The organism is Rossellomorea orangium, assembly GCF_019334305.1.
Taxonomy (GTDB): Bacteria; Bacillota; Bacilli; order Bacillales; family Bacillaceae_B; genus Rossellomorea.
In genome coordinates this window covers 1-57,671 of the sequence record NZ_JAHWGH010000008.1, presented here as the reverse complement: position 1 = coordinate 57,671, position 57,671 = coordinate 1, and the positions used below count along the sequence as shown (strand labels likewise).

The following is a 57,671-nucleotide window of genomic DNA, read 5'->3' as shown; positions in this document are numbered from 1 at the left end:
CCGCCTTCCTGCAGCTTCTTGACTTCATTTGCTTTATCTTCCGGCAGGACTTCACTGAGGACCGTGTCAATACCGACTTTTTTTGCGATGGCCTCCGCCGTCCGCTTATTGTCTCCCGTGATCATTGCCACTTGGAGTCCCATTTTGTGAAGCTTTTCAATCGCTCCAATACTCGTTTCTTTCACCGTATCGGCTACTGCAATGATACCCGCGATTTCCTCTTCAATGGAGATGTACATCGGTGTTTTACCCTCGGCAGCCAGCCGGTCCGATACTTCCGCCAATTCACCGACTTCGACATCATTTTCATCCATCAGCTTGCGGTTTCCAAGCAACAGATCCTCTCCGTCTACCGTCACTTCGATTCCCTGACCTGTAATGGCATCAAAGAAGGCAGTCTTGCGGAGGGAGAGTCCTCTCTCCTCTGCCTCCCGGACAATCGCTTCTCCCAGTGGATGCTCAGATCCCTTTTCAGCAGAAGCAGCAAGAATCAGGAGTTCTTCTTCTGAAATGGATTCTGACGTGACAATATCTGTCACCACAGGCTTTCCTTCAGTGATGGTGCCGGTTTTATCAAACACGATGGTTTCGATTTTATGTGTCGTTTCAAGGGCACCACCGCTTTTGATCAATACACCATTTTCCGCGCCTTTCCCCGTACCGACCATAATGGCCGTTGGTGTCGCGAGTCCCAGTGCACAAGGACAGGCGATGACGAGAATCGAAATCGCGATTGTAAAGGCGAACAGACCTGATTCCCCTGCTATATACCAGGCGATTCCAGATAGAATGGCTAGAACGATGACGATAGGAACAAAATAACCTGAAATGATATCCGCCATTTTGGCGATCGGAGCTTTTGAACCCTGAGCCTCTTCTACCAGCTTGATGATTTGCGATAATGCCGTATCCTTCCCTACTTTGGTAGCCTCGTATCGGATGGTGCCATTTTTATTAATGCTTGCACCGATGACGTTCGAGCCGCTGGTTTTCTCAACAGGGATACTCTCCCCTGTCAGCATCGCTTCATCGACGGAGGTCTTTCCTTCAGTCACCACTCCATCAACGGGGATTTTTTCACCCGGCTTTACGATGATGATATCTCCGACTGCCACTTTTTCCACCGAAATCTCGACTTCTTCTCCATCTCTTACGACAGTCGCTGTTTTAGGGGCAAGCCCCATCAGTTTTTTGATGGCTTCAGACGTTTTCCCTTTCGAAAGAGCCTCAAAATATTTCCCCAATGTAATGAGGGTGAGAATGACGGCTGCCGATTCGAAATAGAGATTCTGCGCATAGCCTTCACTGCCTGCTATGATCATGATGGTAGCGAATAAACTGTAAAAGAAGGCAGCTCCGGTCCCCAAGGCAACCAATGAATCCATGTTGGGATGGCGTTTGACAAGTGTCTTGAACCCTACACTGAAGAAAGGTTTTCCCATCATCATGACGGGAACCGTAAGAACCAGTTGAAGTAAAGCAAATCCAGACGGGTTCACCATCGGATCGATGGCCTCTGGTAGAGGCATTCCGAACATATGGCCCATGGAAACCAGAAGCAGGGGCACTGTAAATACGGCTGAAACCCAAAAGCGTTTCCACATCGTCTTGATGTGCTGCTCTTTCTTATCCCTGTCTTGGTCCACTGTATCTTCTGCATCAGCGTCCTCGTGTGCTTCGTATCCGGCTTCTGAGACCGCCCCCTTGATATCGGACACGGTGACGACGGCAGGATCGTACTCAATGACCATTTTCTCTGTCGCCATGTTGACAGTCGATTCCTTGACTCCATCGAGCTTTCTTGTTGCCTTTTCCACGGATTGCACACAGGATGCGCAGGTCATGCCCGTCACGCTGAATGTCTTCTTTTCCATTTCCGTGACCGCTTTATAACCTGCGTCATCTACAGCCTTTTTGATCTCTTCCAATGAAAGTTCATTCTCATCATAGACAATATTGAGTTTCTCCGTTGCAAGGTTCACACTTGCTTGTTCAACACCGGCCAATTTCTTCGTTGCTTTCTCAACCGCCTGAGAACATGAGGCACATGTCATCCCTTCAATGCTTACTGTTTTTTCCGTCATTGTCCCAACCACCTTTATTTCGCTGGTTCTGTTTCGTACCCCGCATCAGACACGGCTTTACTTAAGCTGTCTGGAGTCTGCTTCGTTTCATCATACTTCACCTTTGCCGCTCCATTTTCAAGATCGACTTTCGCTTTTTCCACACCGTCCAGTTCATTTAATACGCCTTCTACCTTTTTCACACAGTTTCCACATGTCATTCCTGATACGTTTAATAATGTTTTTTCCATTTTTCAACACTCCTTGTGATTTTTTTAATGTTGGCAGTTCATGCCGTGATCTTTTTTACAGGTACACTGGCCGGGTACGCAATTACATGCGATGTAGTCGACAGCGTTTTCCTTTTTGGATTGTAAAGCCTGTTCTAGCAGAGCAATATCTTCGTGACTCAGGGTGGCTTCATCAATCAGATCAGCAATCGTCTTTCCAACTGCCCTGCTGCATATATGGGTGAACAATCCTGACTTCAGTGTCTTAAGACTTTCTTCTTCACTGACACCTGCCCTGTAGATGAACCGGTTGCCGATTTTTTCCGTTGTGAGCATCCCTTTTTTGACCAGACGACCAATAAAGGTTTTGGTTGTTGCCGGCTTCCACTCTTTCTTTTCCTGCAGGACGGAACTGATCTCCTTACTGGTCACTTCTTTCAGTGTCCAGACGACCCTCATGACTTCCCATTCAGAATCTGTGATTTCCGGTTTTTCTTCTTCGGGCAATGATATCCCTCCATTCGTTTACATTTGTAATCGATTTATATTTATAGTTTACAACTGTAATCGATTTTGGTCAACTGATTTGATTGGATTTTTTTAAAATGGGCAGTTATTGAATGGCTAGGTGACATTTTTATTCTGTACCACTCGCTAATTTCTATAAACGTATTTACCTGTTGACTGTTATAAAAAGAGATGAACCAATGGCCATCTCTTTTTTCTGATTTATTATTCAACTGGGGATAATTCGCTTTCTGTGACCCATTTATGATTTTTCACTTGTTCTCCACCTGTGGTTGGTGTGTAATCCACCATATAAACGGCCATTTCTTCTGCTGAATCAATCGTTGCCGTCGCTCCCTTCATTCCTTTCATATGATCGGTATCCAAGACCACTTCATCTCCTGGTTTAAACGGTTGATCTCCGAAATCTTTCAACTCTTCATGAATGACCCATTTATGGTTCTTCACCTTTTCTCCACCCGTGGTCGGTGTGTAGGTAACGGTGTAGACGACAGTATCATAAACACCTGATATAGTCGCTTCCGCATCCTTCATCCCTGCCATGTGATCATCTTTAATGATGGCTTTACTTCCTACTTCATACCTCGGATTTGATGCTTCTATTAAACTCTTTGGCAGCTCTTCTGAACCAGAGTGATTCATGTCGCTATGCTCCATGCTGTCCATTTCTTCCGTCATCCCGTCTTCATCATTTGAACAAGCTCCCAGAAAAAGAAGGGCCATTAAAATGAAAAGAAACGATTTTTTTCTATGTTTCATCGTGATCGTACCTACCTTTCGAGTGATATCTATTAAATTTTATCCTGCAAAATTGCAGAATCTATGGAGAACATATGTAGAAGTGTGATATTTTCGTGACAAATGCGACAGAATGAATCATGCCTTGGAAAGAACCCGACAAACCTGTCTTTATGCATACATTTTTCATATTTTCACGTTACACTGGTAATAGAAATCATAAATGAGGGAGTCTCTATGAATAAAATTTCAACGAAACTTGCGGCTGCCTTCACTATAGCCGTCTTCATCATGGAAGGATTATTGATGCTCTACCTCCATGATAATATTATCGATTCCCGGATCCAGGAGGAATTTCAGTCCATCCTATCCCGGGGGAACAGTCACCGGGACGTACTAGAGGACCGCTACACCAATACGACCCTTCACCATATCGCACTCATGGAATCCAAAACGGAAACCGAGGTTGTCATTACAGATGAGAATCATTCTGTCATCATCGGCTCGAAGAAGTTAACGGATGGAATGCGTGAATTAATCAATGAGAGTCCGGATTCCTTACCCCGAGAAGGAAGAGTGATTGAAGCAAACTGGAAAGACGTGAATTATTTAGCCACCGTCACCTCTTTTAAAAACGGCGCTGATGAAGGCTATGTTTATATGTTTAAAAGCGCCTCACCGCTACGGAACTTAATTCATAAATTAAACGGCCATTTTTTACTTGCAGGAATCATGAGTCTCATCATATTAGCCTGTATTCATTTTCTCCTGTCCAAAATGTTGACACGACCATTGATTAAAATGAAAAAGGCTACTGAAGAATTAAGCAAAGGGCATTTTGGGGTAAAGCTCCCCAAATTGGGGAAAGACGAACTTGGAGATCTCTCCACTTCCATACAAACATTAGCAAATGATCTGGAAACGATTCAACATGACCGCACGGAATTTCTGGCTACCATTTCCCACGAACTCAGGACACCCTTGACGTATGTCCTCGGGTATGCGAATGTCGCCATTCGTGACGAAATTTCAGAATCTGAAAGAAAAGAGTATTTAACGATTATCAAGGAAGAATCGCAGACCATTGTCACGTTGATTGAGAATTTATTCGAACTGGCCAAGATTGATGAGAACAACTTCTCCATACATCGGGAGGAAATCTCATCATCCCCCTATTTCCATAAGATGATGAGCAAAATGAAGCCGGCCTTTAAAAGTCAGGGGATGAACCTGAACCTGTCTGTTTCAGAAGAATTCTTGTTCCAAGCGGACCCAATTCGATTGGAGCAAATCATCATGAACCTGTTGGATAACTCCTTAAAATATTCAAAGCCCGGTTCAACGACGACAGTCATTGCCCGTCAACATATACCGGGTAAACTGAGCCTGACAATCAAAGACCAGGGTATAGGCATTCCGCCTGACGAGCTCTCTCAAGTATTTAATCGCTTATATCGGGTAGAAAAATCTCGTTCAAGGGAATTTGGCGGCTCCGGCCTCGGCTTAACCATCGTAAAGGAGTTGGTGGAAGCACACGGTGGAGAGATTTCAATCGAAAGTGAACCAAATAAGGGAACATCCATCAATATCATACTTTAAGGTTGGAGGGTCGACTGTGAATAACATATTATTAATCGATGATGAAACAAGGATGTTAAATCTATTGGAGCTTTACCTCACTCCATACGATTATTCCTGTGTAAAGAAAAATAACGGCTATGACGCCATTCACTATATGAAACAGCATCCCGTCGATCTAATCATTTTAGACATTATGATGCCGGAACTGAACGGTTTTCAGACATGTGAAAAAATCAGGGAGTTCTCCCATGTTCCAATCATCATGTTGACAGCAAGGGGCGAGAAGGATGACATCGTAAAGGGATTAAACGTCGGGGCGGATGATTATATTACAAAGCCCTTTGACGAAGAGGAACTTGTCGCACGCGTGAATGCCCTTTTCAGAAGAAAGAAGCGCTATGATCAAATCGAAGAGACTCAACAACTCATCAGGGGCGGATTCACATTAGATGGTCATACCTACACGTTAAACTATGAAAATCAAATTCTTTCCTTGACCTTAAAAGAATACAACATCCTTCACTCCCTGATGAAAAATACAGACCGAGTCTACACGAGGGAACAACTCCTGCTGATGGTGTGGGATATCAATTCCAAAACCGACATCAGGACTGTAGACTCACACATCAGAAACCTGAGGGATAAATTAAAAAAAGCCGGGTTCCCGATAGAAGATCATTTAAAAACCATATGGGGGATCGGGTATCAGTGGAAAATATAATGAGAAAGCAGGATAAACAATGAAACATATAAAAACTTTTTTTCTAGTATCTTCATTAGCCATCATGGTATCTGGCTGCTCTGCAACAGACGAGGATTATTCCTATGTCAAAACGGAAGATAAGACCATCGACCACATTCACGGAATGGGCTACCCAAATAATAAAGGAGAATTGGTCATTGCTACTCATGATGGTTTGATGAAATACAAGGATTCCACATGGTATGAAACAAATAGCGAAAAACACGATTATATGGGCTTTCAGCCGTATAAAGATGGATTTTATTCCAGCGGGCATCCGGAAGAAGGATCAAAGCTAAAGAATCCCCTGGGACTGGTCAAAAGTACAGATGGCGGCAAATCATTGGACAAGTTGGCCTTTTACGGGGAAACCGACTTTCATTATCTCGGGGCAGGTTATCAATCCAAGGCCCTTTATGCGATCAACCAAGAGTCCAATTCGGAGATGGATACAGGGCTTTACCGTTCCATGGACGAAGGGGAAAATTGGAAGAAGGCTGATATGAAAGGGTTCGACTCTACTTCAATCGGAAATATTGCGGTTCACCCTTCAAAAAAAGAGATGCTGGCTATCTCAAGTAAAGATGGGGTATTTGTATCACAAGATGGCGGAGACTCCTTTACAAAAGTGGAGAATACTCAAACGACAACCAGTATCTACTTAACGGAAAAGACCGGGCTTTTCGCCAGTATAGAAAAAGGAAAGATACAATTATATGAGTTGAACCTTGACTCAAACAAAATTCAATCCTACCCTACTCCTGACTTATCTCAAGATAATCCGATTATGTATATCTCATTCAACCCGGAACGCTCTGATGAGTGGACGATCGTGACCTATAACAATGATATCTTCCAATCGACTGATAATGATGAGACATGGAATGAAGTTGTGGATGAAGGAAAGCTTGCAAAGTAGGGAATTTAATAAGGAGTGGAGACCAATTGAACGGTTTCCACTCCTTTTTGTTTACGCGATTTTCTTACACTCTTCTGCACAATTGAAGCAAGCATCGGCACATTTCTGGCAGTGATCATGATCATGTTTCTTACATTCTTCCCCGCATGTTTCACAAATACCGGCACACACTTGGGCAAGTTCCGCTGCAAATGGTGTTCCCCTTACTAAGGATTGTTCTAAGTATGCACATATATCCGCACATTCGCGGTCCAAACGGATACACTCTTTCATCATATTGATGTCTTCTTCTTTTAGACAAGCATCATAGCAGTGGTTACACGCCTCCATACATTGATGAAGCGCTTGGATGGCAGATTGGTACTTTTCATGTGACATATTATCTTCCTCCTTAAAATTATTGGTTACTACAACATTACTATATCCAGTTAGAATGCCATTAAACGGAAAAATCATTTTTTTATTTGTTTCGACAAGTTTATTTTGTTCTGCATAGAATCTGCATAAACTCAGGGTAAACATAAGAAATTTGAACAGTAAAAGGGATGTCCCGATTGGACATCCCTTTTACTGACTTTACCCTATTAAAAAATGAACAAGATTGTTCCTACTACTAAATAAAGTAAGCATAAATACGTCACGATCGTCTTGAACTTCGAATCTCCCTCCATCATCATCATGTGCGAGTGGGCATCGGATTGTTTAAACAATTTATTCAAGTAGATGGACACACCTGCCACCACCACAAAGACGATATTCAACCAGAACGTATAATCAATCTTAAACGGATCTTCATTCATGACCTGCTTGGCATCTTCAGGAAGAAGTCCCATAGCTGTAAAGCCGTAGTGCATGCCAAGCGCTGTTAAAATAATGGATACGTAAAAGACTCCAGCAATATATAAGGCCGTTTTTAATCCATAATATTTTTTATGAACCGCAATAATGGGAGGTACGACCAGATCTGAATAAATAAATGCCATGATCCCTGCGAATGCCACCCCACTGGATGCAAGTATCGTGGAAATTGGAATATTCCCCATGGATCCGATAAAAGTCAACATCGCTACCAACGGCCCTATGAGGGCATTCTCCAACACCTTTAAAAATGAGTCGGGCTGATCTGCGAGAAAGAAGCTTTTCCACGTGTCTTCCGATACAAAGGTGGCCATCATCCCGGCAATCGTAAAACCGATCGTGATTTCTTTCCACACCATTTTCCAGTTCATGACGAATTCATGACCGACCTGAAGCCATCCTTCTTTGGATCTTATCTTCTCTTTCCAATCAAATTCTTCATTTTCATCATCCTCATCCTCAACATGTTCTCTTGCTTCTTCCACCAATTTTTTTGGGAAAGTGAGTTTCACTAACACCCACGTTACTAAAATCAGTGCAATACCGCCGACCATCTCTGCCACTACGAACTGCCAACCAAGGAAGATGTAGATAAGGATACCCAATTCGATCACCAGGTTGGTAGACGCAAACAAAAAGGCTAAGGTCGGGATGAAATGTGCGCCCTTCTTAAATAAATTCCTCCCAGCAGCCAGTGCCGCAAAGGAACAGGATGAACTGATCGCCCCGAAAAGCGAGGATAAACCAACGGACTTCAAGCTCGCATTCCCCATATACTTCACCATCTTATCCTTTTGGACAAATGCCTGGATCATGGAGCTGATCAAGTATCCCAATACAAACGCCCATCCTGATTTCCAAAAGTACCCCAGGGAGGTCTTGGCTGATTCGCCGATTAGTTCTAACAAAGAATCATCTCCTTTACTTAGTCATTCATACGAACATAAATAGGCTAAGCTTAAATACCATCACCATTTATGTAGTGTTCATACATTACCCGGTAAATGTGCAAATTAAATGCAAATCACTAAAAAAAGGATTATTCTCTGTTTTTGTTATGAAATCGCTACATAACTTGATAGACATTTTAGTGATGGTGATAGTATTCCCTGATTGAATGGGTAGTTTTTAATAAATAAAACGTTATTTTGCAAATACTATAGATAAAAAATGGAAAGCTATAACTGAAAAGGAGTGAAATCTTTATGAAAGCCTATAAAAAATTTGGTAGTATGATCCTCACATCTACCGTCGTCATGTATTTGTTTACGTATTGGAATACCTATAAGGTTGATCACATATTCTTCAGTGAAACAAGAGCCTATATGGCCGTGTTGATGGGTGCATCGATGGCTGTCATCATGCTACTATTCATGCAAAACATGCTGACAAATCGCAAAATGAATCTCGGAATAATCCTAGGGAGTATTGTTGTCTTCTTATTTTCACTTTACTTATTGCGCAGTCAGACGCTCGTAGACGATGTGGATTATATGGAAGCAATGATCCCCCATCACTCCATTGCCATCTTAACCAGCGAACGCGCCCAAATTTCCGACCCAAGGGTACGTAAGCTAGCCGACGGCATTATCAAAACCCAAAAGAAAGAAATTGCGGAAATGAAGAAATTAATAGAAGAACTTGATGATGAATAGATAAGAGCCATGTTACTGATTGTAAGCAGTAGCATGGCTCTTTTGTTTATTGAAGTCTGGTTCTATTTTATCAAAAGATCATTATAATTTTTCAAAATAAAAACCACCAAATATGTATTTGGTGGAGACGGTGGGACGTGCACTTCCATGCTTTCGACATGGCACTGACTATATCTTGAACCTTGTAGTTTCAGGTCCTTTGGCGTATTATGCGAAATGTAAATTTATCTGCTGAGAGATAGGATTCCGCATCCTAGTACTACCGGACTTCGGCAGCCTATAAGTCGATACACGGCTGTTGGATTGCTCCACATACCGCTCGGCATTGCCTTATCACACGAATGTGACTTAGGTTTCACCGATAAAGCCAAATTTTCACTTATGTGTTACCACATAAGGCGACTATGAACTAATCGAACCCACGTCCAGAAACATCGCCACTTAAGCGTCTACGAGCGTAGTCGATATATTCGCAAATTCGCTACAGCTTCTGCCTATCGACGGGCGTCCGTGCAGCTAGTCTGATTAGTCTCTTCCTTTGTCCTCAGACGGTGGACTCCGGCGTAGCCTACTAAGAGTGAGTCCCTTACCCTACCACATAGGCGATGGAGGGAGGAACAGCTAAAGTGCTATTACGCAGCTAAAGCTAGGTTATTGTTAGTTTTGCCAGTTATTATTGGCTTTGGCGTTTTAACGTAGACGACCCCTACGGCTCGCAACCCAAGCTCGAACTATCCCTGTCGAATCCGTAACGTCCCCATGATAAAAGGGAAGAACGGGAAAGAATAAGTTAAGCGTGTAAGTCACTTATTCAATTGTTCTTACTGCCGCTTGATTACCTCGCGACATCTACTAGTATAACAAATCCTGAAATAAATGCAAATGGCATATTCCGGAAAACTGTAGTGTTACATCCCTTTTTGGCGCTGGGCAAGCTCACGCTGGATGGAACGGTTTGCTTCTTTCCGTTTCAGGTCTTCACGTTTATCATATTTCTTCTTACCGCGGGCAAGTCCGATCAGAAGCTTTGCCACACCGTTTTTGATGTAAAGCTTCAAAGGAACGATGGAATAACCGGCTTCTTTTGAATCACCGATCAGCTTGTTGATCTGCTTACGATGAAGCAGTAATTTACGCGTTCTAAGCGGTTCATGATTAAATCGATTTCCCTGTTCATACGGGCTGATATGCATATTGTGTATGAAAATTTCACCGTTTTGAACACGGGCAAACGAATCCTTTAGATTCACTCGGCCGCCACGAATCGATTTGATCTCTGTTCCCTGGAGAACGAGACCCGCCTCATATGTTTCTTCTACGGCATAGTCATGGCGTGCTTTTTTATTCTGGGCAATTAGCTTGCCTTCTCCCTTTGGCATTGGAATCCCCCTAGTCATCGCTGGTTTACTCATTATTATCTCATATTTTGAAGAAAAATTGTATCGTTACACCCTGAAAAGAAAAGGAGCAAAGGGCGTCCCATTGCTCCTGATCCCATTATTTCTTCTTTTTACGTTTGCTTCTAGGTGCATTTTCAAAATGTTTCTTATTGGTTTTTTTCTTCTTATTGTTTTTAGGTGGACGCGTTGACCATTCCCCTTCCTTTTTACGGGATGAAGAACGATCCGATTTTCCACGGTTTGATTTTCCTTTATCCGAAGAAAACGAGCGTACACTGTTTTCGCGCTCCTTGCGCTTTCCTTTCATGCCGACAATTTCAAAATCAATGGCGCGCTCATCTTTGTTGACGCTCACGACACGCACCGTGATTTCATCACCGATCCTGAACACATTGGCGGTCCTCTCACCGATCATGGCAAGATGACGCTCATCAAACCGGTAATAATCATCCGTCATGTAGCTTACATGGACAAGGCCCTCAATGGTGTTCGGCAATTCGACGAACATTCCGAAGTTTGTCACGGAGCTGATGATGCCGTCGTACTCTTCTCCCACCTTGTCTTCCATGTACTCTGCTTTCTTCAGCTCATCGGTTTCACGCTCGGCATCCACTGCACGGCGCTCGCGGCTGGACGTGTGCTCAGCGATGTGCCCCATTTGAGCGCCCCACTTCTCACGGGTGGCCGGATCAAGCTTACCTTCAATCAAGTAGGTTCTGATCAATCGATGAACGATCAAGTCAGGATAACGGCGTATCGGTGATGTGAAGTGTGTATAAAACTCCGTCGCGAGTCCAAAGTGACCGAGACTTTCAGGGTCATATTTCGCCTGCTGCATGGATCGAAGCATCATCGTTGAAACGACCATTTCTTCCGGTTCTCCCTGTACGTCCTCGACAATTTCCTGAAGGGCACGGGGGTGGATGCTGTTGGCCGTCCCTTTCACAATCAAGCCGAAGTTGGTGATGAACTCGAAGAAGCGCTGCAGCTTATCCTCTTTCGGATCTTCATGGATACGATAGATGAACGGCACGTCCATCCAGTGGAAATGCTCAGCAACCGTTTCATTCGCCACCAGCATGAACTCTTCGATCAGCTTCTCAGCTACCGAGCGCTCACGAAGGACGACATCTGTCGGCTCCCCTTCTTCATTTACAAGGACTTTTGCTTCTTTGAAATCGAAGTCAATGGCTCCGCGCTTCATCCGTTTCGTGCGAAGCACCTGGGCCAGGTCTTCCATTTCTTCGAACATTGGTACCAGTGGTTCATATTTTTTGCGAAGCTCTTCGTCTTTATCAACGAGGATTTTGTTTACATCTGAATAGGTCATCCGTTCTGTTGTCTTAATGACACTTTGGAAAATTTCGTGTTTTACGACATCGCCTTCTGGTGAAATCTCCATGTCACATGAAAGGGTTAAACGGTCCACTTTTGGATTAAGAGAACATATCCCGTTAGATAATCGATGAGGGATCATCGGGATGACACGGTCCACGAGATAGACTGACGTTCCTCTGTCAAAGGCTTCCTGATCAATCGGGGAACTTTCTTTCACATAGTAAGTGACGTCTGCAATATGTACTCCGAGCTTGTAGTTCCCGTTGTCCAGTTTTGTTACCGTCACGGCGTCATCGAGATCCTTGGCATCTGCGCCATCGATCGTGACGATGGTCTGATCCCGCAGGTCTTTCCGATTTGGAATTTCCGATTCGTCGATTTCACTTGGCACCTTATTCGCCTGATCCATGACCTCTTCAGGAAATTCAATATCAATTCCGTGCTTATGGATGATAGATAGGATATCGACTCCCGGATCATTTTTGTGACCGAGGATTTCAATCACTTCCCCTTCGGCACTCTTCCGTCCTTCCGGATAAGACGTCAATTTCACGACAACCTTATGTCCCTCTGCTGCCCCCATCTGGGCGGATTTCGGAATGAAGATGTCGCTGGCAAACTTCTTATCATCGGGGATGACAAATCCGAAGTGCTTACTTTCCGTAAACGTACCTACCATTTGATCGACACCGCGTTCAACGATTCGGACGACGGTCCCTTCTCTTCTTGATCCTGAAGATGACGTTGAAACTCTGACCAACACGATATCGCCATGCATAGCGTTATTGGTTTCGTTCGGAGGGATAAAGATATCGTCCATTCCGGATTCTTCCGGTATGACAAAGGCAAATCCTTTTGCATGAGCGGATACTTTCCCTCTGACCAGATTCATTTTTTCAGGCAGGCCGTAGCGGTTGCTTCTTGTGCGTACGACGAGGCCCTTCTCTTCCATCACGACAAGCGCTTTGACAAAATCCTTGAAGTTCGTCGACCCTTCAATTCCGAATGCTTCTTCAAGCTCCTGTACCGTCAATGGTTTGTATGCTTCTTCCTTCATATAGGAAAGGAGCCTATCCACATGCTCTTTAATGTTTTCGTCCATGACAATCCCTCCTGATCATCGAATTCATCAAACCGTCCAGTCCAATTTCTCCAGGAAATCGTAGACGTCTTCATGAAGCTGTTCTTTTTCTTTATCTAATGTAATGACATGACCGGACTCTTCGTACCACTTGATTTCTTTCTCATCGGACTCCACGTTATCATAAATGATATTTGCAGAATCCGTATTGATCATGTGATCATGCCGTGCCTGTACCACAAACGTCGGTGAATAGATCATATCCACATTTTCACGTACGTCTGCAATCAATTCCTGCAGTGCTTTCAGAGTATTCATCGGCGTTTTCTTGAACTCTTCTATTTCTTTTTCAATTTGGTCTTCCGGTTTTCCTTCAAACTTTTTAAATTCACGTGCGTAATCCACAACCCCTTGATACATGATTTCTTCACTTTTTATATACATTGGCGCACACATAGGGACAATACCCTTTACAGGTACAGTGTAACCTAATTTAAGAGAAAATACCCCTCCGAGGGATAGGCCTGCGACCGCTATTTCTTCGTATCCCTTGCTCTTTAAATGTTCGTATCCATCCATGACATCCTTCCACCAATCTTCTGGTCCCGTGTGAACCAATTCTTCAGGTGGAACACCGTGTCCTTTATAGTGAGGGGCATGGGACGAATAACCCTTCTTTTCAAGGAAGCGTCCAAGCATGCGGACGTCGGCAGAGTTTCCTGTGAACCCATGAAGCAATAATACGGCTCTCGGGCCTGCTTCGAATGTAAATGGTTTTGGTAAGACAGTTTTCATCTTTATGACTCCTTTTTATCTCAATTTAAACAAACGTTTGATTAAGAGAGAGAAACCTTGATTTGACAGGGTCCATTCTATTAAACAGTTGTTTAAACCATATTGTTATGTACTCTGATTTTCTGTGGATTATTATTAAACAAACGTTTGATTAGTATCAGGAAAGCTTGTTACACCAGGCTTGATTCCATTAAACGATCGTTTAGTCCACTCTTCTTCTCTATTTTTAGCAAACATCGGTCAGACAATCCAATATTTTCGCTTGAAATAATCATTAATATCGGAAACTTTTCAATAGTGAGTGCTGGCTGATTTCCGCTCCAGGTGCTCGCTTTCCGCGGGGCGTGAGTTGAGCCTCCTCGGGCTTCGCCCTGCGGGGTCTCAACTTTCCCGCTATTCCCGCAGGAGTCGAGCACCTTCCGCTACAATCAACTTATAAGCATGAGTTAATAAGGATTACCACTACGTAGTGTATTGATTTATAAACTAATCCTAATTCTTATTTTCTAATAAAAGTGTCTGTTTAAATAAAAAAACCTGACCTTAATGATCAGGTTTTTTGTCCGTATTAGATAGCTACGATAGCAATGGTTAGTACGAAGAACAGTACCGATAATACGATTGTGATTCTGTGAAGTACTAAGTCAATACCACGTGCTTTTTGTTTACCGAAAAGTTGTTCTGCACCACCAGAGATGGCCCCTGAAAGTCCAGCACTTTTACCTGACTGAAGTAATACAAGAGCAATAAGTGCAATTGATACGATAATAAGTAAAGTGACTAAAAAAGTGTGCATGAGTCCCACCTCCTGATACGAACATAACATTAGTCTTAGTTTACCATAGGAAAGATGTAGGGGACAAGGTAATATTGTTTGAATTATGTAAAGAGTTGGATTTGGGGAGGCGTGTGTCGGTAAATGTTTTGGTATAAAATGTTAAACGGCTGGATTCCTGGCTATTTCGGCCGGATTTGACGCTAAATCGACTGGATTTTCTCTTAGACCCGCTGGATTCTCACCAATATCGGCTGGATTTTCTCTTAAACCCGCTGGATTCCTCTCAAAACCAGAAGCTGACACCCTCCGAAAACCATCGAATCAACACCAAAAAGCTGGACACCGATCAAATCCCCCACCAAAAGCCTCCACAAACAAAAAACAGCCCCGTCCAAAGACGGGGCTGCCTCTCTTCAATCGCTATTAGCGATTAACGTTATAGAATGTTTTCGCTCCAAGATATTGAGCTGTGTGAGCCAATTGATCTTCGATGCGAAGAAGTTGGTTGTATTTCGCAACGCGGTCTGTACGTGATGGAGCACCTGTCTTGATTTGACCAGCGTTTGTTGCTACAGCGATGTCAGCGATTGTGCTGTCTTCTGTTTCACCAGAACGGTGAGAGATGACAGCTGTGTAACCAGCGCGTTTCGCCATTTCGATTGCGTCGAATGTTTCAGTCAGTGTACCGATTTGGTTCACTTTGATCAGGATCGAGTTACCGATTCCTTGCTCGATACCTTGAGAAAGCTTAGTCGTGTTCGTAACGAATAAGTCATCCCCTACTAATTGAACCTTGTTACCGATGCGCTCAGTCAGTAGTTTGAAACCATCCCAGTCGTTTTCGTCAAGACCGTCTTCGATTGAGATGATTGGATATTTATTGCACATTTCTTCGTACCAATCAACCATTTCAGCTGAAGTACGAACGACGCCTTCACCAGAAAGATGGTATTTACCGTCTTCTTTGTTGTAGATTTCAGAAGCTGCTACGTCCATTGCAAGAAGAACTTCTTCACCTGGTTTGTAGCCGGCTTTTTCGATTGCTTCGATGATTGTTGATAGTGCTTCTTCATTTGATTTAAGGTTTGGAGCGAATCCACCTTCATCACCTACTGCAGTGTTATAACCTTTAGATTTAAGAACTGATTTCAGGCTGTGGAAGATTTCAGCACCCATGCGAAGACCTTCTTTGAATGTAGGAGCTCCTACAGGCATGACCATGAATTCTTGAATGTCTACGTTGTTATCAGCATGCTCTCCACCGTTAACGATGTTCATCATTGGAACTGGAAGCTGCTTCGCGTTGAATCCGCCAAGGTATTGGTATAATTCAACTCCGAAGAAGTCAGCAGCTGCGCGTGCAACAGCCATGGATACACCAAGGATTGCGTTGGCACCTAATTTACCTTTGTTTTCAGTACCGTCAAGAGCGATCATCGCCTGGTCGATCGCTACTTGTTCAGTAACGTCGTAACCGATGATTTCTTCAGCGATTTCGTTGTTTACGTTGTCAACTGCTTTTTGTACCCCTTTACCAAGGTAACGGTCTTTCTCTCCGTCACGAAGTTCTACTGCTTCGTATTCACCAGTTGATGCTCCAGATGGAACAAGTGCGCGTCCGAAAGCACCTGATTGTGTGTAAACTTCTACTTCGATTGTTGGGTTACCGCGTGAATCCAATACTTCACGAGCATATACGTCTGTAATAAATGGCATTTAGAATCTCTCCTTATTTTTTAATTAATGATTTTCCAGTCATTTCGTCTGGTTGATTGACATTCAATAGATCTAACATAGTCGGGGCAAGGTCTCCAAGGATCCCACCGTCACGAAGCTCCACGCCTTCCTTTGTCACGATGACAGGAACAGGGTTCGTCGTGTGAGCCGTCATTGGCTTGCCTTCTTCGGTCAGTACTTCATCTGCATTCCCATGGTCTGCTGTGATGATGGCTGTACCACCTTTTTCCGTGATGAGGTCGATGATCTTTCCAAGACACTCGTCCACTGTTTCGATAGCTTTAATAGTCGGCTCAAGCATACCTGAGTGACCGACCATATCCGGGTTGGCAAAGTTCAGGATGATGGCATCCTGACGATCTTCACGAATCTCTTCAAGTAAAGCATCCGTCACTTCGTAAGCACTCATTTCAGGCTTCAAGTCATACGTTGCCACTTTAGGGGAATCGATCAGGATCCGCTTCTCGCCCGGGAATTCAGCTTCACGGCCACCGCTCATAAAGAACGTGACATGAGGGTATTTCTCTGTTTCAGCGATGCGCAATTGCTTTAATCCGTTTTGTGAAAGAACTTCACCTAGCGTGTTATCAAGGTTTGTCGGTTTGAATGCTACAAAACCATCAACCGTTTCACTGAAACGTGTCAGGCACACGAAGTGAAGATCTTTAGGGAACTTGTCCCCGCGATCGAACGAACGGAAATCTGCATTGGCAAATGTATTCGAAATTTGGATGGCGCGGTCAGGACGGAAGTTGTAGAAGATAACAGCATCTTCATCCTTGATCGTCGCTACCGGCTCTCCGTTTTCTTTGGTGATAACGGATGGAATCACGAATTCGTCGTAGATTCCGTTTTCGTATGAATCGTTTACGAGTTCGATTGGATCCTGATAGCTTGGGCCTTCACCATATACCATGGCGCGGTAGGATTTCTCAACCCGTTCCCAACGCTTATCGCGGTCCATTGAATAGTAACGACCTGAAATCGTCGCAAATTGACCTACGCCGATTTCTTTCATTTTCGCTTCTGCGTCTTCAATGTACTTCTTCGCCGTTTGAGGGCCGACGTCTCGACCGTCAAGGAAGGCATGGACATACACATCTTTCATTCCTTCTTTGGCCGCTAAACCAAGAAGCGCATAAAGATGCTCGATATGGCTGTGCACTCCGCCATCCGAAAGCAGTCCGAAGATATGAAGATTCGTGCCTTTTTCTTTCGCATGATTGATGGCATCCAGGAAAGTGGTATTCTGTTCGAATTCCCCTTCACGTATGGCCAGGTTCACACGAGTTAAGCTTTGGTACACGATACGTCCTGCACCGATATTCAAGTGGCCAACTTCAGAGTTCCCCATTTGACCTTCAGGGAGACCTACTGCTTCGCCACTGGCTGTCAGTTGATTGTGAGGGTACTGGTTCCACAGGCGATCAAAGTTCGGTTTGTTCGCTTGAGCTACCGCGTTCCCTTCTTTCGTGTCACGGCAAGCAAAACCATCTAAGATGATTAACGCAACTGGTGATTTACTCATTGTTGCTTGCACCTTCTAACAATTGAAGGAAGCTTTGTGGTTCAAGGCTCGCTCCACCTACAAGGGCACCATCGATATCTGATTGAGCCATGTATTCTTTGATGTTAGCCGGTTTCACACTACCGCCGTATTGAATGCGCACAGCGTCTGCAGCTGTTTGAGAGAATTCTCCTGCAACCACTTGACGGATGTGGGCACATACTTCGTTCGCGTCTTCCGCTGTAGAAGATTTACCTGTACCGATTGCCCAGATTGGCTCATAAGCAATGACCGTTTGTTTCACTTGATCTTCAGAAAGACCTGCAAGTGCTTGTTTCACTTGAGTTCCGACAAGATCTTTTGTTTCGTTGTTTTCACGTTGCTCTAACGTCTCACCTACACATACGATTGGTGTTAATCCGTGTTTGAATGCAGCAAGAGTCTTCTTGTTCACAGACTCGTCTGTTTCATTGAACATTTCACGACGCTCTGAATGTCCAAGGATGACATATTGTACACCTAAGTCAGAAAGGGCTACAGGACTTACTTCTCCTGTGAACGCTCCGTTTTCTTCAAAGTGCATGTTTTGAGCACCAACAGCCACCTTTGAATCTTTTGTCAAGTTCACTAGGCTTTCTAAAAATAGGGCTGGTGAACAAATGACAGAATCAACGACTTCTTGATCCGGCACTAGTCCTTTTACTTCTTCAGTAAAGGATTTAGCTTCTCCAAGCGTTTTGTTCATCTTCCAGTTACCTGCAATAATCGGTTTACGCATTGTACTCATCCTTTCTGGTTTACAAATCGTTTCAAAAAATTGTTGGTCTTTGATGAAGCGATTATTTATCGTTAAGAGCTACGACTCCCGGAAGTTCTTTTCCTTCCATGAACTCGAGTGATGCTCCACCACCTGTAGAAATATGACTCATCTTATCAGCATAGCCAAACTTTTCAACGGCTGCTGCAGAGTCACCGCCACCGATAACAGAATATGTATCTGTTGCATCGGCTAACGCCTCCGCCACGGCTTTTGTTCCGTTTGCAAATGTTTCTAATTCGAATACACCCATCGGTCCGTTCCAGATCACAAGCTTGGAGCTTTTGATTGTATCCTGGAATAGAGCTCTCGTCTTCGGTCCGATATCAAGTGCTTCCCAATCAGAAGGGATGGAATTGATATCCACTTCCTTCGTATTTGCATCATTTGAGAAGTCATCAGCAACGACTACATCAACAGGCATAAGGAATTTAACGCCTTTATCTTCTGCTTTTTTCATGAATTGCTTGGCTAAATCGATTTTATCTTCTTCAAGAAGGGATTTCCCTACTTCATGACCTTGGGCTTTCACAAATGTGTAAGCAAGTCCACCGCCGATGATCAGGTTGTCCACTTTATCTAATAAATTGTCGATGACACCGATTTTGTCTTTTACTTTTGCTCCACCCACGATAGCTGTAAATGGGCGTTCAGGATTAGATAGGGCTTTCCCTAAAACGTCAAGCTCTTTCTCCATCAGAAGGCCTGCTACAGCCGGAAGATGCTTTGCCACTCCTTCAGTGGAAGCATGGGCACGGTGAGCCGCACCGAATGCGTCATTGACATAAAGGTCTGCTAACGCTGCAAATTCCTTCGCAAGTTCAGGATCATTCTTTGTTTCTCCAGGGTAGAATCGTACGTTTTCCAGTACAAGAACATCCCCTTCAGACATGTCACTGATCTTGGATTGAACAGCTTCTCCATACGCTTCATCTGCTTTGGCAACATTTTTACCAAGAAGTTCAGAAAGTCTTTCAGCTACTGGCGTTAAACGCAGTTCTTCCACCACTTCACCTTTAGGACGGCCTAAGTGACTAGCGAGAATGACCTTTGCTCCGCCATCCACTAAATACTTAATAGTAGGAAGAGCAGCTTGGATACGTGTTTCGTCTGTAATCTTGCCTTCGGACATCGGTACGTTAAAGTCTACACGGCAAAATACGCGTTTCCCTCTTACATCGACATCTTTGATCGACTTTTTGTTCATCGTAAAGGCCTCCTTTGAATTTCAATTTCTACTCTTTTTTTCAAAAAAATAGAAACAACAATAAGAAAAGGGAGAGGGGAATCTTCCCCGCTCCCCTTCATCACATCTTCATTATAGATGGTGGGACAAAATTTATCCATCAATCACCATGCTAATGATGTCAATTTACAAAACTTTAAGGATTAAAGTCCTTTAGAAGCGATGTAACCAGCTAGGTCTACTACACGGTTAGAGTATCCGCTCTCGTTATCGTACCAAGAGATCACTTTTACCATGTTGTCTTCTAGAACCATTGTAGAAAGTGCATCGATTGTAGAAGAAGCCGGGCTTCCGTTGTAGTCAGTTGATACTAAAGGCTCTTCGCTGTAAGCAAGGATTCCTTTAAGATCGCCTTCAGCAGCTTCTTTAAGAGCTGCATTAACATCTTCAGCTGTAACGTTCTTATCAAGTTCAGCAACTAAGTCTACTAGAGAAACGTTTGGAGTTGGAACACGAACCGCTCCACCGTTCAGTTTCCCTTTAAGCTCAGGAAGAACAAGAGATACAGCTTTCGCAGCACCTGTAGTTGTTGGAATCATGTTCTCAGCAGCTGCACGTGCACGACGGTAATCTTTATGTGGTAAGTCTAAGATTTGTTGGTCGTTTGTATAAGAGTGGATTGTTGTCATCATTCCACGCTTGATTCCGAACTTGTCGTTAAGAACTTTCGCGAATGGCGCTAAGCAGTTTGTTGTACAAGATGCGTTAGAGATAACGTCGTGGCTAGCCGCGTCGTATTTATCTTCGTTAACACCCATAACCACTGTGATGTCTTCATCAGATGCAGGAGCAGAGATGATTACTTTCTTCGCACCAGCTTCGATGTGTTTCGCAGCGTCAGCACGCTTTGTGAAACGTCCAGTAGATTCAACAACGATATCTACACCAAGATCTCCCCAACCAAGTTGAGCAGGATCGCGCTCAGCCAATACTTTTACTTTCTTACCGCCAACTACAAGGTAGTCACCGTCAACAGTTACTTTCTCTTGAAGAGTTCCGTGAACTGTATCATATTGTAAAAGGTGAGCAAGCATGTTTGCATCAGTTAAGTCATTAACCGCTACTACCTCTACGTCGTTATTTTTAAGTGCTGCACGGAATACATTACGTCCGATACGTCCAAATCCGTTAATACCAATTTTAGTTGCCATGAATAACTTCCTCCTTTAGATAGTTAAGGATGATTTTTTTTATATTTCAAAAGGGCTTACCCTTTTAAAAGCGATCTCGCTGCTCCTTCATCCGTGATGAGCACGGTTTTATGGGGAGCACTCTTCATATACGCCCGAATCGCTTTCGCCTTCGAGCTGCCGCCGGCGACGGCAATAACATGTTCGATGTGACTTAAATCTTCAAGTTGCAGGCCGATCGTTGGCACCTTATGTACCACTTCACCCGCTTCGTCAAAATAATAACCAAACGCTTCCCCGACAGCATGACCCCCGGTGATCTTCTCAAAATCCTCTTCCGTGGTCTTCCGTCTTTCTGCCATTGTGATAGCATCTCCAATTCCATGGAGAACCATGTTAGCCGATTTGATCAAATTGAGTACCTCTTTGATCATCGGTTCTTTCAAGAAGGATTTGTATACTTCTTTACTAACCTGATCCGGCACATATAAAACACGATGTCGCGTTCCCGTATGTTCGGCCATCTTGGCACAGATGGTATTGGCCTGGTTCTTGACATCCTCCCCAATTCCACCCCGAGCAGGAACAAACAAGGTATCATCAGAGAAATCGGGTAGCCGTTCTGCTACGGCTGCCATCGTCGAACCCCCAGTCACAGCGATGATAGTATTTCCCTTAAGTCGGCGTTTCATACTAGAAGCTGTTGCACGCCCTAATTCTTCTTTTACCCAAGGTGACTCATCACTATTCCCCGGAACGATTACAATTTCATGAAGATTAAGTAACGATTTTAATTCCTGTTCCATAACGTTGATTCCTGATATCTCCCTCATCATGCTTTCAAGGTTTTCTAAAAGCTCTAAACCATCCGCCGTCATAATCATGCCAGAGGTTTTGATATCAATGAGATCTTGATTGTTCAGGAACTCCACTTCGCTTCTCAGAACACGTTCGGTCAGGCCCATATTCTGAGCAAGACTTCTGCGTCCGACAGGCTGCATGAACCGGATGGAACGAAGAATTTGATGCCTTTTTTGCATAACTTCAAGCAGGTCAGGTAATAATCGCTTTTGTATGTCAATTAATGATTCCATGATAAAAGCTCCTTCAAATGGAGTGATCAGCGTGTTGGACTTTAAAGGTCCCACATAGACATATTATGTCCCACTACCTCCAAAAAAAATTCATCCCTGCTTTCAAGACTTATTTTATCAGGGTATGAATCGTAATTCAACTAGAAACTATCGGGTTTTTTCATGTAAACGCTTGCTAAGCGTAAAATAATCAATTTGCCCATATTGAAGGATCTCCCCGTCTAATTCAACGACCGGAATCATCAGTCCAAATCGTTCGGTCAGATCATCACTTTCCGCGATATCCTTCTCAAGGATTTCAAAGTTCAGTTCACCCTGGAGGAGCTTTAAGGTGATTTTCGCGTCTTCGCATAGTCCGCATTGTGAGCGTGTATAGAATATGACTGGTTTCATTTTATTGCCTCGCTTTGTTGGGTTGTAGGTAGCATCAGTTCGATTGTTATCTTGTACCTGGTACAAGATGATTGATTTGTACCAGGTACAGAATGGCTAAGGTGTACCTGGTACAAATTCATTTCTATTCATACCGCTTCCTCAACGTCGAAGAAGCAATCCCTAATTGATCCCGGTATTTGGCGATCGTCCTTCTCGAAACATCAAATCCTTTATCCATTAATAGATGAACAATCTTCTGATCCGATAATGGCTTTTTCTTATCTTCTTCTTCTATCAGCTTTTGAAGCTCGTTTTTCACCGTCCGTGCTGAGGCCGCTTCGGAATCCTCGAGCCTGACCGATTTAATCGCCGAGGTAAAGAAATACTTCAATTCAAAGATTCCATATGGGGTTTGCATATACTTTCCTTTCACGGCACGGCTTATAGTAGATTCATGAACATCGATTTCATCCGCCACCTGCTTCAAGGTCAACGGCTGGATAAAGGAAGGCCCTTGAAGGAAAAAGTCCTTCTGCTTTTCAGCAAGCATCCTCCCTACCTTCAGGATCGTCTGCTTCCGCTGACGCAGGCTTTGCAGCAGCCACTGAAAATCCTGCTCCTTTTCCTGAAGATAGGACCGGACTTCCTGATCCGGATGATCCTTTAAGAATTCTGTGTACTCTTCATTATATGTGACGTTAACCGTTGTACCATCATATAGGGATACAGCCACGGTATGTCCGTCGATCACGTTCACAACAAGCTCCGGAATAATGTATTCAGCTATATGCTGCGAATATTTCGATCCCGGTCTTGGATTGCACTGCTGGATGAAGTCTGCCACCTTCTGGATGTCTTTCAGCTCAACCGACAGACCCTTTGCAATGGCCTTCCATTTCTTTTCGGCAAAGTTTTGGAAATGGTTGTCTACAACCATCGTAACCAGAGTGGGAACATCGGCTTTTCGCTGCAACTGAAGGGAAATGCATTCCTGAAGGGATCTCGCCCCTATCCCGGCAGGTTCTAATTCCTGTAGCCTATTAATATAGTTTTCAAGTTGAATCCTTTCCAGACCATGCTTTTGTATGAAGGAGTCTTCATCCACTCTTAAATATCCATTGTCATCCAGGCTGTATATTAACTCTTCCATTACCTTTCGATCTAAGGAAGTAAGCGATTTCAAATTCATCTGAACGGATAACGCATCCGCAAGCGTTCTCTTTGGGATGGATACATACTCATACCAATCCACTGGATTTTCACGATGTCCGGCGCTTCGTTTATACGAGTAAGGTTCTCTTTGATGAAGGGGATCTTGTTTAGGCGGTTCTAATTGTATAAGGGGATTCTCTAATTGCTTAGCTTCTAGATAAGCATTCAATTCCATCGTAGAATATTGGAGGATGGTGATGGCTTGAGAAAGCTGTTGTGTCATTTGAAGTTTTAGTTGTTGATTTTGAAATAGTCCTGCTTTCAAATTCATGATTACTAACCTCCCATTTATCTATTCTACAATAAAATCGGTTGTTCGTTAATGGGAATTCGTTGGTAGTTGGTGGGTTTGTACTATATATATGATTTATTCCTTAAAAACTTTACGGAGAGAGTAGTGGTTGATTTCCGCTGCAGGTGCTCGCTTTCCGCGGGGCGGGCGGTGAGCCTCCTCGGCTTCGACTGTGGGGTCTCACCTGTCCCGCGTTTCCCTCAGGAGTCGAGCACCTGCAGCTCTAATCAACTGTCGTGGTGTGGGTGTTCTCCATCCATCACAACATCATTCTCTTAAATTTTTGTTCAATAGAATAAAAAGCTACTAATGAAAAAGACACAGGAGGATGCCTCAATTGAACATCACTATAAGATAGAGGTTCTCGGAAAGTTGAGTTATTTAGCGGATTTACTTACTAATGAAGAGCGATAGATGCCTTCGGATATTTCTCCAGGTTTAATTCGAGTTTTATTGTAGAGAGAATCAAAGTCTGTAATCTTGTACTCTTCTGCTAACTTTAGCATTATTTGAGCGCATGCTTTAGCATCATCTGCAGCATGATGGTGATTATCTAATTGTATTCCAAAATAAGCACAAAGAGATGATAGCTGGTAGGCAGGAAGACCCTTCACCATCTTTCTGGACATTTGATATGTGCAGAGAAATTGGTTGTATACGGGCTTCATTTCATAACGAGCTAAATTATCCCTCAAAGCGTATCCATCGAAGGAAAGATTATGAGCAATCATTAACTTATTCTCTATTTTGTCCTTAATAGAATGATAGAAAGCATCGAACGTCATCGCACCTTCAACATCTTGTGGTTGAATTCCATGTATTCTGATATTAAAATAGTCAAATTTCTCTTCTGGATCGATTAATTGATAAATCGAATCGACAATTTCTCCATTTTCTACAAATACCATTCCGACTGAGCATATACTGTGTCTTGCACGATTAGCCGTTTCAAAGTCAAAAGCTATAAAATCCTTCATACGAAGCCACCATCCCGGTTTAAGATTTGTTCTTCTTTGCTATATCAACGAGTTTCCTTTTCACTGTGTATGACTCAAATTCATATAGGAAATTGATCCACACTTCTTCAAAATAAGAATATAATATAATTATACAATATATAAAATTGTAAAATAATCGTTTTATATTTTCTTGACCACTAGATACCACTTGAAAGTAGTAAGGGTGTTTTTCTATGTATGATGGAAATCTCCATTACTATGAGAACAAGGAACTTTAAGTACGCCAAGTATATTTCGTGGTATTTCCTTTCATAAATACCCTTATTCTCAGGAACGAAAAAAGGTGCCTCCACAAATTAAAAACTTGTAGAAACACCTTCACATCACTCTTTCAACTACGCCCTCGGAGGGAATCGAACCCCCATTTTAAGAACCGGAATCTTACGTGCTATCCGTTGCACCACGAGGGCAAGAAATGAATAACCGTCACGAATATATATTATAAGGTAGAAATTGCTTGTTTGCAATAGATATTCTGGTTTATGTCTTTTTTAGATTATCCATTAATATCTTTTAAAAAGTGAAGTGGGAATTTATTTGTAATTAGTGAACCCTAACAGGATCTGTTTCACTCTTTATCTAGCCTATTAAAGAGCCACAGAGTGGATTGCAGCGGAAGGCACTTGACTCCTGCGGGAAAAGCGGGAATGTTGAGACCCCACAGGGCAAAGCCCGAGGAGGCTCAACTCACGCCCCGCGGAAAGCAAGTGCCTGCAGCGGAAAGGAACGGTCTTCGTTCTACCTCTATACTTTTTCGAAGTTATCCAAACTAGAACTAAACTGACCCACTCACTTAAACAACAAACTTTGCAAATTGAGTTCCGTTTAAAAAAGGAATGAATGGGTATCATGTAGAAAGGATTTATATACAGGATAATAAAGGAATCGTTTAGTTTGACCTTTATTGACCATGGGTGTATGATAACAGTACAAAGTGAATAAGTAATTCTAACAAATAAAAAAGGATTTCTAAGGAGGAACGAGGATGAATTTAATTCCTACAGTAATTGAACAAACAAACCGCGGTGAACGTGCCTATGACATTTATTCACGTTTATTGAAAGACCGTGTCATCATGCTTGGAAGCGGAATCGATGACAATGTGGCGAACTCCATTGTAGCACAGCTACTATTCCTTGAATCTGAAAACCCGGAGAAGGATATTTCAATCTACATAAACTCTCCTGGCGGAAGCATCACAGCTGGTATGGCCATCTATGATACGATCCAATACATCAAGCCTGATGTCCAAACAATCTGTATCGGTATGGCGGCTTCAATGGGTGCGTTCCTTCTTGCAGCAGGTGCAAAAGGCAAGCGTTTAGCCCTTCCAAATGCTGAAGTCATGATTCACCAACCACTTGGTGGAGCTCAAGGTCAGGCGACTGAAATCGAAATCGCTGCGAAGCGTATTCTATTCCTTCGTGAGAAACTAAACCAAATCCTGGCTGATCGCACTGGTCAACCACTTGAAGTGATTTCAAAAGATACGGATCGCGATAACTTCATGACAGCGGAAAGAGCGCTTGAATATGGTTTGATCGACCGCATCATCACTCGTAACGAAATGAACAATAAATAAGTACTTTAAAGCCCTTCGCGACTGGTCGCGAAGGGCTTTTTTTGGCAATCAACACTAAATAAAGAAGAGGCTTCTTTCGATGGAAGCCTCCCTCTTTTATGTTTCTCCTGACTTTTTCTCACAAACAGGCACCAAGATTTCACCGTTCATCCCTTTTTTCAATAAAAGGTGCAGGATGGTTTTGGATAGTCTGCTTGGATGATAAGGTTTCACAAGATAGTCATTGGCTCCCAATGTGAGTCCTTTTTCTTTCTCATCCAAAGCCGAGGATACGATGATCGGTACTTGGGAAAGATGTTCATCCCCTTTCATCTCCTCCAGGACGTCCCATCCGGACATGCTTCCTTCAAGCATGATATCCAGAACGACGGCATCCGGCTTTTCATCCTTCATTTTGGTCAAAGCTTCGCTTCCCGAGGGGGTATGCTGCACCTTGAAGCCACTGTCGGAAAGTTCGGCTTTGAGTAAAGATGCCAGATTGATGTCATCTTCAATGACGATGATATACATTCCATCGCCGCCATGCTCATCGTCTTTGAAGGTTTCAATCGTCACGATCGGCAGGCGGATGGTGAACACACTGCCTTTTCCTTCCTCGGATGTCACCGTGATTTCCCCTTCATGGGTTTCAATGATTTCCTTTACGATTGTCAGACCCAATCCGGTACCGCCAATTCTTCTCTGATCGGAATTATCGACCCGATAGAACTTGGTAAACAGGTTTGGAATGGCTTCCTGAGGAATGCCAAGACCTTCATCACGGATCTCAATGCTGATGCATTCGTCCCCTTCACGGAACATGACGGTGATGGTTCCTCCGTCAGGTGAGTACTTGATGGCATTGCTGATTAAATTGGTAAATGCCTGGGCAAGCTTATCCCGATCACCAAGGACGATTGTACAGTCCGTTTCCCTGGCAATGTTAAAGGAATGATGGGGAGCATTCACCTTCTGTGTATCAATCACCTGCTGCATGATCGGTACGACATCCTCGAATTTCCTCTCGAAGGTCTGGCGTCCCGATTCCATACGCTGGACATCCAGGAAGTCATTGATAAGTGACGTCAGCCTCTTCGCTTCCTGGTAGATTGTCGTTAAGTATTTCTTTGTTCTTTCCGGTTTTAGATCTTTTGTCAGCATCAATTCCGTAAAGCCCAGCACGCTTGACAGTGGAGTGCGGAGTTCATGACTGACCGTACTCACAAACTCTGATTTCATTTGATCGACTTCGAATTCTTTCGTGATATTGCGGTGAACGAAGATCGTGCCGATTTGATCTTCTCCCCGATAGAGAGATTCGGAGTATACTTGGAAAACTTCTTTGCTGTCTGCCAGGTGGTAGGTAAGAAGATGTTTTCCGGTCTTTCCTTTTTTCACAATCTCTTCGTAATACTCCTCGAGCTTTTCTTTATCTTCAACCCGGTTGATCAGTGCCTTTTTCCAGGTCTGGTAGCACACCTGATGAAGGTTATCAAATTCACCTGAAATCAAAGCAGATAACTTCGTATTCATTAATAGGGTATTACCATCTTTATCAATGAGCTGAATGCCTTCTTGAATATTATTAAGAATATCTTGTGTTAGTTGGCGGTTATCCTCGGTTTCTTCAAATAACCTGATTTTCTGCAAAGAGATGGATATTTGTTTTGCCAGGCTAACATACTCACCCAGTTCCTGCTTATTGAAATCATTTCCGAAGCGGCTGAATACCATGATGGCTTCCACTTCATGATCAGCTGAAAGGACAGGCAGAAATAAGTCATATGAGTACAGCACTTCTTCGTGATACCCCTTCTCTGATGGTGTCATTTCCCTTTTGAGGGAGAAGGGCTCTCTTGAATCAAATAATCGCTGATGGATTCCGTTATAGATATACGCCAGGAACTGTGCTGCTCCATTTTGGGATATTCCAAACGACGCATTGGACTTTTGTTCATCCATAAGGACAATCATCCCACGGGAGGCGCCGATCACGTGACTCATGCTTTTGACGATGCTCTCTAGTACCTCTTGCTTGTTCAGGGAGCTTGATATACCATGTATGAATTCGTTTCTGCGCTCCAGCTGTGCCTCCCTGTTCTTCGTCATATTCAGGAGGTGCTCAAGCTCAGATTGCTGCGATTCCAGCTCATCCTGCTGCGCCTGCAGTTCTTCATTCTGGGCAAGGAGATGCTCTTCCTTCTCCTGGATTTTATAGATCATCTTTTCGAAGGCCCGTGACATCTTACCGATTTCATCTTTTCGTTTATTGTTAAAGTTCCAATTCTGGTATGCATCGCTCTCTGCAATTTGCTCTGCTGCAGAAGCCACTTGATCGAGAGGCTGACCGATTTGCTTGGCGATCATTCTCATTAACCTCATCAGAACGAGAAGCATCAGAAAGATAAAGACAATGAACGCTGTCTGACTTAGAGACTCTTTTCGTTTCACCTCATCATAAGCATTTCGTTTACTTTGTTCAATAGAGTCTGCATACCCGTTCAGCTGGGTCTGGAATGTTTCGATCGTGGCTGTGGCACCACTCGCAGAAGCCTCTTTTACAGCCTCTATATCGCCCTTTTCAAAACTCTCAATGACAGGTGGGACCATTTCCTTAAAATAGAGGTCGGAAAACTCCTCCACATCTTTCACGAAGAGGAGATCTTCAGGTTCCGTTTGCAATGCCTTTAGCTTTGTCAACGTGTCATTCACTTTTTTCTCTTGATTAAAGATACTTTCTTTGAATTCCTTTCTGTCGAAGGCTAGATATCCCCTCGCATCAAAGAATGCCTTTTGAAAATCTCTATCCAATTGTTCAGCTACGTCTTCTTTCTGGTTAAGCCGGTCTCTTTGTACCTGATAGTCATTGGCAATCGTCTGATCATATACGTACAGAAATGCCGCCCCGATGAAAAAGATGACAATAAAGCCGCTCATCAACCCGATGAACTGATTTCGTAAACTTGTTTGAAAAAACTCATTGATCTTCTTCATTCAAAATGTCCTCGATCCGCTGAACAAGCTCTGCCGGACTGTACGGTTTCGCAATGAAATAGTCGGCACCCGACTTCAGAACAAGATCTTTATCCGTCTGCTGGCTCTTCGCAGACACCATCATGATCTTTACCGTGCTTTTACCAGGTGAATTTCTCACCCTTTTGATGACTTCCAAACCAGTCAACAGAGGCATCATATAATCCAGGAGTATGAGGTCGTACTCATTTTCCATGATGTGATCGATCGCTTCCTGACCGTCGGCGGCTTCATCCAGCTCATGCCCCTCGTCTTCCAGTGTGTCCACCATCAACATCCGAAGAACTTCTTCATCTTCCGCAATCAATATTCTCGCCATGTGTTATTCCCCTTCTTTCTCAAAAGCTTTCTTCATTTCGTAGTAGGACTGCTTCAACCTCTCATGGGAGGTCGGCTGGTCCCATGTTTCCCATTTGTATGGATAAAACCCTGCAGGATCGATGAACCCATCTTCTTTTCGTTCAGGGTATGAGAATACTTTTTCTCCATCGGTTTCATATAGACCGATTTTGATAGAATCAAGGGTAATGGAACTTTGGATCCCTTTTTCTGACCATATATCCCCCATTGCTTCTTTCAGGCTTGGATCCTTGATATTCAGCAGCTGCCAAGGTATACGGATTTCATATCGCCCCTTTGAGGAGTCGACACTGATATCCGTCAAGGAATCATATGCTTCATCCTGGGGATTTGAAGTACCGAACTGGAGAACACCGGTTTCATAGGATTGAAACGGAATGTTTTCTCCTTCAACGTCCAATGATTTGTTCAGTGTCAGCCGAATCGGGTGGTATTTGCCGTTATCTTTCACTTTGGCATATGTCTCTTCCTCGATCATGTCGAGAACGTGTCCGTAGTGATAGTAATGAGTATCGTAATAGCTGTCGATCCACAACCGTGCTTCTTTGGTCCCCTTAATATGCAGTGCAAAATCCACACCTTTTGTAGATACGTCTTTTACATCAGGCAGCGTGGACTGTCCTTGATTCCCAATCGTATCAAAGAGCAGATACGTGTCTTCCCCTTCGTCTATAGGATCAGAATCTACACGAACATATACAAAACGCTCATCGCTCGTTACATACATGCTGTGTCCGTCTTTTTGGAAAGCCGGTTGGATTCCATTGAAGGACCAGTCTTCCCCTCGCCCATCCACATGGATCATACTGCTTTTACGAACCCCAGGGTCGAAGCTGACCATTCCAAACTGCTGCTCATTCGTCTGGGCATTTTGCCAGAACGGACGTCTGTCCGGGTTGTCATAGTCCATCGTATTCCATGTTCGTTTGAACCACTCATCCTGCCAGGCGAACACCATTCCACCCGCCATTTTTTCTTCCACGATATCCTCGAATAATTTGCGGTCGATTTCGCCCTGCTCTTTTTCTGAGTGATGGCCCTGGTCCATGCCGTAGACGTTTTTATGTGTCATCCCCCTGGATCCCGGGACTCCGAATTCCGCTACTACTAAAGGCATGGAGTGAGCTTTTTTCATATCATTCAGATAGCCGGCATAGTTGTTTTTTTCTCCCCGTTGATCAATATAGTCGACATATCTCTGCTCGTAATTCAGAAAATCCGGGTAATACGGATAGATATGATAGGAAGCGAATAAACCTGTTTTCAATTTATCCGTTCCCTTCATGACGTTCGGATCAACAGACACCATGTCTTCCTTCTCCAGCGGTTCACTTGGATGTTCCAATAGATCAGTCGTGACCCAGTTCGTAAAGCTCACCGGTCTTTGCCACTGATACGTATCGGTTTCATACTTGACTCCTTCATTCATTCGTTGGGTCAGCCAGATCTCGAATGGCTGTGCCTTTTCGGTTCCGATGTATTCGCCCTTGAAGTCCTGGAGTCCTTTATGCTTTTCATTTGTTGCAAGGACCACTTCGGGATCCCACTCGACTCCGAAGATCCAGCCAAGAACGTAAGGGGATATATCGTAGGTGTATGATCCCGATGCATGCCCTTTCCGCTCCGGTATTTCAGCGTTCCCATGGACGAGATCGATGGTCTTTTTGATTTCAGACGCAAATTCGTCCGTGTTCTCTTTTGCAAAGGCATCCTCAGACCTTAGGAAAATCTCTTCATTCACCCATACCCCGTGGAATAAGTACAGAGGCTCATCCGCCATCTGATTATATTCGTAGAAGGCTTCATAAAATTCCGGGGGATGGATGGTGTAAATCCGGAGGGCATTGGCATTCATCGCCCCGATTTGTTTGAACCATCTCAGATATTCTTCCTTCGAGATGGCCGTTTCTCCTGGAAATGAACCGGGTTTCGCAATGCCCATGTTCACCCCTTTTATGAGGATGTCTTCCCACTTTCCGTCCTTATTCACCTGAATATAATCTCCGCCTGTTTTCCCTCCGAGCTTCAGACCATCTTCATTTGTTATTTCTACGGTTTCCTTCTTCTTCGTGGCATCATCCTTTTGGATATCCTTCAAGATAGCCGTCATCATCGGAGTGTAGGCTTTCCAGTAAAATTGGGATGAATCATCCGGTTTCGATGATCCCGTCCACTTTCTCCAGGATGAGAACCCGACCGTTTGATAAAGACCCGGCACATCTGCCTGATCCGCATAATCCCCGCTAAAATAGTAGGTGTCGTATTGTCGGTTCTGTCCGTGGACGACAGCCGGGAACGTCACCGGCAGGTTCAAGGCTTTCATGGTATCCTTCCCGCTCTTTGATAAAGACAGCGTGTAGTCAGCCACGACATCATCGGGATTGATCGCTTCCACAATATCAAACCAATAGGAATAAGGGGTGCTGATTTTTTCACCGATCAACTTTTCACCATTAGGAGTAGTGGAAAAAACCACTCCCTTATCCCCGATGTCTTCCTTATCCAGTACGACGAGACGATCATTTTCGTCCACCAGTACATAGCCTGGACCTTTGAAGTTATAGGCCGCTTCATACTGTTTTTCATAATTATCCCTCACCCACTGAGGCACTTCACTGTTTTCCAGTTCAGGGAAATACCTTCCGATCCATCCGGACCACTCCAAATTGAAAAGGGAATAGAATTTCTTGCGCGTTGCTTCCTCAGTAGGCTGCGCCATGGAATTGAACTCGGCGATCAATGTTTTTCCATCCTTCACCGCCATGTCTTTCAGTGCGTCCATATCCTGGTCGGTCAAGCCTCCATAAAGCTTGGTGGACCGCTTGCCTGATACATTTTTATTGTGGAACTCTTCTTCATAAACCCCATACGTATCGGCTATGTAGACCGCATCATATTGGTCTGTGGATGAAGGGATATTTTTTATATTGTAGGTTTGGTCCTTTTTCGGCACAAATCCTATATAGTCTTCCTTCAGGTTGTACCTTTCCCCATTGGATTGAACATATTTCTGTTGATTCAAGAGCCACATTAGCCCCTTATGTTCCCTGTATGTCGTATCAGGTACTGTTTTATCGATGATCAACAGATCCAAATCTTTATCTCCCTTCACCTGCCAAAGCCAAAACGGGGCAGAGATCAAGAGCACAATACCGACGATGAACAAAACAAACCAATAAGATTTCAGCTTCCTCATTTTGAAACTCCTTTTCTCGCCATCTCTCCCCAGCCTCTCTTTTTGCGCAGCACGTCAAGAATCCCTTCGCAACGCCAGAGAACGGTCAATGGACGATACCATAACGTCTCGGTCAATGAATAAGCAAAGAGCCGTCCGATATCGGATGCTCTTGGGAACTTTCTGACAGACCATTCTTCAAGGAGGACGGCTGCCATGGACAATACCGATCCATAGAGGATGGATAACAAGAATAATAGAATGGCAAATTCCAGGTAAACGCCGCCCAGGAAGATGGAGAAGATCATGATGACGTATCCCATCAATTCAACGACCGGTCCCAGGAATTCAATGATTAAGAAATAAGGCATGGACACCATCCCGATCGACCCATACTTCGGGTTGAACAGGAGTTTACGGTGGATCCAGAGGCTTTCAAATAGTCCCCGATGCCATCTGCTGCGTTGACGTCGTAGGTATTTCAGGGATTCAGGTGCTTCCGTCCAGCTTACGGGATCGGGAACATAGACGATTTTTTTATCCACCTTTTGCTCCTTTACATACCGGTGAAGCCTGACAACAAGCTCCATGTCTTCCCCCACAGTATGGGAGTATCCACCGGCATCGACGACCCAGCGCTTTGAGAAGACACCGAATGCACCGGAAACGATCAATAACAGATTATGCCTGCTCAAGCCGATCCTGCCCATTAAGAACGCCCTTAAGTATTCGATTACCTGCATGACGACAAGGGGAGAACGGGACAAACCTACCTTTACAATTTCCCCGCTTTCAATTTCACAGCCGTTGGCAATCCGGATGCTTCCACCCGACGCGATGACTTCCCCGTCGGATTCGACGATCGGTTTCATCACTTTCAGGAAAGCCGTTCTTTCAAGCACTGAGTCTCCATCGATGGAACAGAAGTATGGAAAGTTCGAGACGTTGATCCCGGCATTCAAGGCGTCGGCCTTCCCCCCGTTTTCCTTATCGATGACCAGAAGGTTTTTATATAGTTTTGACTGATACACACCCCTCACCTGTTTTGTGTCCAGCTGCTGACGGATGACCCACTTGATTTTCACCAGTTGAAACGTCTCAATGAGCTTTTCCAGTGAATCATCGGTGGAACCGTCGTTAATGATAATGATTTCGTATTCAGGATACTCGATACTAAGGAGTGATCTCACCGTTGCCATGATTCCCACTGACTCATTGTAAGCCGGGACCAATATGGACACAGGCTTGGTTTGATGCAGATGCATCAGCTCCTCGTACGGTTCCCATTCATCCAGGCCATATGTTTTCCTTAATTGAAACAGGGAAATGACGAGGAGAATCGTATAAAAGGAGATAACGAGAATCATATAAACAAGCACGAACCACCCAATGATCATCATGATACTTCCCATACTCATGAAACCGCCCCCCTTTCAAGCCACTGCGCTGCCATATCCCTTGCGTATCCATCTTCTGCATGGACAGCCATTTCTCCCAGCACACTTTTGCCATTCTCAAGACGCAGTAGAGATTGCGCGGCTTGGGACCGAACATAGAAGGACGGGTCGCTCATAAGTTCCTGTAAATATGGACTTAGCTCAGGGGAACGGATATACTCGCATGCTTTAATGGCCATCAACCGTTCCTGCCAAGACTCAGCCCGCAAATGAATGGAGAGCGTCGGTATATCAAGATAGTACTCCATCCCCACCACGGCCTTTAACGCTCGGATCCTCAGCTCAGTGGAGTCATTGGTCAATAATCGCTGCAGAAAAGCAATATGTTCCATTCTATTCTTCACCCCGATTGAATCGATGAGGGCATATTTCATCACGTCGGGCAGTTCGTCAAAGGCTTGGACCAATGGCTGGAACTGACCTTTTCCGAATGACTGAAACAGCAGGCTGTACTCAAATTCCGTCAACTCATGCAACGTGTCTGTCAATCGTGGAAGAAGGTCCCGATCATTGAAGAGCACATCTATTTTCAATAACTGAATTTCTTCCGATTTACTCATGGATCCCGATTCCCGGAGTTCCCTCAACGGCTCTTTCATACTGCTCATTCTGAAATCCTGTATCCAGTAAAGAGCATTCATCCGGATACTCCACCTTCTGTGCTGTAACTGCGACAGAATGAACGGTTGAAGATGGTCTTCTGCAAATTCTTGTACCCTCTTGAGGATGTCTGGTGAGGAAAGAACCTTTGAAAAGCCGGCCAACAGCTCCACCAATGCCCGGGTTTGGAGGGGGGAGCTGTTCAGAAATCTCTTATCCTCGATGCCTTCATGTAAAAGTTGAAAAAGAGCTAATTGATATTCTTCTTTATACTTCTCTATCTTCGTCCGATTCTTATTGTCCATCATCTTCTTTATCATTAAATATAGGCAAAGGCCCGTCAACACAACCAGCAAACCGACCAGCACAATAGAAAAATAAAAAATTTCCTTTGAAAACAATTACCTCATCCTTCTCAGCATTTGACCTAAACGGGCCTCGAGCTCTAATAATTTGAAAGGCTTTGTCATATAATCATCCGCCCCTAGTTGAAGGGATCTGGAAATGTCCTTTTCACTCTTCCGCGAAGTCAGCATAAGAACTTTGTACCGGTCCGAATCACTTCTTGAACGAATGCGTTCCAATACTTCCAGGCCATCCATCTTCGGCATCACCCCGTCTAATATGACAAGACAAGGGTGTGAGACATGCCAGTCAGACCCAACAAAGGCTGCCCCATCGTTGAATGTCTGGATGTCATACTGAATATGGGTATCTCCCGGCAGCTTCGAAACGATATCCTTCATCACCGTCCGGATGATCGGATCATCATCCACAATGGCGATCTTTATCATTTTATGAGGGATGTTATCACTTGATTTCCTATCGATCTTCACGTTGTTCCTGCCGTTTCCCTTCGCCTCATAAAGGGCATGATCGGCAAGCTTTAGCCATGTATCAAAGGGCTTCGTCGGATCAGCGATTTCCGCCACACCTGCAGAGAAGGAACAGGAAAATTCCTCTTCTGCCTGAAACATTACTTGATTGAACCCTTTACGTATATCATCGACCAATTCGAACGCTTCTTTTACAGATGTAGAAGGGAAAATGATGACAAATTCTTCCCCACCAAACCGAAAGACCGTATCCTGGATCCTCGTTTCGGACTTCAAGTGTGAAGCGAATTTCTTCAGCACCAGGTCCCCCACCAGATGTCCGTACCGATCGTTCACTCCTTTGAAATGGTCGAGGTCGAGGACCGCCACAGAATAAGAGTCCCCTCTGCGTGCCCAATCACTTTGCAGTTGGGCATACGCCTGCCCAAGATATTTACGGTTATACACCAGTGTGAGTTCATCGATCAGCACAAGCTCTTCCATCTGTTTCTTTCGCTCCATCTGCCTTTTCACACGTACAATGAACTCTTCCAGGTCAAAGGGTTTGGCGATAAAATCATCGGCCCCCATCTGATAGCTTTTTATACGGACTTCCTTACTGTTTTCCGCACTCACCATCACCGTAGGAATGAACTGCTGCTTCAGCTTTTTCTTAAAAAAGTCCAGTACTTCGAATCCATTCGTCCCGTCCATATAAATATCAATGATGGCACAGTCCGGCTTTACGTCGTAGTAGGACATGACCGCCTTATCCGGATTGGCGATGGGGACGACATACCATCCTATTTTCTCAAGTTCTTCCTTCATGTACATAAGGAAAGATGTGTCATCATCGATGAGCAGCAAGACAGGTTCTTCGCCGGTCCTCGTTTGCTTTCCAGGAAATACTTCCGTGGACTCCTCTTCATATTGATAACAGAATTGAATGATATCAAACAGTTCTTCCTTCACTTCTGAAATCGTCCATATCCGTTCTTCCTTTTCTTCATATTGACCCATCAATTCACGGGCCCTATCCCCGATTTTATGTAATCCAAGCACCGAGGCCGATCCAGCCATGGAGTGGATGAATCGGTATACTTCTTCATGAGGGATGGACATTGCTGCCTCCCACTCTTGTAATTTCTTTCGTACATTATTAAAGAAATGCTTTGTGTATTTTTCCATTCGGCATCGTCTTCCTTTATCGTAAACTTCTAAATGATTTATCTTTTAAATGCACCCAAAAATGATTCCAAACTTATTTAATTATACTCTCGTGTTCTCCAGTTTAATAGCTGCGTTTTGGAAATATTATGTGACTTTTTCTTTATTTATCCTGAAAAGTACAATGTATCAGAAAAATGGAAAGACATCCATTGGAGATGTGAAATTATTGGAAAATAAGTTCGAATGGATTAGTTGCTTATTATTAATTTTTGACATCCATTTGTTGGTTGAACAAGCTACATGAGCATCTTTGTAAAGATTGGACCGTTTCTTTCCGGCGGGGAGGAAAGTGCCCTGTGGTCTACACTCTGAATGTTCTATAAAGAATGAAGAAAAGATAGTCGATACTAGTTTATGCACCTCAAAACCCTTATTCTATGACAATTTTCGAATCAGAATAGTTCACAATTCCTCTATCCGAACGAATACATTTAGGTAGTTTAAAAACATATAAAAAAGCCGATGACCACTCCCCGGTCATCGGCTTTTTGTGAAGTTGATTTTATGCTTCTTTTTGGACGAAGCCTTCGAGGGCTACAAGGGCTTCTTCTTCGTCGCTTCCGTCTGCTACCAGTGTGATGGCAGAGCCGGTGGAGATGGCCAGGCTCATGAGGCCCATGATGCTTTTCGCATTGACCTTTTTACCGTCCTTTTCCAAGAAGATTTCAGATGAGAAACGGTTTGCCTCCTGTACGAATAATGCCGCTGGTCTTGCTTGAAGACCTGTCTTCAATTTCACTTCCACTTGTTTTTCCACCATGATCATTTCTCCCCTTTGTCCTTAATTAGGTATTCAGCTTCTCACCCGCTCTTAACTTTTCTGCAAGCTGATCGATTTTCCGTAAGCGGTGATTAATCCCAGATTTACTGATGGTGCCGCCTGACACCATTTCCCCAAGTTCTTTCAATGTGACATCTTGATAATTCACCCGCAGCTCGGCTATCTCCCTTAATTTATCGGGTAAAACCTGTAATCCTACATGTTTTTCAATAAACTTAATGTTTTCAACCTGCCTTAAAGCTGCACCAATAGTTTTATTCAAATTAGCCGTCTCGCAATTCACCAGACGATTAACGGAATTTCTCATATCCCGGACAATCCGGACATCCTCGAATCGAAGGAGAGCATTATGTGCACCTATGATATTCAGGAATTCCGTGATTTTCTCCGCTTCCTTCAAGTACGTAATGAATCCTTTCTTTCTTTCAAGGGTCTTACTATTTAACCCGAAGGAATTCATCAGTTCGGACAACGCTTCGTTGTGTTCGGAATAAAGAGAAAAAATTTCTAAATGATACGATGACGTTTCCGGGTTGTTGACCGAACCTCCTGCTAGGAACGCTCCCCTTAAATACGAGCGCCTACAGCATTTCTTCTTGATCAGGTCTTCGGATATATTATGAATAAAGGTGAAATGTTCACCCAGTATTTTCAAGTCCTCGAGGATCATCTTTGTATCTTCTTTGATTCGTACAATATAGACATTGTTCTTCTTCAGCCGCATCTTTTTTCTCACCAGAAGCTCTACCGGGGTGTCGTACCCTTTTTTAATCAATGTATAGATCCTTCTGGCAATGGCGGCGTTTTCGGTTTGAATATTGACGACGAGCATTTGATTCGAGAAGGACAATGAACCATTCATTCGAATCAATGCGGAAAGCTCTGCATTTGCACAGCAATCTTTCACTTCAATATTGGTCAGTTCTTTTTTTGTTTCGGACGCAAACGACATCCCCATCACCTCCTAGCAAACGCTTGCACAACCTTATACACAAGAAATTTTCGTTACTGTATCAGGTTGTTGATTCTTTCAAGTAAGAATAAATGATATCCGCGACTTTCTCTGTATTATGACGAACAAAATGGTTGTCATAAGAGAGAATTTCTTCAGCGATCACTTCCAGTCCCATGGATCTCAATTTATCCACATCAAAGTGGACGGGGCTCGCCTGCTCTTCATTATATCGGACCTGCACCTCTTTAGGTACCTGCTTTTTATTCACCAGGATATAATCGATGCTCGGTGTCTCCAGATGATCGTACAATGCCTTAACGTGATCGCTTGCGGAATAATCCAGGGTTTCCCCGGCCTGTGTCATGATGTTGCAAATATACATTTTCTTCGCATCTGCTCTGCATACCGCTTCACCAATGCCCGGGACAAGAAGATTCGGTAAGATACTAGTATATAGGCTTCCCGGTCCCATCACAATTAAATCGGCTTCCTTGATGGCACGCAGGGTTTCACCTAATGCCTTGATGCTGTCGGGCTTCAGAAAGACACGCTTGATCTTCTTCCCTGCTTTCGGGATGGCAGACTCGCCCGTCACAATCGTCCCATCTTCCATTTCAGCCTTCAGGATGACACTCTGATTCGCCGATGGAAGCACCTTGCCCTTTACATTCAACACCCTGCTCATTTCCTGGATCGCATGGACAAAGTCCCCTGTAATGGAGGCGAGTGCCGCGATGATCAGGTTTCCCAGGGCATGACCGGAAAGCTCATTCGTCGTTTCAAAACGATGCTGAAACATTTGTTCAACCAGTGGCTCTACTTCTGAAAGTGCAGCCAGGACATTCCGTATATCTCCCGGAGGCGGAATATCCAAACTGTCCCGCAAACGGCCGGAACTGCCACCGTCATCTGCAACGGTGACAATGGCCGATATATCAATCGGGTGTCGTTTCAATCCCCGGAGCAGGACCGGTAATCCGGTTCCTCCCCCGATCACGACGACCTTGGGTGTATGTGTCATGTTGTTAGACCCTTTCTCTTCTGAATGTCTCGATGAGAAATTTTAGTTTGGTAGTCTTTTTCAAAATGATGTCCAAGATACTCTGCCAACGCAACCGAGCGGTGCTGCCCGCCTGTACATCCAATCGCCACTACAAGCTGGCTCTTACCTTCCCGCTTGTACTGGGGAAGCATGAACGCCAATAAGTCGGTTACCTTTTCGATGAATTTATTCGTTTCATTCCATTTCAACACATAGGTGGACACTTCTTCATCCAACCCCGTTTTCGGTCTCATATGATCGATATAATGAGGGTTTGGGAGGAATCGTACATCAAACACCAGATCGGCATCGATGGGAATCCCGTGCTTAAAACCGAATGATACAACGTTCACCGTGAAAATCGTCTTCTTATTCACCGAGAATTCCGTTAGAATCTTTTCCCGAAGCTCACGCGGCTTCATCGTTGATGTTGTATAAATTAATTGGGCACGCCCTTTTAACTCCTCAAGCAGCTCTCTCTCCTGACGAATCCCTTCAAGGGGCAAACCTGAAGGTGCCAATGGATGGGAACGGCGTGTTTCCTTATATCGTCTGACAAGGGAAGCATCATCTGCATCCAAATAGAGGATCTGTGGGGATACCCATGAGGTTTCCGCCAGTTCATCCAAAGCTTTGAATAAATGATCGAAGAATTCCCTTCCCCTAAGGTCCATGACGAGGGCGACCTTATTCATTTTATTACCGGACTCTTTCATCAGTTCCAAAAACTTTGGCAGAAGAGTGGGTGGCAGATTGTCCACACAGAAGAACCCTAAATCCTCAAAGCTCTGAATCGCTACGGTTTTGCCGGCTCCGGACATCCCTGTTATGATGACCAATTGAACATCGTTTGTCGAACCTGTACTCATACTCTTCCCCCACCTTAATCATAATGTTCTATATAAAAGCTTGTTGTTTAACTTGGATCCAGTCGATAAGACAATAATTTGAAATCGGGAGTATACGTAAACGTTCCATAAATCGTATTCTTTCCGTGTAAAAGGTAGTCCAGAATATGATAATCTCCTTCAGCCATCGGAAGATTCTTGATCTCTTCAATCGGATGCCATTTAATCTTGCCTTCTTCTGATTCCTGAAGATTGACTCCGTCTGCTTCTGTTGCGAAGAAAGAAAACATCATCCACTCGGAGACGATTTGGTCGCCGTCTTTAATAATGAATGTAAAAACGCCTTTCAGATCGGGATTCTTCAAGTAGATTCCCGTTTCCTCACGATACTCACGAATGACGGCATCCCTGATCGATTCACCCGACTCCATCTTTCCACCTGGAGCGACCCACCAGTTCCGTCTTGGCTTTTGGAGAAGGAGCACCTTGTCTCCATCCAGATATAAACAATTTGTGACACGTTGCACTACCTTCACCTCAATCTTGATGATTCGGGATCTATGCATCCATCCCATTTACAGTCTATCTCATTCCTTACATTATACTATGATTGTAGACAAGCTACAATGTCTCCGCTTGTTGATGAGATTGTCGAATGGAATCGAAATATATTAGGACAGGTTTTGACACGGGGAGGTATTCCAATAAATTGGTACAGGACCTGAAGAATCACTGTAACAGGAAAAAAGGCAAAAAAATAGACACAGGCGATTCCTGTGTCGTCTACGGGATTTATTACTTAAAAGGGGGTCAATTTCTTATTTTCTATAATACCCGAAAATTGTTTCACTAGTGTTACAACAGATTTAAAACGGTATTACGGAATGTTAATGTTTCCAAGAGAATTTTACAAACCCTCTCGAATGCCCTCGAATCCTGTCAATATACAGGTTAAAAGTCATAGTTCTTCATAATCTGATGTGCGATTAACTCGTAGCCTTTCCCATTAGGGTGAAGGGAATCATGAAAGTAAACCTCTTTGGACTTCCCTTTGAATAACGGATTCGTCGAAACGTATTTTACGTTCTCATGTTGCTCGGCTTCCTTCATCATGGACTTATTCCAATCGTCCACATACGCTTCGATCTTATCGCTGTCTTTGTCCGGATATGGATTGTACAGCCCCAACACGATGATGTCCGCTTTTTTGCTTGCTGTCCCGACAATATTCAGGATTTTATCCAAATGGTCGAGATAGTCTTTTTTTGCATCCATGATTTCGTCATGATGCAAAGGGAACAGATCTCCACCATTGTTCTTGATTAAATCATTGGTTCCGATGTTGATAATATACACGTCCGCTTCACTCAAATCCTCGGCAACGTCCGGCTTCACGATTTGTGCGAGCAGCTGATCCGACTGCTGACCCGGCACTCCGAGGTTTTGAAAATGATACGACATCTTCGTCTGTTCTTTATTCACCTTTTCTTCTAAACGCCCGATATAACCCGATTCCTTTTTATCACCATACCCATAAGTAAGTGAATCGCCTAATGCAATGACGCGCTTTTTGGAGGATGACTCTGTCTCATCCGCGAAAAAACTGAAATAGACGATGGGGATTAGTGCAAATACTGCGGCGATTGCTGCGAATTTCATTACTTTCATAGTTGATCCGACCTTCCGAAATAAACTGAGATGACTTTCATAATAGTCGTTATTCCCTGTTGGAAGGGTTGTAATCCTGTTTATTTTTGGAAGGTAAACTAGATAGGTTGAAGTTGATGGTTTGTTTGGCGAAATTGTTATGGAAGTCATACAAATAAGGGTATTTATAGATGGCAAGTCGGAAAAATCCGGCCGTTTTTGCCGAAAATCCAGCCGAAACAAGAGTAAATCCAGCGGTTTTGGAAATGAATCCAGCCGAAATCCAATGAAAACCAGCCGATTAACTTTTTTTACCAAAACCTTAACGCTACATACCCCCACCAATCGAAAGTCATCATCCAGAGGTCCGTCCCTCATTTATTTCTTCTGCACCCCGAAACGCGCATTCAGCTGACCTTTGATCATTTTCTGTTTGGCTTCTTTTCTCTCTTTTCTCGTTAGTTCATGTTTGATTTCTTTGGTTGTGACTCCTTCTTCACGCTGGTCGGCGATATCCATCAATCGTTCCACATCGGAGAATGAGTATTTTCGATATCCCCGGTTGGAGCGCTGAGGAAAGATCAAATTCTTCTCTTCATAATAGCGGATTTTCCTCTCGGTCAAACCGGTCAGTTCGCTCACGACTCCGATGGATATTACTTTTTTATCCTTATAGGAAGGTTCATTGTCCACGATCTTCTCATCCTCCTAAGCAGGGAATATCTTGATTATACATGTCTTCTCCTGCTATTTGGACTGTTATGTTAGAAAACCTGACAAAGAATTCTAAATTGGTAGAAAACTTAACAAAGTAGATGTTTTCCCTCTTTATTCCCCTTACACTACCAATAAGAGTCCAAAAGGAGTGAACACATATGCCATTTTTACGTGAAGCCGTTGAACGTGAGAGACAGCAATTGATTCGTCGGTTAGTAGAAGCAGGTGTTTACAAGCCATGTGATGAACGGTTGAAGAAGTTGACGCTGTCGGAACTCGTGTATGTGTTTAACAAACATAAGAAGAATTGACCTATAAAAAAAGCCCTACGAAGGGATCCCTTTCGTAAGGCTTTCTTACATTAACCGTTTTTGACTTTTTCTTTCAGCTCTTCGATATAGTGCTGAGCTGTTTGAGCGGCGATACTGCCGTCACCTGTCGCTGTCACGATTTGACGGAGTTGTTTTTCACGAACATCGCCGGCTGCAAAGATTCCCGGAACCTTTGTTTCCATTTGTTCGTTCGTTTCAATGTATCCTTCAGAGTTGATGATTCCGAGGTTTGCAAATGGCTTCGTTAATGGAAGCATTCCGATATAGATGAAGACTCCGTCGGCCTGGAAATCCGTTTCTTTTCCATCTTCAGTTGACACAAGGGTCACGCTTCCCACTTTACCATCTTTGTCGTTGATTTCTTTCACAGTGTGATTCCAGATGAAATCAACTTTCTCGTTATCAAAGGCACGCTGTTGCAGGATTTTTTGAGCACGAAGCTCGTCACGACGGTGAACGATCGTCACTTTGTTAGCGAATCTCGTCAGGTAAACCCCTTCTTCAACAGCAGAGTCCCCTCCACCGACTACAACAAGGTCTTTTCCTTTAAAGAATGCTCCGTCACATACGGCACAGTAAGATACTCCGCGTCCGCCAAGCTCTTTCTCGCCTGGGACACCGATTTTCTTATATTCTGCACCTGTTGTGATGATAACGGCACGGGCCTTGAATTCTTTTGAACCGGTTTTGACGATTTTGAAATCCTCGCCGTCCACGATTTCCTTAATGTCTCCGTATGCGTACTCAGCACCGAATTTCTTAGCATGATCAAACATTTTATTAGAAAGGTCAGGTCCAAGAATATGGTCGAATCCTGGATAGTTCTCCACTTCTTCCGTATTCGCCATCTGTCCGCCCGGCACTCCTCTTTCAAGCATCAGCGTTGAAAGGCTCGCACGTGACGTATAAACGGCCGCAGTCATTCCTGCAGGGCCTGCACCTACGATGATTACATCATAAATTTTTTCTTCAGACATAGTGACATTCTCCTTCCGAATCAGTCGTAAGCAAATTCTTTATTAAATACTATGGTTAGAGGTTGTAATGGTGCTTAGCCTTCCATCCATAGTATTAACTTCCTACACCTATCCTATAAAAATTAGCGGCATATCGCCAAAAATATGCTCAAGGCAGGTAGCTTTCAACGACTGATATATATTTGCTTAATGTACTTGCGGATACATTGAACCGCTCGCACACCTGTTTCTTTGTGATCTTCTCATTTCGCAGGCGATTCCAGACGAACTCTGTAGCCGCTGCGAACGCTTTTGCATTCTTGAAGGTTTCACGTTCTTTGATTCCCCGGTAGGCAATCGTGAACCACGTCAGGAACAGGCCGGATTCCACACTTGTAATAGGCCGGTGACTTCCATAAAGGTGCAGGGCGACCTCGTGCATATTCTGGATTTCCTGATTCACTTTAATCGAACTTTTCCCATTGCTGTTCAACACCTGGGCGAGATATACCTTCTCAACGATCGACAGATCCTCTACATCGCAGAAATCTGCATGGGTCAGGATGGCCCTTTGATTATCAGAGATTGACGTCAGAAATAGACCGAATAATTTTTCCTCGGTATAGTCACTTTGAAGCTTTTTCAAAATCGATGTGACGTGATTTTCAAAGCCCTCCGCCTTTTTCTGATCGCCCCACGGCTCCTGTCCTTCTTTTTCAGGATTGAATTCCAGAACTTTTTTCCACGCTGTACGGGCTGTATCCCCGTGACCGGTCTCATGGGCAGAATAGGACAACCAGTAATAAAAGCTCGCATCTCCTTCAAATCCGATCTTTTGAAGGTATTTCAGCCAACCATACGCTTTCTTGGAATGACCGATCAGGGCAAAGGTCGCCCCGAGCTTATAACGGTGCTCATGAAGCAGGGGACGGACCTTCTCAAGCCCCTGGATCAATTCATCCAGCTCATCATGGCGCTTTTGATAGAAATAAAAAACGGCCGTGTTGCACAGGGCATGGAGATTTCCAGGATTCTTCTCTAGCACCTCTTCCAGTGTCGACGACGCTTTATCCACTTCGCCTAAATAGAAGTAGGCAAGAGCCAGATTATTATAGGCGGACCAGAATTCGGGATAGTCACGAATTACCTCCTGCAAGGTATCCACAGCTTTCTGGAAGTGGCCGGATTCGAGGAGCTCCCTCGCTTTTTCCTGTTGGACGATCAGCTCATCATGCTCATATAAATCGTCCACGATCAAATCGGAATCAAGCTCAAGAAGCTCCAATAAGTCTTCCGCATCTTCGACGAATTCGCCATATTCTTCTTTATCCAAGTAAGTGGAGACCTGTTCATACGCCTCTTTAAATAAGCCAAGGTGGGCATAATTATTGGCTAAGAAGTAATGGCATTCTGACATACGGGGATCCAGATCCTCCAGTATGTTATGCAGTAAATCATTGGAACGCTTGTATTCCCCAAGCTCTGTATACACAATCGATAATTGACAGGCAATCATCGGTTCGATCGGTTCTAATTGAAATGCTCTATTTAAATATTTTAACGATTTCTTAAGCTCACGACGTTGATAAGCTTTCATCCCTTTATTGTAGTAATATTCGCCAGTAGGGACAAAAGACAACACTTTCGCTTCTTCACTACTTAATTTTGACCCTTTTCTCATCAAAGTCCTCCGAAACGTTCATAGTATAACTACAGTAGTATATCATACAATACCCCCGTACTAAACTACCATATTTTGAGGGACGGACCTTCGCGCACGCGCGAAGGTCCGTCCCTCAGGGTGTTATTTATTATGACGTTCCACGAGGACGCCCAACACGTCTTGCAGTGGAAGTTTTTGTTCTCTTAGAAGGACGAGTACGTGGTAAAAGAGGTCTGCGACTTCCCATTTCAATTCTTCACTGTCCCTGTTTTTGGCCGCGATGATCACTTCTGATGCTTCTTCGCCTACTTTTTTAAGGATCTTATCGACTCCTTCTTCAAATAGGTAAGTGGTGTAGGCTCCTTCCGGCCGCTCTTTTTCACGATTTCCAATGAGTTTCTCAAGAGTAAGGAGGATGTTTTCTGTTGATGAGTTCCCCTCACCTAGCACATTTTCATGAAAGCAACTTTCTTCTCCTTTATGGCAGGCAGGCCCTTTCTTATCAACCAGGACTAGAAGGGCATCACGATCGCAGTCCCACGTAATATTCTTGACTTTCTGGGTGTTGCCGCTCGTTTCTCCTTTATGCCACAGCTCTTGGCGTGAACGGGAATAAAACCAGGTTTCCCCGGTCTCCACGGTTTTCTTGAGAGACGTTTCGTTCATATACGCCAGTGTCAGGACATCCTTCGTTTCAGCATCCTGGATGATGGCAGGCACCAGTCCTTTGTCATCAAACTTCACGGATGTCATCCAATCATTATTTGTCATCGTACGTGCACCTCCTGTTCTCTTAAATAACTCTTCACTTCTTCTACACTCGTTTCTTTATAATGAAAGATGGAGGCAGCTAATGCCGCATCGGCTTTGCCTTCTGTAAACACTTCTTTGAAGTGACCCGCATTTCCTGCTCCGCCTGAAGCGATCACAGGAATCGATACGGCTTCGCTGACCGCCTTCGTCAGAGCCAGATTGAACCCTTGCTTCTCCCCATCACTATCCATGCTGGTAAGCAGGATTTCTCCTGCACCGAGGGACTCCACTTCCTTTGCCCATTCAACGGCATCGAGATCTTTCAGCTTTCTTCCGCCGTGGGTATATACCTTCCATCCGCTGCTTCCTTCATCGTACTTGGCATCGATCGCCACGACGATACATTGCGATCCGAAATAATTGGCCCCTTCACGGACAAGTTCGGGACGTAGTACAGCGGCTGTGTTTAGGGACACCTTATCTGCCCCTGCCCGGAGGATCGCTTTCATATCCTCCACTGAATTGATTCCACCGCCGACGGTAAAGGGAATTGCCAGTTCCGCTGCCACATGCTGAACGACCTCCACCATGGTCTTACGGCCTTCGTGGGATGCAGAAATATCGAGGAAAACAAGCTCGTCCGCCCCCTGCTTATCATAGACTTTCGCAAGTTCAACGGGATCTCCTGCATCGCGGAGTTCCACAAACTGAATTCCTTTTACCACCCTGCCATCTTTCACATCCAGGCAGGGAACGATTCGTTTCGTTAACATGACTTCACCTCATTTACGGCCTCACTCACAGTGAATTTCCCAGTGTAAATCGATTTCCCGCAAATGGCACCGGATACGCCCCGGGATTCGTATTGCTTTAATGTCTTTAGATCGTCCAGCGAGCTAATGCCTCCAGACGCAATCACTGATTTTCCCGTTTGTTCAGCAAGATCCACCACTGCTTCTACATTGGGACCAGATAGCATTCCGTCTGTGGCAATATCAGTAAAGATGAACGTTTCGGCCCCGGCAGCCGCTAATTCTTTTCCAAGATCGACGGCTTTAAGGCCAGACGTTTCCAGCCAGCCGTGGGTTGCCACATAACCATCCTTCGCATCGAGTCCAATCGCTATCTTATCCCCGTACTCCGACAGCCATTCCTTTACCAACTCTGTATTTGAAACGGCGATGCTTCCTATGATCACTCGGTCGACACCCCGGTTCAAATAATGTTCGATATCTTCTTTGGAGCGTATGCCACCGCCTATTTGAACCTTTGCATGAAGTTTTTCTGCCACGGCAATGACGAATTCATCGTTGATCCTGGAGCCTTCCTTTGCCCCATCGAGGTCTACCATGTGGATCCATTCCGCTCCTTCATTAACGAATTTCTTTGCCATGTCAAAGGGAGAGTCACCATACACCGTTTCTTGATTATAATCTCCTTGGACTAGACGGACACATTTCCCGCCCCGCATATCGATGGCTGGATAAATCGTAAAACTCATGAGACCGCCTCCTTCACCCGTTTTGTAAAGTTTTCTAACAGCTGCATGCCCAGCTCACCGCTTTTTTCCGGGTGAAACTGCATGCCATATATATTTTCCCTGCTGACGACGGCCGGGATTTCGACTCCTGCATAGTTAGCACTTGCCACAATCACGTCTTTTGATCCTTCATGCACATAGTAGGAATGGACGAAATATACATAACCTTCTGTTACCCCTTCTAAAAGAGGTGAATTCTTCTGATAACGGAGTAGATTCCAACCCATGTGCGGAACTTTATAAGCATTTCCCTGACTGTCTTGCTTCGGGATGTGGAGCACCTCACCCGGCAGAAGGGATAACCCTTTTGTTGAACCATTCTCCTTGCTTTCTTCAAATAAAAGCTGCATGCCCAAACAAATGCCGAGAAGCGGCTTCCCGCTATCTGCAAATGTCATGATGGTCTCTTTCAAGTGGGTGGTTTCAAGCAGATTCATGGCATCTTTAAATGCCCCTACCCCCGGTAAAATCAACCCGTCCGCCTTTAGTAATTCTTCCTGTACATCACTGATGAAGTAAGGGACGTTCAAGCGTTCCAATGCTTTACTGACGCTGAACAGATTCCCCATCCCATAATCCACAATACCGATCATGAATTATAACATCCCCTTCGTAGACGGAATCCCTTTGACACGGGGATCGACCGTCGTTGCTTCGTCCAATGCTCGGCCGAGGGCTTTGAAGATCGCTTCAATGATATGGTGGGTGTTGTGGCCATAATGAACGATGACGTGCAGATTCATCCGGGCTTCAAGGGCAAGTTTCCATAGGAATTCGTGAACGAGTTCCGTATCAAACGTACCGACTTTCTGGCTTGGGAGTTCTGCACGGAATTCAAGATGAGGACGGTTACTCAAGTCCACCACAACCTGAGCGAGGGCTTCATCCATCGGTACCATGGCTGATCCGTACCGTTTGATTCCTTTTTTGTCTCCCAGGGACTCCAGTAGTGCCTGACCCAAACAAATGCCGATATCTTCTGTCGTATGGTGATCATCGACCTCCGTATCTCCATTCGCATCTATCGTACAATCGAATTGTCCATGCTTCGTGAACAAATCCAGCATATGACTCATGAACGGGACGCCCGTCTCGATCTTTGCGTTTCCTTCCCCATCAATTCCAAAACTCAAGCGAATATCTGTCTCATTCGTCTTACGCACAACCTCTGCACTTCTCAACATGATGTCCTCCTTTTTGGAGGGACGGACCTCCCGTGGGGAGGTCCGTCCCTCTTCCTTATTTCTCTTTATTGAATCGAATCTCCACAGCCCTTGCGTGGGCCTCGAGCCCTTCTAACCGGGCAAGCTTCGCGATTTTGTCATAGTTTTGTTGCAGTGCTGTTTCACTGTAGGAAATCACACTCGTCTTCTTCATGAATTCGTCCACATTCAATGGACTTGAGAAACGGGCTGTCCCGTTCGTCGGCAGTACATGATTGGGACCTGCGAAATAGTCACCGACCGGCTCCGAGCTGTATCGTCCCAGGAAGATCGCGCCGGCATGGCGGATTTTAGCCATTGTTTCGAAGGGCTTCTCCGTCAGGATTTCCAGATGCTCCGCCGCAAGTTCATTGACGAGAGCAATCCCTTCCTCTATGTCTCCCGTTACATAGATGGCACCAAAGTTCGTGATGGATTCACGGGCGATCCCTTCACGAGGAAGAGTGGAAAGTTGCCGCTCAACCTGAGAGGAAACTTCTTCGGCAAGGGTCGATGAATTCGTCACCAGGACGGCAGACGCCAGTACATCATGCTCTGCCTGTGAAAGGAGATCCGCTGCGATTTCGTCAGCACGCTGATGTTCGTCAGCTAAGATCACGATTTCACTCGGACCTGCAATCATGTCGATATCCACATCGCCGAACACTTCACGTTTGGCCAGGGCGACGAAGATGTTTCCCGGCCCCGTTATTTTATCGACAGGAGCGATTGATTCCGTTCCGTACGCCAGTGCGGCAACAGCTTGTGCACCTCCGACTTTGAAGATCTCCTTCACCCCGGCGATCCTTGCTGCCACGAGCACACCCGGAGATAAACGTCCATCACGACCTGGAGGGGAAACCATCGTAATCCGTTCGACTCCCGCCACTCTTGCCGGAAGTACATTCATCAATACGGATGACGGATAGGCTGCCGTTCCCCCCGGTACGTACACACCCACTGAATCAAGGGGAGTCAGCTTTTGACCAAGCATCGTGCCGTTCTCATCCGTTGTGAACCATGAAGATCTCTTTTGCTCCCTGTGGAATCCACGAATATTATCCGCGGCTTCCTCAATGATCGAAATCATCTCGGAATCCAGTGATGAGAAGGCTTCCTCGATTTCACTCTCAGATACTTTATAATCCTCCAGGGACACGCCATCGAATTTCTCCGTAAACCCTCTGACCGACTTATCCCCATCCTTCTGCACAGAAGCGATGATCTCCTGAACCGCTCTCCTCTGTTCCTCCGTACCACTATCGACAGAGCGCTTGATCGACGCTCCCTTTAAATCCTTCATAATCTTCACAGAATTCACCAACCTTTTAGAGGGACGGACCTGCAATCAGGACCGGCTTCCCTATGTAATCTCTATTTAGAGGGACGGACCTCGAATTTCCACAAGTATCCGTCCCGAAAGCTTCTTTAATGCCTGCCAACACTACATTCCGGACTCAAAGAAGAGAGGTCCGTCCCTCTCACCCGATGATGCGTGTCAACCGGTTGACGAGGTCTTCGATTTTTTCGTCTTTCATCCTGTAGCTGACGGGATTGACGATGAGGCGGGAGGTGATGCCGACGATGGTTTCGTATTCCACCAGTCCGTTTTCCTTCAGGGTGCGACCTGTCGAAACGATATCGACGATGCGGTCAGCGAGCCCGATTAACGGTGCAAGCTCGATGGAACCGTTTAGCTTAATGATTTCAACCTGTTCGCCCTGTTCGCGGAAATAAGAAGAAGCGACATTCGGATACTTGGTTGCAATCTTCGGTGCCACATCGCTCATCTTCGTATCCGGCAGCCCCGCTACCGCCAGGTAACACCCGCTGATCCTTAGATCCAGCAGCTCATAGACATCCCGCTCTTCTTCCAGCATGACATCCTTTCCGGCAATCCCTAAATCAGCTACCCCGTGTTCCACATACGTCGGAACATCCATGGGCTTTGCGAGGATGAAACGAAGGTCCTCCTCGGGTACTTCAATGATGAGCTTTCTTGAATCATCAAATTCAGGGGGCAGATTATAATCAGCCTTCCTTAATAGTTCCACTGCTTCCTCGAATATCCTGCCTTTTGGCATGGCAATCGTTAATGCACTCATGATGATTCACCGCCTTTTCGGTCCTGTCCAACTACGAAGTGGACATTACTGAACCCCTTCGTAAACTCGTCCACATCGCCTACGCCCTTCCAGTTCTGGAGAACAACCTCGTTTCCTTCATTTCTTAGATCCCGTGCGAGGCTTATGGCTTCTTTCCTGCGCTCATCGCTGAACAGCACACACTGTTGCAGAGTGGAAGACAATTCAACCTGCATGGCTTCCAGTACGTAATCCAGACGCAGTCCGAATCCCGTCGCCCCTGAATTTTTCCCGAATTTTTCAAGCAGCTTATTGTAACGTCCGCCATTTCCGATGGCAAAACCGACATTATCCCCGTACACTTCGAATAAGATGCCGGAATAATAGCTCATATGGCTGACAAGGCTCAAGTCGAATTTCACATATTGCTCCACTTCATAATCCCGTAAAATATTCCACAGATCGTTCAGCTGCTCCAATGCACGAAGCCCTCTTTCCCCTTCAAGGAGGCTGTGAGCTTCACCTAGCACATTTTCGGATCCCCGCAATTGCAGGAATCGGAAAAGCCGCTCTTTATCAATGGATGATAAAGCAAGCTCGTTGACATGTTGACGGTACCCGACATAGTTTTTCTCATATAAGTACCTTCTTAACGTATCTGCCCGTTCCTCGGTACCTACGATTTGAGTGAACAGCTCCTGAACAAAGCCGATATGACCGATGGAAATCTTGAAATGCTCCAATCCTGCTTCTTTCAAAACCGATACCATCAGGGCGATCACTTCGGCATCGGCGCTGACGGAATCGTCTCCGATGCATTCAATTCCCACCTGTTCAAATTCAGCCGGACGACCGCCTTCCCGCTGCTGGGCCCTGAATACGGAATTCGAATAAGCAAGTCTGAGCGGCGCTTCATCTTTTAATAATTTGGATGCGGCAATCCTGGCTATCGGAGCAGTCATATCCGGTCTCAACACAAGCGTATGCCCCTGTTGATCCAACAGTTTGAACAGCTGCTGATCCAGGATCGCCGACGCCTCGCCGACGGTCTCGTAGTATTCAAGACTCGGGGTTTCAATAAACTTGTAGCCCCAAAGCTTCATGGCGTTCTCCATCTTCTTTTTCGTCTGATCCTTGATTTCATATAAGTCAGGAAATGTATCTCTCATTCCCAATGGCTTCTCGAACATAAACAACTTAGTCATAAGAACCACCTTTGGCGTATTAATTCATCTATTTTTCCCCGTTTGAGGGATTGCTACTAATCCTCGATTATTCTGAAATCCTTTAGTTCGCTAATATGCTAATAAATTAAAGTTATTTGTAGTGTAGCGTTTCTTTTTTTATTCGTCAACCTTTTGGATGGGGATTTTCTGTAGTGGTGCCGGGTTATCTGCCAAATTTTATTTTTGTCTGACGTTTTCAAAATATATCTGCCATTTGACTAATCCCCTCCTCTTTCAAAAACAAAAAAAGGCAAAAATAGAATTCACTCTATCTTTGCCTTTTCCCTTATTCTTCTCTATTCAATCCATAAATGGCATCTTCCCGCCACCGTTCAGCCAGTTCATCTTTCGTATAAATGACTCTCATCGGGTTTCCCCCGACGAACGCACCATCAGGAACATCTTTATGTACAAGGGTCCCCGCCGACACGATGGCACCGTCACCGATTTTCACTCCCGGCAACACAGTTGTGTTGGCACCGATCATCACTTCGGATCCTATCTGGACGTCACCCAACCTGTACTCCTTAATCAAGTATTCATGGGCAAGAATCGTCGTATTATATCCGATGACCGTGTTGCGCCCCACTGAAATCTTCTCGGGGAACATCACATCGAGCATCACCATAAGAGCAAAGGAGGTATGCTCCCCGATTTTCATTCTCAGGAACGTCTTGTACAGCCAATTCTTCATTCCCAAAAAGGGGGTGTACCTCGCTAGTTGAATGACGATGAAATTTTTGACGACCTTCCCGAAAGGAACGGTTTTATACACATGCCAAAGGGAATTTGCTCCTTCTACAGGATAGCGGGTCGTCCGCCTCATGCCGTCGGTGCTCCCACAATCGCTAGTAAGTCCTTCATGTTTTCAAGCATGAAGTCCGGTTCGTAGTGGGCAAGGTGCTCCCTGCCCTTTGCACTCCAGGCAACTCCTGCCGACAGGACGCCTGCATTTTTCCCTGCCAGAATATCGTGGTGGTTGTCACCGATCATGATGGCTTCATCCGGTGAAGATCCCAAAGCGATCAACGCCTTTTCAATCGGTTCAGGATGGGGCTTCGCATTCTCCACCTCATCAAGTGTGATGACGACTTCAAAGAACGGACGGAGATTCATCAGATCCAGTCCTTTCAATACCACATCCCGGGTCTTTGTCGAGACAATCGCTAATTTGTAGCCATTTTGATAAAGCGACTCCACGGTTTCATATACCCCTTCAAACTCTGTCACCAGGGAATCATGATGCTCACGATTATAGGCACGGTAGTGGGCACACATCTCTTCCATTTTTTCAGGGTTCAAACTCCCGAATGACTCATCGAGGGGTGGTCCCATGAAAGGATGAACATCCTTTTCTTCATATTGTCCAGGGTAATAGTGATTCAATGTATGCAAGAAGGAGGAAATAATCAGATCATTCGTATTGATCAACGTTCCATCCAAGTCAAATAAGATTGTTGTAATCCTGCTCATAATGCAGCTCCTTTTCTTTCTTAGCATCGACTTTGTTCCAGAAATATGCCACGGCCATCGTTAACAGGATGGCCGTCACCAGCCTGATCAACAGTAATGGCAGTACAGGGATTCCAAGTGGAAGGAAGATCAATGTATCCTCCACCACCGCGTGACACGCCACTAAAAAGATGAAGGCGATCGTGACATCTTTCTTGCTGACCCCGTCTTCCTTGACCGCCTGGATCATGACGCCGGCCCCGTAAGCAAGACCGATGACGAGTCCTGCCACCATCGTGGACGACGTATTTTCATTCATCCCGAGTGCCCGTGTTGCAGGCGACATCCAGCGGGAAAAGACGTCCATCCATTTTAAGTCTCTCATCACCTGAATGATCATCATGAGGGGAATGACGATAAGGGCAAGCTGGAGGACTCCGAAACCTGCTTTTTCAAGGCCCATCAAGATGATCTCTCCCCATCCGTTTGGTTCTGTCTGCTGAGGAGGCATCATCCCATATTTCGCAATCTCCGAGCCGCCGCTCCATACTAAATTAATGACAATGGCAGATAGAAGAGCAAGTCCGACCCTCACGGCAATAATCAGCCAGATTTTCACCCCGACTTTTGAAGCGACCGTTGATTCGATAAAGAGATTGTGACAGAAAGAAAGCATCACCGCGATGATGAATACTTCCTTCACCGTTAAATCAAGGGACAATATTCCTCCTATTCCTGCATACAGGTTCAGGAAATTACCAAGCACCAGAGGAATGGCCGCATCACCTGAAAGACCGAGAAGCTTCATAAAAGGCGAAATCTTTTCCATGATCCATGGAAGGACCGGGGTGTATTGCAGCAGAAAGACGATCAGCGTGATCGGGAAAATGACTTTCCCCAATGACCACGTTGTTTTCAATCCTGTAAGCCCCCCATTTTTTAACGATGACATCCACATTCTTCTTACTCCCCTTCTCTTAAGCGTTCACCGTATCCGTTTTCTCATCATATGCCTTTTGGGCAAGACCTGCTTTTCTTCTATAAAAGAACACAGCGATTGCAGCGATGATCAGGACGATGGAAATTACCTGTGCGAAACGTAAAGATCCCAGCATCAGGCTGTCCGTTCTGAGCCCCTCTACAAAGAAGCGACCAATGGAATACCAGACGACATACGTTAGAAACAGTTCTCCCCGTCGCAGCCAGTCCGCCTTTCTTCTTAACACAAGAAGCAGGATCAGTCCGGCAAAGCTCCAAAGACTTTCATATAGGAAAGTAGGGTGATAATAGGTGCCATCGATATACATTTGATTGATGATGAAGTCAGGCAGCATCAAATTTTCAAGAAACGTACGGGACACCTCTCCACCATGTGCTTCCTGGTTGACAAAATTACCCCAGCGTCCGATGGCCTGACCGAGGATGATGCTTGGTGCTGCAATATCTGTCAGCTTCCAGAAGGATAATCCTTTCACTTTGGCAAAAATGACGGTCGTCACGACAGAACCAATCAACGCACCATGAATGGCAATCCCGCCATTCCACACTTTGATGATATCCCCTGGATGAGCGGCATAGTAATTATCCCACTCGAAAATGACATAATAAGCCCGGGCACATATGATGGCGATCGGAATCGCCCACACGAGCAAATCAATGAAAGTATCGGGATGAAGACCTAAGCGCTTGCTCTCACGAATGACTAAATAAAGTCCTATTGCAATGCCGAGTCCGATGATGACTCCATACCAGTGTACCTGGATCGGGCCGAGTGAAATGGCAATAGGATCGATCGGTGTAATATTCTCGTTCATTTTGTCTCTCCTTTTTTCGTCTAAGATACCATATGATGGTTAATGCGATTTATGTTTTATGTAAAGCTTAAATATCCTCATTTTCCCCATCTTCAATCACATCTGCCAAACGGTTCGTGAATTGTTCCGCTGCATTCACTCCCATACGTTTCAGACGGAAGTTCATGGCAGCCACTTCAATGATGACGGCAAGATTTCGTCCCGGACGGACAGGTACTGTATATTTCGTAATATCCGTATCGATGATTCTCATTTTCTCTTCTTCTAGTCCAAGGCGATCATACTGTTTCGTTTTATCCCATAGCTCAAGATTGATGCACAAGGTAATCCGTTTATAACTGCGGACCGCTCCGGCACCGAACAACGTCATCACATTGATGATGCCCAGTCCACGAATTTCCAGCAAATGTTCAATTAACTCAGGGGAGCTGCCGATCAGTGTATCCATGTCTTCCTGGCGGATCTCCACACAATCGTCGGCTACAAGGCGGTGTCCTCTCTTCACAAGCTCAAGGGCGGTTTCACTCTTCCCGACGCCGCTCTTACCCGTAATCAATACGCCGACTCCATAGATATCGACCAAAACACCATGGATTGCCGTTGTAGGAGCAAGCTTACTTTCCAAGTAATTGGTCAGCCTTGAAGAAAACCGGGTTGTCTTCATAGAAGAGCGCATGACAGGTACATCATAACGATTCGACGCTTCCACAAGCTCCGGCGGGATTTCAAGATCTCTTGAAATGATGATTCCAGGCGTAATATCCGTGCACAGAGCTTCCATTCTGCGCTTACGTTCTGCTTCATCCAGCAATTCCAGGAAGGAAAGCTCGGTTTTCCCTAATAATTGGATGCGTTCTGCAGGATAGTAGTTGAAATACCCGGCCATTTCGAGTCCCGGGCGTGAAATATCACTTGTTGTAATCGGTCTATGTAAACCTTCTTCTCCCCCGACAAGGTCCAAATTGAACTTCTCGACGATATCTTTTGTGCGAACTTTTGCCACAAGTAGCTCCTCCTTCACGTTACACTCGCTTCATATTTAATAATCGTTACGGTACTCTAACCTATTTTAGCAATTATGGAGAAAAGCGCAAGGTGGCCCACTTATGGACGTGGCTCCGCATATTAAACACAGCATGTGCACAAATTCCTTAATGCTGGAGATGGCGGCCAGTTTGTAAAGTCAGTGTTTACTTTTAAGTTGTGGTGCAGGAGGGTGAAGGGAACAGTCCCGCTTTCCACGGACGTTCGGCCGAGCCTCCTCAGCAAAAATCGCTTCCGGGGTCTCGGCAC

General features: G+C 44.7%; 53 protein-coding genes, 1 tRNA gene and 1 other RNA gene (1 of these 55 running past the window's edge). 6 read left to right on the top strand and 49 right to left on the bottom strand.

The features are described from left to right. From KYJ26_RS03815 to KYJ26_RS03800, 4 genes are all read right to left on the bottom strand, one after another. Nucleotides 1–2,084: the 5' portion of a heavy metal translocating P-type ATPase gene (locus KYJ26_RS03815; RefSeq protein WP_219166048.1), read on the bottom strand. It extends 373 nt beyond the left edge of the window; only the first 2,084 of its 2,457 coding nucleotides appear in the window; the start codon lies at nucleotides 2,082–2,084; the stop codon falls past the left edge of the window. Nucleotides 2,085–2,098: 14 nt separating this feature from the next. Then, entirely contained in the window at nucleotides 2,099–2,314 is a 216-nt protein-coding gene (locus tag KYJ26_RS03810; RefSeq protein WP_219166046.1) for a heavy-metal-associated domain-containing protein, read from the bottom strand. A 24-nt stretch (nucleotides 2,315–2,338) separates the two neighbouring features. After that, the gene (locus KYJ26_RS03805; RefSeq protein WP_219166044.1) at nucleotides 2,339–2,800 is read right to left on the bottom strand and encodes a CopY/TcrY family copper transport repressor; all 462 of its coding nucleotides are present in this window, start codon (nucleotides 2,798–2,800) and stop codon (nucleotides 2,339–2,341) included. Nucleotides 2,801–3,025: 225 nt separating this feature from the next. Next, a complete protein-coding gene (locus tag KYJ26_RS03800) occupies nucleotides 3,026–3,580 on the bottom strand; it encodes a YdhK family protein (RefSeq protein ID WP_219166043.1) in 555 nt (184 codons plus the stop codon). Between the two features lie 216 nt (nucleotides 3,581–3,796). Here KYJ26_RS03800 and KYJ26_RS03795 point away from each other — a divergent pair, with 216 nt between their 5' ends. Genes KYJ26_RS03795 through KYJ26_RS03785 form a run of 3 tightly spaced genes read left to right on the top strand, consistent with a single transcriptional unit; the run spans nucleotide 3,797 to nucleotide 6,801 of the window. Next, a complete protein-coding gene (locus KYJ26_RS03795) occupies nucleotides 3,797–5,158 on the top strand; it encodes a sensor histidine kinase (protein WP_219166041.1) in 1,362 nt (453 codons plus the stop codon). Nucleotides 5,159–5,174: 16 nt separating this feature from the next. Beyond that, a complete protein-coding gene (locus KYJ26_RS24275; RefSeq protein WP_219166039.1) occupies nucleotides 5,175–5,861 on the top strand; it encodes a response regulator transcription factor in 687 nt (228 codons plus the stop codon). A gap of 19 nt (nucleotides 5,862–5,880) precedes the next feature. Then, nucleotides 5,881–6,801, top strand: a complete 921-nt coding sequence (locus KYJ26_RS03785) for a F510_1955 family glycosylhydrolase (RefSeq protein WP_219166037.1) — start codon at nucleotides 5,881–5,883, stop codon at nucleotides 6,799–6,801. A gap of 51 nt (nucleotides 6,802–6,852) precedes the next feature. On the opposite strand, the gene KYJ26_RS03780 is transcribed toward KYJ26_RS03785, so the two are convergent. Next, nucleotides 6,853–7,179 carry a four-helix bundle copper-binding protein gene (locus KYJ26_RS03780; protein WP_219166035.1) on the bottom strand — a complete coding sequence of 109 codons (327 nt, stop codon included), beginning with the start codon at nucleotides 7,177–7,179 and terminating at the stop codon, nucleotides 6,853–6,855. A gap of 206 nt (nucleotides 7,180–7,385) precedes the next feature. Further along, nucleotides 7,386–8,567, bottom strand: coding sequence for a permease (locus tag KYJ26_RS03775; RefSeq protein ID WP_219166034.1), 1,182 nt, complete (start codon nucleotides 8,565–8,567; stop codon nucleotides 7,386–7,388). Between the two features lie 297 nt (nucleotides 8,568–8,864). Between KYJ26_RS03775 and KYJ26_RS03770 the strand changes: the two genes are divergently transcribed. Further along, nucleotides 8,865–9,314 (top strand): DUF305 domain-containing protein, encoded by a 450-nt coding sequence (locus tag KYJ26_RS03770; RefSeq protein WP_219166032.1) that lies wholly within the window; start codon nucleotides 8,865–8,867, stop codon nucleotides 9,312–9,314. Between the two features lie 410 nt (nucleotides 9,315–9,724). Here KYJ26_RS03770 and ssrA read toward each other — a convergent pair. The 15 genes from ssrA to KYJ26_RS03695 all read right to left on the bottom strand — a co-directional run bounded on the left by ssrA (nucleotide 9,725) and on the right by KYJ26_RS03695 (nucleotide 25,545). Next, nucleotides 9,725–10,065: a transfer-messenger RNA gene (ssrA, locus tag KYJ26_RS03765) on the bottom strand. A 157-nt stretch (nucleotides 10,066–10,222) separates the two neighbouring features. Further along, nucleotides 10,223–10,693, bottom strand: coding sequence for an SsrA-binding protein SmpB (smpB, locus tag KYJ26_RS03760; RefSeq protein WP_173107530.1), 471 nt, complete (start codon nucleotides 10,691–10,693; stop codon nucleotides 10,223–10,225). A gap of 118 nt (nucleotides 10,694–10,811) precedes the next feature. Further along, nucleotides 10,812–13,154: a ribonuclease R gene (rnr, locus tag KYJ26_RS03755; RefSeq protein WP_219166030.1), complete on the bottom strand. Its 2,343-nt coding sequence runs from the start codon at nucleotides 13,152–13,154 to the stop codon at nucleotides 10,812–10,814. Between the two features lie 27 nt (nucleotides 13,155–13,181). Continuing rightward, a complete protein-coding gene (locus KYJ26_RS03750) occupies nucleotides 13,182–13,928 on the bottom strand; it encodes an alpha/beta hydrolase (RefSeq protein ID WP_219166029.1) in 747 nt (248 codons plus the stop codon). Between the two features lie 568 nt (nucleotides 13,929–14,496). Continuing rightward, nucleotides 14,497–14,724 (bottom strand): preprotein translocase subunit SecG, encoded by a 228-nt coding sequence (secG, locus tag KYJ26_RS03745; RefSeq protein ID WP_206857361.1) that lies wholly within the window; start codon nucleotides 14,722–14,724, stop codon nucleotides 14,497–14,499. 405 nt (nucleotides 14,725–15,129) lie between these two features. Further along, a complete protein-coding gene (gene eno, locus KYJ26_RS03740; protein ID WP_219166028.1) occupies nucleotides 15,130–16,422 on the bottom strand; it encodes a phosphopyruvate hydratase in 1,293 nt (430 codons plus the stop codon). Between the two features lie 13 nt (nucleotides 16,423–16,435). Further along, on the bottom strand, nucleotides 16,436–17,971 hold the full coding sequence (gpmI, locus tag KYJ26_RS03735) for a 2,3-bisphosphoglycerate-independent phosphoglycerate mutase (protein WP_219166026.1): 1,536 nt from the start codon (nucleotides 17,969–17,971) through the stop codon (nucleotides 16,436–16,438). Further along, nucleotides 17,964–18,728 carry a triose-phosphate isomerase gene (tpiA, locus tag KYJ26_RS03730; protein WP_219166024.1) on the bottom strand — a complete coding sequence of 255 codons (765 nt, stop codon included), beginning with the start codon at nucleotides 18,726–18,728 and terminating at the stop codon, nucleotides 17,964–17,966. Before tpiA ends, gpmI begins: the two co-directional genes overlap by 8 nt. 61 nt (nucleotides 18,729–18,789) lie before the next feature. Next, nucleotides 18,790–19,974, bottom strand: coding sequence for a phosphoglycerate kinase (locus KYJ26_RS03725; RefSeq protein ID WP_219166022.1), 1,185 nt, complete (start codon nucleotides 19,972–19,974; stop codon nucleotides 18,790–18,792). Between the two features lie 182 nt (nucleotides 19,975–20,156). Beyond that, nucleotides 20,157–21,164 carry a type I glyceraldehyde-3-phosphate dehydrogenase gene (gene gap, locus KYJ26_RS03720; protein ID WP_044338275.1) on the bottom strand — a complete coding sequence of 336 codons (1,008 nt, stop codon included), beginning with the start codon at nucleotides 21,162–21,164 and terminating at the stop codon, nucleotides 20,157–20,159. A 56-nt stretch (nucleotides 21,165–21,220) separates the two neighbouring features. Next, nucleotides 21,221–22,237, bottom strand: a complete 1,017-nt coding sequence (locus KYJ26_RS03715; RefSeq protein ID WP_219166020.1) for a sugar-binding transcriptional regulator — start codon at nucleotides 22,235–22,237, stop codon at nucleotides 21,221–21,223. Nucleotides 22,238–22,384: 147 nt separating this feature from the next. Next, complete coding sequence (locus KYJ26_RS03710) at nucleotides 22,385–22,630, bottom strand: glutaredoxin family protein (protein WP_219166018.1); 246 nt, start codon at nucleotides 22,628–22,630, stop codon at nucleotides 22,385–22,387. 124 nt (nucleotides 22,631–22,754) lie between these two features. After that, a complete protein-coding gene (rpoN, locus tag KYJ26_RS03705) occupies nucleotides 22,755–24,095 on the bottom strand; it encodes an RNA polymerase factor sigma-54 (RefSeq protein ID WP_219166017.1) in 1,341 nt (446 codons plus the stop codon). A 398-nt stretch (nucleotides 24,096–24,493) separates the two neighbouring features. Continuing rightward, on the bottom strand, nucleotides 24,494–25,093 hold the full coding sequence (locus KYJ26_RS03700) for a 3'-5' exonuclease (protein ID WP_219166016.1): 600 nt from the start codon (nucleotides 25,091–25,093) through the stop codon (nucleotides 24,494–24,496). 380 nt (nucleotides 25,094–25,473) lie between these two features. Beyond that, a tRNA-Arg gene (locus tag KYJ26_RS03695) sits at nucleotides 25,474–25,545 on the bottom strand. Nucleotides 25,546–26,120: 575 nt separating this feature from the next. On the opposite strand from KYJ26_RS03695, the gene clpP reads away from it, so the two are divergent. After that, nucleotides 26,121–26,717, top strand: a complete 597-nt coding sequence (gene clpP / locus KYJ26_RS03690; RefSeq protein WP_044338279.1) for an ATP-dependent Clp endopeptidase proteolytic subunit ClpP — start codon at nucleotides 26,121–26,123, stop codon at nucleotides 26,715–26,717. Between the two features lie 96 nt (nucleotides 26,718–26,813). On the opposite strand, the gene KYJ26_RS03685 is transcribed toward clpP, so the two are convergent. The 13 genes from KYJ26_RS03685 to KYJ26_RS03625 form a co-directional block, all read right to left on the bottom strand. Further along, entirely contained in the window at nucleotides 26,814–29,690 is a 2,877-nt protein-coding gene (locus tag KYJ26_RS03685) for an ATP-binding protein (RefSeq protein WP_219166014.1), read from the bottom strand. Next, nucleotides 29,674–30,048, bottom strand: a complete 375-nt coding sequence (locus KYJ26_RS03680) for a response regulator transcription factor (RefSeq protein ID WP_219166012.1) — start codon at nucleotides 30,046–30,048, stop codon at nucleotides 29,674–29,676. The genes KYJ26_RS03685 and KYJ26_RS03680 overlap by 17 nt, the downstream gene beginning before the upstream one ends. A 3-nt stretch (nucleotides 30,049–30,051) precedes the next feature. Then, the gene (locus KYJ26_RS03675) at nucleotides 30,052–33,285 is read right to left on the bottom strand and encodes a hypothetical protein (RefSeq protein ID WP_219166010.1); all 3,234 of its coding nucleotides are present in this window, start codon (nucleotides 33,283–33,285) and stop codon (nucleotides 30,052–30,054) included. Next, nucleotides 33,282–34,682, bottom strand: a complete 1,401-nt coding sequence (locus KYJ26_RS03670; RefSeq protein WP_219166008.1) for a glycosyltransferase family 2 protein — start codon at nucleotides 34,680–34,682, stop codon at nucleotides 33,282–33,284. Before KYJ26_RS03670 ends, KYJ26_RS03675 begins: the two co-directional genes overlap by 4 nt. Beyond that, nucleotides 34,679–35,722 (bottom strand): HEAT repeat domain-containing protein, encoded by a 1,044-nt coding sequence (locus KYJ26_RS03665; RefSeq protein ID WP_219166006.1) that lies wholly within the window; start codon nucleotides 35,720–35,722, stop codon nucleotides 34,679–34,681. Before KYJ26_RS03665 ends, KYJ26_RS03670 begins: the two co-directional genes overlap by 4 nt. Further along, nucleotides 35,723–37,324, bottom strand: a complete 1,602-nt coding sequence (locus KYJ26_RS03660; RefSeq protein ID WP_219166005.1) for a GGDEF domain-containing response regulator — start codon at nucleotides 37,322–37,324, stop codon at nucleotides 35,723–35,725. A 544-nt stretch (nucleotides 37,325–37,868) separates the two neighbouring features. Then, nucleotides 37,869–38,126 carry an HPr family phosphocarrier protein gene (locus KYJ26_RS03655; RefSeq protein WP_060672665.1) on the bottom strand — a complete coding sequence of 86 codons (258 nt, stop codon included), beginning with the start codon at nucleotides 38,124–38,126 and terminating at the stop codon, nucleotides 37,869–37,871. Between the two features lie 25 nt (nucleotides 38,127–38,151). Continuing rightward, on the bottom strand, nucleotides 38,152–39,099 hold the full coding sequence (whiA, locus tag KYJ26_RS03650) for a DNA-binding protein WhiA (protein WP_219166004.1): 948 nt from the start codon (nucleotides 39,097–39,099) through the stop codon (nucleotides 38,152–38,154). A 61-nt stretch (nucleotides 39,100–39,160) separates the two neighbouring features. Next, a complete protein-coding gene (locus KYJ26_RS03645) occupies nucleotides 39,161–40,123 on the bottom strand; it encodes a gluconeogenesis factor YvcK family protein (RefSeq protein WP_219166003.1) in 963 nt (320 codons plus the stop codon). Next, nucleotides 40,120–41,013, bottom strand: a complete 894-nt coding sequence (gene rapZ, locus KYJ26_RS03640) for an RNase adapter RapZ (RefSeq protein WP_219166001.1) — start codon at nucleotides 41,011–41,013, stop codon at nucleotides 40,120–40,122. The genes KYJ26_RS03645 and rapZ overlap by 4 nt, the downstream gene beginning before the upstream one ends. A 47-nt stretch (nucleotides 41,014–41,060) precedes the next feature. After that, nucleotides 41,061–41,519: an 8-oxo-dGTP diphosphatase gene (locus KYJ26_RS03635; RefSeq protein ID WP_206857391.1), complete on the bottom strand. Its 459-nt coding sequence runs from the start codon at nucleotides 41,517–41,519 to the stop codon at nucleotides 41,061–41,063. Between the two features lie 424 nt (nucleotides 41,520–41,943). Then, complete coding sequence (locus KYJ26_RS03630; RefSeq protein WP_219165999.1) at nucleotides 41,944–42,660, bottom strand: GDSL-type esterase/lipase family protein; 717 nt, start codon at nucleotides 42,658–42,660, stop codon at nucleotides 41,944–41,946. Nucleotides 42,661–43,017: 357 nt separating this feature from the next. Further along, nucleotides 43,018–43,332 carry a MerR family transcriptional regulator gene (locus KYJ26_RS03625; RefSeq protein WP_219165998.1) on the bottom strand — a complete coding sequence of 105 codons (315 nt, stop codon included), beginning with the start codon at nucleotides 43,330–43,332 and terminating at the stop codon, nucleotides 43,018–43,020. A gap of 182 nt (nucleotides 43,333–43,514) precedes the next feature. Between KYJ26_RS03625 and KYJ26_RS03620 the strand changes: the two genes are divergently transcribed. Continuing rightward, nucleotides 43,515–43,667 (top strand): Fur-regulated basic protein FbpA, encoded by a 153-nt coding sequence (locus KYJ26_RS03620; RefSeq protein WP_219165996.1) that lies wholly within the window; start codon nucleotides 43,515–43,517, stop codon nucleotides 43,665–43,667. A gap of 50 nt (nucleotides 43,668–43,717) precedes the next feature. Here the strand turns inward: KYJ26_RS03620 and trxB are convergent, their stop codons facing one another. The 15 genes from trxB to hprK form a co-directional block, all read right to left on the bottom strand. Then, complete coding sequence (trxB, locus tag KYJ26_RS03615) at nucleotides 43,718–44,665, bottom strand: thioredoxin-disulfide reductase (RefSeq protein WP_219165994.1); 948 nt, start codon at nucleotides 44,663–44,665, stop codon at nucleotides 43,718–43,720. Between the two features lie 148 nt (nucleotides 44,666–44,813). After that, a complete protein-coding gene (locus KYJ26_RS03610; protein WP_219165993.1) occupies nucleotides 44,814–46,325 on the bottom strand; it encodes a tetratricopeptide repeat protein in 1,512 nt (503 codons plus the stop codon). A gap of 123 nt (nucleotides 46,326–46,448) precedes the next feature. Continuing rightward, the gene (gene hisIE / locus KYJ26_RS03605) at nucleotides 46,449–47,078 is read right to left on the bottom strand and encodes a bifunctional phosphoribosyl-AMP cyclohydrolase/phosphoribosyl-ATP diphosphatase HisIE (protein WP_219165992.1); all 630 of its coding nucleotides are present in this window, start codon (nucleotides 47,076–47,078) and stop codon (nucleotides 46,449–46,451) included. Continuing rightward, nucleotides 47,075–47,833 carry an imidazole glycerol phosphate synthase subunit HisF gene (gene hisF / locus KYJ26_RS03600; protein WP_219165991.1) on the bottom strand — a complete coding sequence of 253 codons (759 nt, stop codon included), beginning with the start codon at nucleotides 47,831–47,833 and terminating at the stop codon, nucleotides 47,075–47,077. The genes hisIE and hisF overlap by 4 nt, the downstream gene beginning before the upstream one ends. Beyond that, the gene (gene hisA, locus KYJ26_RS03595; RefSeq protein ID WP_219165989.1) at nucleotides 47,827–48,561 is read right to left on the bottom strand and encodes a 1-(5-phosphoribosyl)-5-[(5-phosphoribosylamino)methylideneamino]imidazole-4-carboxamide isomerase; all 735 of its coding nucleotides are present in this window, start codon (nucleotides 48,559–48,561) and stop codon (nucleotides 47,827–47,829) included. Before hisA ends, hisF begins: the two co-directional genes overlap by 7 nt. Beyond that, on the bottom strand, nucleotides 48,558–49,193 hold the full coding sequence (gene hisH, locus KYJ26_RS03590; protein WP_219165987.1) for an imidazole glycerol phosphate synthase subunit HisH: 636 nt from the start codon (nucleotides 49,191–49,193) through the stop codon (nucleotides 48,558–48,560). Before hisH ends, hisA begins: the two co-directional genes overlap by 4 nt. A gap of 3 nt (nucleotides 49,194–49,196) precedes the next feature. Continuing rightward, nucleotides 49,197–49,781, bottom strand: coding sequence for an imidazoleglycerol-phosphate dehydratase HisB (hisB, locus tag KYJ26_RS03585; protein ID WP_219166350.1), 585 nt, complete (start codon nucleotides 49,779–49,781; stop codon nucleotides 49,197–49,199). 58 nt (nucleotides 49,782–49,839) lie between these two features. Then, on the bottom strand, nucleotides 49,840–51,114 hold the full coding sequence (gene hisD / locus KYJ26_RS03580) for a histidinol dehydrogenase (protein WP_219165986.1): 1,275 nt from the start codon (nucleotides 51,112–51,114) through the stop codon (nucleotides 49,840–49,842). A 169-nt stretch (nucleotides 51,115–51,283) separates the two neighbouring features. Next, nucleotides 51,284–51,907: an ATP phosphoribosyltransferase gene (hisG, locus tag KYJ26_RS03575; RefSeq protein WP_226676239.1), complete on the bottom strand. Its 624-nt coding sequence runs from the start codon at nucleotides 51,905–51,907 to the stop codon at nucleotides 51,284–51,286. Further along, nucleotides 51,904–53,091 (bottom strand): ATP phosphoribosyltransferase regulatory subunit, encoded by a 1,188-nt coding sequence (locus tag KYJ26_RS03570; protein WP_219165985.1) that lies wholly within the window; start codon nucleotides 53,089–53,091, stop codon nucleotides 51,904–51,906. The genes hisG and KYJ26_RS03570 overlap by 4 nt, the downstream gene beginning before the upstream one ends. A 307-nt stretch (nucleotides 53,092–53,398) precedes the next feature. After that, nucleotides 53,399–53,938: an acyltransferase gene (locus KYJ26_RS03565; protein WP_206857421.1), complete on the bottom strand. Its 540-nt coding sequence runs from the start codon at nucleotides 53,936–53,938 to the stop codon at nucleotides 53,399–53,401. Continuing rightward, entirely contained in the window at nucleotides 53,935–54,585 is a 651-nt protein-coding gene (ppaX, locus tag KYJ26_RS03560; protein WP_219165984.1) for a pyrophosphatase PpaX, read from the bottom strand. The genes KYJ26_RS03565 and ppaX overlap by 4 nt, the downstream gene beginning before the upstream one ends. Further along, nucleotides 54,557–55,522: a nucleoside recognition domain-containing protein gene (locus KYJ26_RS03555; RefSeq protein ID WP_219165982.1), complete on the bottom strand. Its 966-nt coding sequence runs from the start codon at nucleotides 55,520–55,522 to the stop codon at nucleotides 54,557–54,559. Before KYJ26_RS03555 ends, ppaX begins: the two co-directional genes overlap by 29 nt. A 19-nt stretch (nucleotides 55,523–55,541) precedes the next feature. After that, the gene (gene lgt, locus KYJ26_RS03550; protein WP_219165981.1) at nucleotides 55,542–56,378 is read right to left on the bottom strand and encodes a prolipoprotein diacylglyceryl transferase; all 837 of its coding nucleotides are present in this window, start codon (nucleotides 56,376–56,378) and stop codon (nucleotides 55,542–55,544) included. 67 nt (nucleotides 56,379–56,445) lie between these two features. Beyond that, nucleotides 56,446–57,381, bottom strand: a complete 936-nt coding sequence (gene hprK / locus KYJ26_RS03545) for an HPr(Ser) kinase/phosphatase (protein WP_219165980.1) — start codon at nucleotides 57,379–57,381, stop codon at nucleotides 56,446–56,448. Nucleotides 57,382–57,671 lie beyond the last annotated feature (290 nt).

Bases quoted from the DNA above. Each gene is read 5' to 3' on its own strand.
- KYJ26_RS03810 (WP_219166046.1), bottom strand. From the start codon at position 2,314: ATGGAAAAAACATTATTAAACGTATCAGGAATGACATGTGGAAACTGT.
- KYJ26_RS03800 (WP_219166043.1), bottom strand. From the start codon at position 3,580: ATGAAACATAGAAAAAAATCGTTTCTTTTCATTTTAATGGCCCTTCTT.
- KYJ26_RS03795 (WP_219166041.1), top strand. From the start codon at position 3,797: ATGAATAAAATTTCAACGAAACTTGCGGCTGCCTTCACTATAGCCGTC.
- KYJ26_RS03785 (WP_219166037.1), top strand. From the start codon at position 5,881: ATGAAACATATAAAAACTTTTTTTCTAGTATCTTCATTAGCCATCATG.
- KYJ26_RS03780 (WP_219166035.1), bottom strand. From the start codon at position 7,179: ATGTCACATGAAAAGTACCAATCTGCCATCCAAGCGCTTCATCAATGT.
- KYJ26_RS03770 (WP_219166032.1), top strand. From the start codon at position 8,865: ATGAAAGCCTATAAAAAATTTGGTAGTATGATCCTCACATCTACCGTC.
- smpB (WP_173107530.1), bottom strand. From the start codon at position 10,693: ATGCCAAAGGGAGAAGGCAAGCTAATTGCCCAGAATAAAAAAGCACGC.
- rnr (WP_219166030.1), bottom strand. From the start codon at position 13,154: ATGGACGAAAACATTAAAGAGCATGTGGATAGGCTCCTTTCCTATATG.
- KYJ26_RS03750 (WP_219166029.1), bottom strand. From the start codon at position 13,928: ATGAAAACTGTCTTACCAAAACCATTTACATTCGAAGCAGGCCCGAGA.
- secG (WP_206857361.1), bottom strand. From the start codon at position 14,724: ATGCACACTTTTTTAGTCACTTTACTTATTATCGTATCAATTGCACTT.
- eno (WP_219166028.1), bottom strand. From the start codon at position 16,422: ATGCCATTTATTACAGACGTATATGCTCGTGAAGTATTGGATTCACGC.
- gpmI (WP_219166026.1), bottom strand. From the start codon at position 17,971: ATGAGTAAATCACCAGTTGCGTTAATCATCTTAGATGGTTTTGCTTGC.
- tpiA (WP_219166024.1), bottom strand. From the start codon at position 18,728: ATGCGTAAACCGATTATTGCAGGTAACTGGAAGATGAACAAAACGCTT.
- KYJ26_RS03725 (WP_219166022.1), bottom strand. From the start codon at position 19,974: ATGAACAAAAAGTCGATCAAAGATGTCGATGTAAGAGGGAAACGCGTA.
- gap (WP_044338275.1), bottom strand. From the start codon at position 21,164: ATGGCAACTAAAATTGGTATTAACGGATTTGGACGTATCGGACGTAAT.
- KYJ26_RS03715 (WP_219166020.1), bottom strand. From the start codon at position 22,237: ATGGAATCATTAATTGACATACAAAAGCGATTATTACCTGACCTGCTT.
- KYJ26_RS03710 (WP_219166018.1), bottom strand. From the start codon at position 22,630: ATGAAACCAGTCATATTCTATACACGCTCACAATGCGGACTATGCGAA.
- rpoN (WP_219166017.1), bottom strand. From the start codon at position 24,095: ATGAATTTGAAAGCAGGACTATTTCAAAATCAACAACTAAAACTTCAA.
- KYJ26_RS03700 (WP_219166016.1), bottom strand. From the start codon at position 25,093: ATGAAGGATTTTATAGCTTTTGACTTTGAAACGGCTAATCGTGCAAGA.
- clpP (WP_044338279.1), top strand. From the start codon at position 26,121: ATGAATTTAATTCCTACAGTAATTGAACAAACAAACCGCGGTGAACGT.
- KYJ26_RS03685 (WP_219166014.1), bottom strand. From the start codon at position 29,690: ATGAAGAAGATCAATGAGTTTTTTCAAACAAGTTTACGAAATCAGTTC.
- KYJ26_RS03680 (WP_219166012.1), bottom strand. From the start codon at position 30,048: ATGGCGAGAATATTGATTGCGGAAGATGAAGAAGTTCTTCGGATGTTG.
- KYJ26_RS03675 (WP_219166010.1), bottom strand. From the start codon at position 33,285: ATGAGGAAGCTGAAATCTTATTGGTTTGTTTTGTTCATCGTCGGTATT.
- KYJ26_RS03670 (WP_219166008.1), bottom strand. From the start codon at position 34,682: ATGAGTATGGGAAGTATCATGATGATCATTGGGTGGTTCGTGCTTGTT.
- KYJ26_RS03660 (WP_219166005.1), bottom strand. From the start codon at position 37,324: ATGGAAAAATACACAAAGCATTTCTTTAATAATGTACGAAAGAAATTA.
- KYJ26_RS03655 (WP_060672665.1), bottom strand. From the start codon at position 38,126: ATGGTGGAAAAACAAGTGGAAGTGAAATTGAAGACAGGTCTTCAAGCA.
- whiA (WP_219166004.1), bottom strand. From the start codon at position 39,099: ATGTCGTTTGCGTCCGAAACAAAAAAAGAACTGACCAATATTGAAGTG.
- KYJ26_RS03645 (WP_219166003.1), bottom strand. From the start codon at position 40,123: ATGACACATACACCCAAGGTCGTCGTGATCGGGGGAGGAACCGGATTA.
- rapZ (WP_219166001.1), bottom strand. From the start codon at position 41,013: ATGAGTACAGGTTCGACAAACGATGTTCAATTGGTCATCATAACAGGG.
- KYJ26_RS03630 (WP_219165999.1), bottom strand. From the start codon at position 42,660: ATGAAAGTAATGAAATTCGCAGCAATCGCCGCAGTATTTGCACTAATC.
- KYJ26_RS03620 (WP_219165996.1), top strand. From the start codon at position 43,515: ATGCCATTTTTACGTGAAGCCGTTGAACGTGAGAGACAGCAATTGATT.
- trxB (WP_219165994.1), bottom strand. From the start codon at position 44,665: ATGTCTGAAGAAAAAATTTATGATGTAATCATCGTAGGTGCAGGCCCT.
- KYJ26_RS03610 (WP_219165993.1), bottom strand. From the start codon at position 46,325: ATGAGAAAAGGGTCAAAATTAAGTAGTGAAGAAGCGAAAGTGTTGTCT.
- hisIE (WP_219165992.1), bottom strand. From the start codon at position 47,078: ATGACAAATAATGATTGGATGACATCCGTGAAGTTTGATGACAAAGGA.
- hisF (WP_219165991.1), bottom strand. From the start codon at position 47,833: ATGTTAACGAAACGAATCGTTCCCTGCCTGGATGTGAAAGATGGCAGG.
- hisA (WP_219165989.1), bottom strand. From the start codon at position 48,561: ATGAGTTTTACGATTTATCCAGCCATCGATATGCGGGGCGGGAAATGT.
- hisH (WP_219165987.1), bottom strand. From the start codon at position 49,193: ATGATCGGTATTGTGGATTATGGGATGGGGAATCTGTTCAGCGTCAGT.
- hisG (WP_226676239.1), bottom strand. From the start codon at position 51,907: ATGAGTGCATTAACGATTGCCATGCCAAAAGGCAGGATATTCGAGGAA.
- KYJ26_RS03570 (WP_219165985.1), bottom strand. From the start codon at position 53,091: ATGACTAAGTTGTTTATGTTCGAGAAGCCATTGGGAATGAGAGATACA.
- KYJ26_RS03565 (WP_206857421.1), bottom strand. From the start codon at position 53,938: ATGAGGCGGACGACCCGCTATCCTGTAGAAGGAGCAAATTCCCTTTGG.
- ppaX (WP_219165984.1), bottom strand. From the start codon at position 54,585: ATGAGCAGGATTACAACAATCTTATTTGACTTGGATGGAACGTTGATC.
- KYJ26_RS03555 (WP_219165982.1), bottom strand. From the start codon at position 55,522: ATGTGGATGTCATCGTTAAAAAATGGGGGGCTTACAGGATTGAAAACA.
- lgt (WP_219165981.1), bottom strand. From the start codon at position 56,378: ATGAACGAGAATATTACACCGATCGATCCTATTGCCATTTCACTCGGC.